Genomic DNA, 56,960 nt, shown 5'->3' on the forward strand with positions numbered 1-56,960 from the left:
GTGTACGCACCGGTCGGCACGCACGAGACGCTGCTCGCATACCTGGTGCGCCGCCTGCTCGAGAACGGCGCGAACACGTCGTTCGTGAACCGCATCGCGGATAAAACCGTGTCGGTGAAGGAACTGGTCGCCGACCCGGTCGACGAGGCATCGAAGGTCGTGCCGCTCGGCGCGCCGCACGCGAAGATCCCGCTGCCGCGCAACCTGTACGGCGACGAGCGTCCCAACTCGATGGGCCTCGACCTGTCGAACGAACACCGCCTCGCGTCGCTGTCGTCCGCGCTGCTCGCGAGTGCGCATTTCCCGTGGCGCGCCGCGCCGATGCTCGCCGACGACACGCTCGCCGACGCACCGGCCCGCGACGTGCGCAACCCGGCCGACCAGCGCGACCTGGTCGGCACGGTCAGCGAAGCGACGGCCGAACACGTGAGCGCGGCGCTCGCGCACGCGGTGGCCGCCGCGCCGATCTGGCAGGCGACGCCGGTCGACGCGCGTGCCGACTGCCTGGTGCGCGCGGCCGACCTGCTCGAAGCGCAGATGCACACGCTGATGGGCCTGATCGTGCGCGAAGCCGGTAAATCGCTGCCGAACGCGATCGCCGAGATCCGCGAAGCGGTCGACTTCCTGCGCTACTACGCCGCACAGATCCGCGACGAATTCTCGAACGACACGCACCGCCCGCTGGGCCCCGTGGTCTGTATCAGCCCGTGGAACTTCCCGCTCGCGATCTTCATGGGGCAGGTCGCCGCGGCACTCGCCGCCGGTAACACGGTGCTCGCGAAGCCGGCCGAACAGACGCCGCTGATCGCCGCGCAGGCCGTGCGCCTGCTGCGCGAGGCCGGCGTGCCGGCCGGTGCAGTGCAGCTGCTGCCGGGCACCGGCGAGACGGTCGGCGCGGCGCTGGTGGCCGATGCGCGTACGCGTGCGGTGATGTTCACCGGCTCGACCGAAGTCGCGCGCCTGATCAACAAGACGCTGTCCGCGCGTCTCGACCCGGACGGCAAGCCGATTCCGCTGATCGCCGAAACGGGCGGCCAGAATGCGATGATCGTCGACTCGTCGGCGCTCGCGGAGCAGGTCGTCGCGGACGTGATGCAGTCGTCGTTCGACTCGGCCGGTCAACGGTGTTCGGCGCTGCGCGTTCTGTGTCTGCAGGACGACGTTGCGGACCGCACGCTGACGATGTTGAAGGGCGCGATGCACGAACTGGCGCTCGGCAATCCCGACCGGCTGTCGACGGACGTCGGCCCGGTGATCGACGGCGAAGCGAAGCAGACGATCGACGCGCACGTCGCGGCGATGAAGGACAAGGGCCACGCGGTCACGCAACTGCCGATGCCCGACGCATGTGCGCACGGCACGTTCGTGCCGCCGACGCTGATCGAGATCGGCAGCATCGACGAGCTGAAGCGCGAAGTGTTCGGCCCGGTGCTGCACGTGGTGCGTTACCGCCGCAGCCAGCTCGACAAGCTGCTGGAGCAGATCCGCGCGACCGGCTATGGCCTGACGCTCGGCATCCACACGCGCATCGACGAGACGATCGCGCACGTGATCTCGAATGCGCACGTCGGCAACATCTACGTGAACCGCAACGTGATCGGCGCGGTGGTCGGCGTGCAGCCGTTCGGCGGCGAAGGGCTGTCGGGCACGGGCCCGAAGGCCGGCGGCGCGCTGTACCTGCAGCGCCTGCTCGCGACGCGTCCGTCGGGCCTGCCGCGTTCGCTCGCGCAGTCGCTGGTGGCGGACGGCGCGGTGGAAGGCGACGCACGCGGCAACCCGGCGGCGGCGCTCACGACGCTGCGCGACTGGCTGATCGAGCAGCGCGAGCCGGCGCTGGCCGCGCGTTGCGACGGCTATCTGGCCCAGGTGCCGGCCGGTGCGACCGCAGTGCTGACCGGTCCGACGGGCGAGCGAAACACGTATACACTCGGCCCGCGCGGCACGGTGTTGTGTGTCGCGGCCACGCCGGGCGGTGCGCGCGCGCAGTTCGCGGCGGTGCTGGCGACCGGTAACCGCGCGCTGTTCGCGGGTGCCGCTGGCGAGGCGCTGGTTGCCGCGCTGCCGGCATCGCTGAAGGCGCACGCGAGCGTGCGCAAGCAGGCCGACGCGCCGTTCGACGCGGTGCTGTTCGAAGGCGACAGCGACGAACTGCAGACGCTCGTGAAGGACGTCGCGCAGCGGCCGGGCCCGATCGTGTCGGTGCAGGGCGTGTCGGTGGGCGCGTTCGAGAACGGCGATGCGGAAGATTACGCGCTGGAACGGCTGCTGACGGAGCGCTCGGTGAGCGTGAACACGGCCGCGGCGGGTGGCAATGCGAATTTGATGACGATCGGCTGACCATCCTTGCCGTTCGGATCAAACATAGGAAGCGGCAAGGCGATCCCGAAGCCGCTCCATTTACCCTGGTACCAAGGAGATGCTATGCAACACACGATGAAAAAGCTGGCAGGCGCGACGTTTGTCGCGGTCATGTCGCTGGCGGGGACGGCCCATGCGGATGACGTGAAGATCGGTTACGCAGGGCCGATGACGGGCGCGCAGGCGCACTACGGCAAGGATATGCAGAACGGGATCGCGCTCGCGATCGAGGATTTCAACGCGACGAGCCCGAAGATCGGCGGCAAGCCGGTGAAGTTCGTGCTCGACACGCAGGACGACCAGGCTGACCCGCGCACCGGCACGACGGTCGCGCAGAAGCTCGTCGACGACGGCATCAAGGGCATGCTCGGCCACTTCAACTCGGGCACGACGATTCCGGCTTCGCGCATCTACGCGAACGCGGGCATTCCGCAGATCGCGATGGCGACCGCACCGGAATACACGCAGCAGGGTTACAAGACGACCTTCCGCATGATGACGTCCGACACGCAGCAGGGCTCGGTGGCCGGCACGTTCGCGTCGAAGGATCTCGGCATGAAGAAGATCGCGATCGTCGACGACCGCACGGCCTACGGCCAGGGTCTCGCCGACCAGTTCGAGAAGGCCGCGAAGGCCGGCGGCGCGACGATCGTCGACCGTGAATTCACGAACGACAAGGCGGTCGACTTCAAGGCGATCCTGACCAAGCTGAAGGCGGCGAAGCCGGATCTCGTCTACTACGGCGGCGCGGATTCGCAGGCGGCACCGATGGTCAAGCAGATGAAGGCGCTCGGCATCACCGCCCCGCTGATGAGCGGCGAAATGGTGAAGACGCCGACGTTCCTGAAGATCGCGGGCAACGCGGCCGACGGCACGATCGCTTCGCTGGCAGGCCTCCCGCTGGAAGAAATGCCGGGCGGCAAGACGTACGCCGACAAGTACAAGAAGCGCTTCGGCGAAGACGTGCAGACGTACTCGCCGTACGCGTACGACGGCGCGATGGCGCTGTTCAACGCGATGAAGAAGGCCGATTCGACCGATCCGGCGAAGTACCTGCCGGTGCTCGCGAAGACCGACATGGCCGGCGTGACGTCGACGCACGTCGCGTATGACGCGAAGGGCGACCTGAAGAACGGCGGCATCACGATGTACAAGGTCGAGAAGGGCGAGTGGAAGCCGCTGAAGAGCATCGGCGGGAAGTAAGCCGCCTTTGATGTGACGCGCAGGCGGCGGCGCATGTCGCCGCCCCGTCGATCATGCGAAAAAGCCACCGGGCCGTCGGGCCGGGTGGCTTTTTCTTTGGCGGTGCACAGCCAGGTAGTACATACGGCTCTTGCCGGCGATGATTCAACGGTTTGGGTACGTTCCGAGGGGGGCGCCGCGTGAATACGTCAATGCCTCATCGATGCGACTGGCGGCAGTGCGGGGTTACTTATCTTCACAGCACTTGTTGGGGCAATCGGGCAGGAAGGAAATTTCCACACGCCGCCCATTATCCACGTCCCCATGCGAATAGACGCGGGCGCTCGTCTTAATGGTTCCGCGTAGAAAACCGAATTGCTTCAGCAGCGCATACGCGGTTTGCATTCGCGATTGTGCAAGGGGCAGTGCGCTCTGTTCGCTTTCCTCGGCATGGCCGCTAATCAGCGTTGTTTCCTTGGTTACGTGACGTGCGTAGGCGATTTTCTGGTTTGCTGTCCAGTTTGCAGTGCGGACGATTTCAGAATTCGATACATTTGAACTGTTTTTCGGAAAATGGATATCGAAATTTTCACTTGCGACACACGCAGATGCATGGCTAGACGCGACGACGCATAGGCCAGCAATTGATTTCATAGTTTATTATTTGGTGAGTTTTGTTGTCGGCGAGACGCCGGAGCGTCGCATAAATTTCCACATCCATTTTTGCAGAAAGGCAGAAGACTCACGCCGAGCTGCAAGTATCCTCCATGGCCGGTGCTATCGATTGGGTATGTAATTCGATTGACGTGCGTGTCAACATAGATATATTGAGGCTTGATGCCAAGCTGTATCAGGAAGTCTTTCAGCTGGTCACCTCTTGACTTTGCCAGATTCAAAGGGTTGCGTTCGTCGACATATGCGCTGGCGATGATTTGCGCCTGCACTTCAACATCGGGCCATTGCCGCGCAGCCAAAACCATATCCACTATCTTTATTCGATATGTATTTGGAATGCCGGGATAATTCAGAGGCACGCTTTCGAGCATGTGTTCCGATATCGTACAAGCGCTTGCGTGTTGAATAAAAGCAGTACCAGCAAGCGCGGCAACGGAAATCAGAAATTTTATCATTCAGTCACCAAATATTCTTTTTTAAGAATTCACTTATGTCATCAAAGTGCGCGATGTAGCATGCAATGCTGTCTGCATTTCTATGTGCACCTTCTGGATTGGCTTGTGCCCAATACCCGATCCCCCGAGCAAACCCATAGTTGACGTCGTCCGCATCGAATGTGTCAATGTAATGGGAACATTCGTGAATGAGAATTTTCAATTTGCAGTTTCCAGCAACGTACACATCCTCGACAGTGCAGAAATGCGGGTAAATCGCGATTATTCGACGTGCCGAATCGGGCTTGCATACAGCCGCGTCATTTGCGCCAGTATCAGGGGCCACTGAGCATGTAAGTTGCCGTTGGCTTTGTTCGTCCCATCTTATGATCTTCTCGGGCTGTAGTTCGCACATAGCCGCAGCGAGCCTGGGCAGGCCGAAACTTAGTTTTTGACGTATCGCTTCGTCGCTTCGGCCAAACCAGAATTGCACTCTATCTCGGGCAATTTTATCCCATCGCGCCAGATCCGATATGCGTTCCTCAATTAAGATCACCGCGGTGTCCCGTAGTCGCATTATTAGGGATCTGAACGCCTTGTTACTCATGTTGGGGCAGATTGGCATCGTGTTGATTGATATATAGACCATGGACCCCGGATTGGTGTTGGTGACGGCCCCCGAATGGACGAGGACCCATTCTTCGTTTTCCTGAACTTCGAATTCGTATTTATTTCCCGAAAAGCCGCTCATTGCGTCAAGGCCCCTTTGTATAGATTTTCAGAGATGCTGCGGCGTCGGTCGCAATTCGATCTGTTTGCCCGGCCGCGTCCGTGATGCCTGCGAAGATCTGCCCGGTGTCGGTGATGATTCGATAGCGAACGTTGGCGAGCGGGCGGTGTGCATCATCGAGCAAGGTAAATTGCTCGTCATGTACGGCATCCGATAAGGCAAACGGCAGATGGGCTGCACCAGGTTTGCGCCCATCCAGCGTCGAAATTTCGCCCGCAGTAAAAGTCATCCGCATGCCGCGCTCAGCGTAGAAGATCGGCGGTGGGTTGCATCCGCAGACATTGATATCCCCGCTCAATGCCCACTGTTTGCCGTTCGGGCCGGTGCCTGGCCAACGCGGCCCTTGCGGTGCGATGTATCCTTCGCGCTTGCAGGCCGAGCAGTAGGTCTTCATATCGAGTGTGGCGATATGAACCGTCGGCGGCGGATTGGAACAGGTCACGCGGTCGAGGCCTTCAACAATGACCGCTTCCCCGGCGCGGTCGCCTTTGGCAAGAAAGTAGCGGATCATGAGCGCTACCTCAGCGGGGCATGGCCGAGCGGGTGACGATGCCAAAAACAGCGGACGACGCCACGCCTTGTCGCTCGGGACTATCGGTGATCGTGTCGCCGTTATCGAGTTCGCTGCCAACGAAGGCGAGCGGCGCGAAGTCGGCCCGGTCGGCCAAACCCAGACCGGTCGTCACGCGCGCGGTTGAGCCGTCGGGATAGCGGATCAGGTCGCCCACCGTGGCAGCTTTGCCCAAGTGCGGCGCTACTTCCCATGTGCCGGACGGCTCGCGTAATGCACCGCCGCGCGCTGTTGTCGCGCCACGTACCGCCAGTCTGTAGGCAGGCGGTGCGGGTGGCGGCACATAGGTCGGATCGAACAGGCCCGAAACGCATTGCCCATCCCCTGCGTGAATGCCCCACGAAGTGCGCAGCGTTTCGGTAATGCGGTCGCCGTTGCTCAACCGGCTGCCCACTAACGCGAATGGCTTGCCTCCGCTATGGTTGTTTCCCGCGCCGTCGATAATCGCGGCCTCGCTACCGTCGTCGTAGGTCACCACATCGCCGACGCAGGCGACTTCCAATCCGGCCAATGTCAGGCCGCTGGTTGCGGTGGTGACACGTCCACCGCGTTCCGTGAGCGCGCCAACGGTGGCGAAAAGATGGGTCGGTCCTTTGGGTTCGTTTTTCATCCGGCTTCCCTGTCTCAGTAAATGGAATGGCTGCCTAGAGACGCTATTCCAGTTAAGAAACGTCGATCAATCGGACGAATATGATTCAGAGCTGGTAACTTCTATTACTTGTTCCGTTCTGCCTGTTGCATTGACCGCGCGTGCGCGAATGCGCTAGCTCAATCGCGGATACTCAGTCCCTGCGCACACGCAGCAAGAACTTCTGCAGCTTCCCCGTCGGTGTACGCGGCAGCGCCTGCGCGAACGTGAATTCGCGCGGGATCTTGTACGCGGCCAGCCGCTCGCCGCAGAACGCGCGCAGTGCATCCGCGTTGGGCACGCTGCCCGCGCGCAGCACCACGTGCGCGACGACCGTCTCGCCCCAGTCGGGATGCGGGACGCCGACGACCGCCGCCTCGGCGATGTCCGGGTGCGCCCCGAGCACGTCCTCCACCTCCTTCGAATAGACGTTCTCGCCGCCTGTCACGATCATGTCCTTCAGCCTGTCGACGATGAACAGATAGCCATCCTGATCTATCCGCGCGATGTCGCCGGTGCGATACCAGCCGTCCGGCGCGAACGCGGCGCGCGTCGCGGCCGCATCGTCGAGATAGCCGAGCATCATGCTGTCGGTCTTCAGCCAGATCTCGCCGGTCTCGCCTGGTTGTGCGTCGAGGCCGTCCATCCGCACGACGCGCAGGTCGACGCCCGGGCCGCCGGTGCGGCCGATCGAACCGGCCTTCGCGATCTGCTCGTCCGGATACAGCGTCGTGCCGGCCGGCCCGGCTTCCGTCATGCCGTACACCTGGAAGAACGCGTTGCTGCGATACGCACGCGTGAGACGCTCGGCCTGCGCGGGGCCGATCGGGCCGCCACCGTACAGCCACGCGCGCACGCTCGACAGGTCGAACGCCGCGAAGCCGTCGACCGTGTCGAGCGGCAGCAGGTACGACACCGGCGCGCCGAAATACAGCGTCACGCGCTCGCGCTCGACGGCCTGCAGGAAGCGCAGCGGATGATATTCGCGCAGCAGCACGACGGTTCCGCCCGCGACTAGCGTGCCGCCGAACCAGTTGTTGAGCGGCGACGAATGCCAGATCGGCATCGCCATCAGCGTGCGCTCGTGGCGGCCGATGCCGGTCGCGAGCGCCGCCTGCATCGCCGCGAGCGTAACGGTGCGGTGGCTGTGCACGCAGCCTTTCGGGTGGCCGGTCGTGCCGGACGTATAGAGGATCTGCGCGATGTCGTCGTCGGCCGGCTCGATGCCCGCGAGGCCGTCCATCGTCGCGCACAGCGTGTCGAAGCACGGCACGCCGTCGAGTTCGCCTTCGGTCACGAGCCGCCGCGCGGGATGCAGGAGCCGTTCGACCACCGGCGCAAGCGCCACGTCGAACAGCAGCGCCTTGCTGCGGCTGTGTTCGAGCACGTAGTCGACTTCCGGCGCCTGCAGCTTGTGGTTGACCGGCACGAACGTCGCGCCGAGCCGCCACGCGCCGAACATCAGGTCGACGAACGCCGGCGTGTTGAAGCACATCGCGGCGACGCGGTCGCCAGCCGCGACGCCGAGCGCGCTCAGCACGGCTGCCGCGCGGTGCGAGCGCTCGCGCGCGGCGGCATAGGTGATCGTCGCGGATTCGCTGACGAGGAATGGCTGGTCGGGCGTCGCACGGGCGGCGCGGTCGAGGGCGGCGACGAGGTTCATCGTGACTCCGGGCGGGCGTGCGAAGGCGAACTGGGCCTTACCAAGCTATCCAAAGGGCATCAGGCCGGGTACGCGCGCTGCAGCAGCGCGGCGACGTCGATCGCGTGCGGATCGAAGCCGCCCGCGATGCGGCCCCAGTCGGGCGCGGCGAGCCGCGTCGCGACGAATCCGTCGGCAACGGCCGCCGGCGCATCGCGGCGCAGCAGGCACGCCTGCGCGAGCACCGCGAGCCGCTGCGCGAACACGCGGCCCGACGCCTCGAGCGTGTCGGCCGGCGCCGCGAGCATCGCACGCAGCGCTTCGAGCGCCGTGCGGATGCGCGGTTCGCCCGCGCCGAGATCGGCGAGTTCGGCGAACAGGGCGGCGGCCGCGTCGGGCTCGCGCGATATCGCGCGCAGCACGTCGAGGCACATCACGTTGCCGGAGCCTTCCCAGATCGAGTTGACGGGCGCCTCGCGGAACAGCCGCGCGATCGGGCCGTCGTCGACGTAGCCGTTGCCGCCGAACACTTCCATCACCTCGCCGGTCAGCTCGACCGCGCGCTTGCACACCCAGAATTTCGCGGCGGGCGTGACGATGCGCTTCCATGCGCGTTCGCGCGGCGAGTCGTCGCGCTCGAACGCATCGGCGAGACGCATCGAGAGGGACAGCGCGGCCTCGCTTTCGAGCGCGAGATCGGCGAGCACGGTGCGCATCAGCGGCTGCTCGGCGAGCGCGCGGCCGAACGCATGACGCTGGCGCGTGTACGCGATCGCCTGCACGACGCCCTGGCGCAGCATCGCCGCGCTGCCGAGCACGCAGTTCAGCCGCGTGGTGGTGGCCATCTCGATGATGGTCGGGATGCCGCGGCCTTCGTCGCCGAGCATGATGCCCCACGCGTCGTTCAGCTCGATCTCGCTGCTCGAGTTGCTGCGGTTGCCGACCTTGTCCTTCAGCCGCTGGATCTCGACCGCGTTCTTGGTGCCGTCCGGCCGCCAGCGCGGCACGTAGAAGCACGACGGGCTGCCGGCTTCGGTGCGTGCGACGACGAGGTGGGCATCGCACATCGGCGCCGAGAAAAACCACTTGTGGCCGTGCAGCCGGTATTCGCCGCCGCGTCCGCCCGCGCCGACGGCGCTCGCGAGCGTCGTGTTCGCGCGCACGTCGGAGCCGCCCTGTTTCTCGGTCATGCCCATGCCGAACCAGATCGAGCGCTTGTCGGCGACCGGCACGTCGCGCGGATCGTAGTCGTTGCTGTAGAGCTTGTCGCGCAGCAGGTCCCACAGCGCGGGCTCCTTCTGCAGCACGGGAATCGCGGCCTGCGTCATCGTCGCCGGGCACAGCGTGCCGGCCTCGATCTGGCCATGCAGGTAGAAGCCGGCCGCGGTCGCGGCCCAGCGGCCGCGGCGCGTGTCGCGGAACGCGAGCGACACGAAACCTTCGTGGCGGTACTGGCCGAGCAGCGTGTGCCAGGCCGGGTGGAAGTCGACGCGGTCGATGCGCCGGCCGCGCCGGTCGAAGGTGTGCAGTTCCGGCGTGTGGCGGTTCGCCTCGTCGGCGAGGCGCGCGGTGTCGGCGCTGCCGAGCCGCGCGCCGTACGCGTCGAGCTGCGGCACGGCCCAGTCGGCGCCCGCGCGGGTGAGCGCATCGCGCAGCGCGATGTCCGTCGCGAAGAGGTTATAGTCGACCAGTTCGTCGAACTGGTTCGTGACGGCGTGAGTCGATTCGGTCATCGAGGTGTCTCCGGTCTCATGCTGCGCGGGCGGCCGGCGTCATGCCGCACGGATGACGCTTCGGCGCCGGCTCCGGCCCCCGGTAAAACGCATGCCCTGCTGATTTCCAGAGTAGCAAATATGCCGCCGCGACATGTTCAGGTTCCGGCGCCGCCCGGCCAGCCGACGGCGCAACCCGCGCCCGCCTTGCGCCGCCGGCCGCGCCAGTCGCGCGCGCAGGCGAGTTCCGACGCGCTGCAGCAGGCGTTCGTTCAGCTTTTGCTCGAACGCGGCTACGCGAAGGCGACGATCCGCGAGATCGCGGCGGTCGCGGGCGTGAGCATCGGCACCTTCTACGAATACTTCGGCGACAAGCAGAGCCTCGCGGCGCTCTGCATCCATCGGCACGTACAGGCGTTGGCCGACCGGCTGCGCGACGCCATCGCGCGATTGCACGGCGCGCCGCGGGCCGAACTCGCCGCCGCGCTCGTCGACCTGCAGGTCGACGCGATCGGCGCCGACGCGGCGCTGTGGGGCGCGCTGTTCGCGCTGGAGCGGCAGGTGTCGCCGCTCACCGCCTACCGCCGGCATTACGACGCGTACGTCGCGCTGTGGCGCGACGCACTCGCGCACGCGGCCGATCCGCCGCCGGCCGCACGGCTCGACGGGCTCGCGCGGATGGCGCACACGATCTGCTACGGCGGGCTTTCCCAGGCGTTGCTGACGCTCGGGCCCGCGTTCGACATCGCCGCGCTGCGCGACGAACTGCGGGCCGTGCTGCTCGCCTACCTGGCGGCGGCCGGCCGGTAGCAGGCCCTAGGGGAAATGCCTGATTCGCATGTCGCCCCGGCAGGCTAGCCTTGCCGCTGCGTACCCCTTCCCACGGGCCATGAGAAAAATGCATGGCCGCCATGACGAACTTTCGATTGTCGACCGATATTGGCTCGGGCTAAATCGTGCGACAGATGCAGGCCGTGCGTGTCGCACGCGGCCGCCCGAAGGACATCAGAAGGAGGAGTCATGCGAAGCGCGACCGCGCCCCGTTCGAAACTGCCCGACGTCGGGACGACGATCTTCACGGTGATCGGCCAACTGGCTGCCCGGCACGATGCGTTGAACCTGTCGCAGGGGGCGCCGAATTTCGCGCCCGATCCGGCGCTCGTCGAAGGCGTCGCGCGCGCGATGCGCGACGGGCACAACCAGTACGCGCCGATGGCCGGCGTCATGGCGCTGCGCGAGCGGCTCGCCGAGAAGACCGACGCGCTGTACGGCACGCACTACGATCCGGCTACCGAGATCACGGTGATCGCGAGCGCCAGCGAAGGGCTCTACGCGGCGATCAGCGCGCTCGTGCATCCGGGCGACGAGGTGATCTACTTCGAGCCGTCGTTCGACAGCTATGCGCCGATCGTGCGGCTGCAGGGCGCGACGCCGGTGGCGATCAAGCTGTCGCCCGAGCATTTCCGCGTGAACTGGGACGAAGTCGCCGCGGCGATCAACCCGCGCACGCGGATGATCATCGTCAACACGCCGCACAACCCGACCGCGACCGTGTTTTCCGCCGACGACCTCGAACGGCTCGCGCAGCTCACGCGCGATACCGGCATCGTGATCCTGTCCGACGAGGTCTACGAGCACGTCGTGTTCGACGGCGCGCAGCACCAGAGCATGGCGCGCCATCGCGAGCTGGCCGAGCGCAGCGTGATCGTGTCGTCGTTCGGCAAGTCGTTCCACGTGACGGGCTGGCGGGTCGGCTATTGCCTCGCGCCGGCCGAGCTGATGGACGAGATCCGCAAGGTGCACCAGTTCATGGTGTTCGCAGCCGACACGCCGATGCAGGTCGCGTTCGCGGAGATCCTCGCGCGGCCGGACAGCTATCTCGGCCTGTCGGCGTTCTACCAGGCCAAGCGCGACCTGCTCGCGCGCGAGCTGGCCGATTCGCGTTTCGAACTGCTGCCGAGCGAAGGCTCGTTCTTCATGCTCGCGCGCTTCCGGCACTTCTCGGACGAAAGCGACAGCGATTTCGTGCTGCGCCTGATCCGCGACGCGCGCGTCGCGACGATTCCGCTGTCGGCGTTCTATACCGACGGCACCGACGCCGGCGTGATCCGGCTCAGTTTCTCGAAGGACGACGCGACGCTGATCGAAGGCGCGCGGCGGCTGCGTTCGCTGTAAGGCCCGTACGGAAACCGGCGACGGGCACCCGGCGACGGGACGTCGCACCGACCAGACACAGGAGATCACGATGAAGCACACGGCCACCCTGAAACTCGCGTTCGCACTCGCGTGCGCCATCGGCTCGGGCGCGGCGCTCGCCGACGCGCCGACGCTGCGCTTCGGCCTCGAAGCGCAATATCCGCCGTTCGAATCGAAAGCGCCGAACGGCGACCTGCAAGGCTTCGACATCGACGTCGGCAATGCCGTCTGCCAGACGGCGAAGCTGTCGTGCAAATGGGTCGAGACGTCGTTCGACGGCCTGATTCCCGCGCTGCAGGGCCGCAAGTTCGACGCGATCAACTCGGCGATGAACGCGACCGAGCAGCGGCGCCAGGCGATCGACTTCACGACGATCATCTATCGCGTGCCGACCCAGTTGATCGCACGCACCGGCAGCGGCCTGCTGCCGACGCCGGAATCGCTCAAGGGCAAGCGCGTCGGCGTGCTGCAGGCGTCGATCCAGGAAACCTTCGCGAAGGCGCACTGGGAGCCGGCGGGCGTCGCGGTCGTCGCGTACCAGGACCAGAACCAGGCGTACGTGGACCTCGTCGCCGGCCGTCTCGACGCGACGCTCGTGCTCGCACCGTCCGGCCAGCGCGGCTTCCTGTCGCGTCCGGACGGCAAGGGCTTCTCGTTCGTCGGCCAGCCCGTGCGCGACGACAAGATTCTCGGCAATGGCATTGCATTCGGGCTGCGTAAAGGCGACAGCGCGCTGAAGGCGAAGCTCGACGCGGCGATCGACAAGCTGAAGGCGGACGGCACGGTGAAGTCGCTCGGCCTGAAGTATTTCGGCGATATCGACATCTCGGCGAAGTAAGCGGAGCCGCGCGCGATGCAGAACGGGAACACGGCCGCCGCGGGTGGCGAACAGGGCCACGCATCGTTGTCGGGTGACGCGATCGAAGCCGTGCTCGTCGCCGAACTGGGCGACGCGCTCGTGACGCGCGCGGTGGATATCGATCCGCGTTACTTCACCGCGTACAACGAGCCGGCCGGCGTGCGGCCGCGTGCGCTGGTGCGACCGCGCAGTGTCGACGACGTGTCGCGCACGCTCGCGCTGTGTGCGCGGCTCGGCCAGCCGGTCGTGCCGCAGGGCGGTTTGACCGGACTCGCGCGCGGTGCGGTCGCGCTCGGCGGCGAGGTGGTGCTGTCGATGGAGCGCTTCGCGGGCATCGAGGCGCTCGACGCGGCGGCCGGCACGATGACGGTACGCGCCGGAACGCCGCTGCAGACGGTGCAGGAAGCCGCGGAAGCGGCGGGTTTCACGTTCGGCGTCGATCTCGGCGCACGCGGCTCGTGCCAGATCGGCGGCATGCTCGCGACCAATGCGGGCGGCACGCGCGCGATCCGCTACGGGATGATGCGCGAGCAGGTGCTCGGGCTCGAGGCCGTGCTCGCGGACGGCACGGTCGTGTCTTCGATGAACCGGATGCTGAAGAACAACGCGGGCTACGACCTCAAGCAGCTGTTCATCGGCAGCGAAGGGACGCTCGGCGTCGTCACGCGCGCGGTGCTGCGGCTGCATCCGCTGCTGGCCGCGCCGGCCACGGCGCTCTGCCGCGTGCGCGACTACGACGCGGTCGTCGCGCTGTGGAACAGCGTGCGCATGTTGCCGGAGGTCGTCAGTTTCGAGGCGATGTGGCCGGCGTTCTACGACTACGTCGCGCGTCATACGCCGGGTGTTTCGGCGCCGTTCGTCGGCGACGATGGTTTCGCGATCCTGATCGAATGCGCGACGAGCGCACCGGGCGGCGATGCGCACCAGGTGCTGGAAGCCGGTCTCGCGGCGGGGTTCGACGCAGGGCTCGTGGAGGATGCGGTGCTCGCGACGTCGGAGCGGCAGGCGCGTGACTTGTGGACGCTGCGCGAAGGCCTCGCGATCGACGCGTTGCCGCAGCTCGTCAACTTCGACGTGAGCCTGCCGACGGGCGAACTCGGCGCATTCGCCGAGCGTTGCGAGGCGGCATTGCGGGCGCGCTGGCCGGACCTCACGTGCCTGTTCTTCGGCCATGTCGGCGACGGCAACGTGCATATCGGTGTGTCGCTGGCCGGGATGACCGACACGGACCTCGATGCGCTCGATCACTGCGTGTACGCGGTGGTGCGTGACATGGGCGGCTCGGTGTCGGCCGAGCACGGGATCGGCGTGCTCAAGCGCCCCTATCTCGCGCACACGCGCAGCGACGCGGAAATCGGATTGATGCGACGCCTGAAGGCCGCGCTGGATCCGCTCGGCATCCTGAACCCCGGCAAGGTGCTTTGATCGGGGTGACGCACGTTGCCGGCGGGAGCCGGCCGGCGTAACGCGTCAGCCGTCCACCCAGCGCAGCGCGCCGATCTTCAGGTGCTCGACGACGCTGCGTGCCCAGTCGAGTTCGGCATTGAGCAGGACGAGCGCATGCTCGTTCTGCAGCAGGAACAGGCGCGGCACCTGATCGGCCTGCGCGGTGGCGCGCAGCGTTTCGAGGCGTTCGCGCTCCGCGTCGAGCCGCGTGATTCGAAGCTCGAGCTGGTGGCGGGCATCTTCGGCGTCGAGCAGCGGCAGGAATGCGAGACCGGCGCCGAACGCCGGGAATTCACGCGCGGGCTCCGCGAGCAGCGCATGCAGCCACGCCTGCCCGGCCGTGTGCCCGGCCTCGGTCAGCGCATACAGCGTGCGCTCGGGAAACGCGCCGTCGCGCTCGGTGTCGTGCACGGCGATCAGCCCGTCGCGCAGCAGCCGGTCGATCGTCTGGTAGAGGCTCGTGCGCTGGCGCACGTTGACGACTTCGTCGTACCCGCGCGCCTTCAGCTGCTGCAGCATCCCGTAGGGATGCATCGGCGTTTCGGTGAGCGTCGCGAGGACGGCCAGCGCAAGCGGAGACGGACGGCTGGTGGACATGAATAGTTATTCAATATCTAGTAAGAATATAACTATTCTCAACCAGACTATCATATTTCACAAGGGTTTCAGCCGAGGTGCGAGCGCTTCGCGGCCGGGGCGACGGTTTCCATCGTCGCGAGACCATGCACGATGCCGCAATCCTCGACCGAATGCTCGCCGACGCACTGGCGGCGCAATTCGGTGAGCTGGTCGCGCAGATGCGTGAGTTCCGCGAGGCGTGCATCGACGTGTCCGATGTGCTCGTCGAGCAGCGAATTGATCGAATCGCAGGGGTCGGCCGGTGTGTCGGTGAGCTGCAGCAGCGCGCGGATTTCGTCGTGCGCCATGTCGAGCGCGCGGCAGTTGCGGATGAAGCGCAGCCGCTCGACGTGCACGTCGGTGTAGTTGCGGTAGTTCGAGTCGGTGCGCTCCGCATCCGGCATCAGACCCTCTTTCTCGTAGAAGCGGATCGTCTCGGGTGTGCAGCGGGCCGCTTTGGCTAGTTCGCCGATCTTCATGCCTTTCTCCCGTGTAAGGGTTGACCTTGTAGTGGCTTCAGGGTGTTAACTCTACACCGTTAGCCATTGAGGAGGTTGTCATGACCGACGCCCAGCGTACCCACGACCCACGACACCGTCATGCCGGCGGCGCCGCTCCGTGCTGCGCCGACGCGCACGATACGGATACGGCGACCGTCGCCGAGGCGGCGCCGACGGCCGGCGAGCACGCGCACGGCGAGGTCGCCGCAGCGCGCGGCGCGCAGTCGCATGCCCACAGCCACGACCAAGAGCATGATCACGCGCATGCGGTTCGTGAAGAGGGCCATGCCCACGGCGCCGGTTGCAGCCACGGCAGCGGCAAGGAACACGACCACGACCATGGTCATGACCATGCACACGAGCACGGCGACGGCCATGTCCATGGCACCGCCTGTGCACACGGCAGCGCCGCGCACGACCATGCCGGTCACGACCACGACCACGACCACGACCACGACCACGACCACGCGGCCGGCGACTGCTGCGCGCCTGCCGCGCTGACGCTCGCGCCGCTGCCGGTCGCGCAGGCGACCGCGTCGGGTCACGTGCGCTCCGCATTCCGGATCATGCAGATGGACTGCCCGACCGAGGAAACGCTGATCCGCAAGAAGCTCGGCGGGATGAGCGAAGTGTCGGCGCTCGAATTCAACCTGATGCAGCGGATGCTGACGGTCGAGCACGTGCCGGACGCCCAGCCGGCGATCGAAAGCGCGATCCGCTCGCTCGGGATGACGCCCGAGGCGGCAGCGCCCGGCGCACCGGCCGCGCGCGTCGCCGACGCGCCCCCGAAGCGGTGGTGGCCGCTGGCGCTCGCCGGTGTCGCCGCGATCGCGTCCGAAGGCGCGACCTGGGCCGGCCTGCCCGTGTGGCTCGCGGCGGCGCTTGCGCTCGCGGCGGTGCTCGCATGCGGGCTCACCACGTACAAGAAGGGCTGGATCGCGATCCGCAACGGCAACCTGAACATCAACGCGCTGATGAGCATCGCGGTGACGGGCGCGATGGCGATCGGCCAGTGGCCGGAAGCCGCGATGGTGATGGTGCTGTTCACGATCGCCGAGCTGATCGAAGCGAAGTCGCTCGACCGCGCACGCAACGCGATCCAGGGCCTGATGCAGCTCGCGCCGGACACCGCGACCGTGCAGGATGCCGACGGGTCGTGGCGCACGATCGAGGCCGCGCAGGTGGCGCTCGGCGCGGTCGTGCGCGTGAAGCCGGGCGAGCGGATCGGGCTGGACGGCGAGGTCGTCGCGGGCCGCTCGACGGTGAACCAGGCGCCGATCACCGGCGAGAGCCTGCCCGTCGACAAGACGACCGGCGACGCCGTGTACGCGGGCACGATCAACGAATCGGGTTCGTTCGACTATCGCGTGACGGCCGTCGCGGCCAACTCGACGCTCGCGCGGATCATCCACGCGGTTGAGGAGGCGCAAGGCGCGAAGGCGCCGACGCAACGCTTCGTCGACCAGTTCGCACGTGTCTACACGCCGATCGTGTTCGCGGTCGCGCTGCTGGTCGCGGTGGCGCCGCCGCTCGTGATGGGCGGTGCGTGGCACGACTGGATCTACCGCGCGCTGGTGCTGCTCGTGATCGCGTGCCCGTGCGCGCTGGTGATCTCGACGCCGGTGACGATCGTGTCGGGGCTCGCGGCAGCCGCACGACGCGGGATTCTCGTGAAGGGCGGCGTGTACCTGGAAGAAGGGCGCAAGCTCGCGTGGCTCGCGCTCGACAAGACCGGCACGATCACGCACGGCAAGCCGGTGCAGACCGACTTCGACCTGCACGCGACCGACGCTGACGACGCACGCGTGCGGCACCTCGGCGCGAGCCTCGCGGCGCGCTCCGATCACCCGGTGTCGCAGGCGATTGCCACGGCTGCCCGCGATGCCGGCACGACGGCATTCGCCGATGTGCAGGACTTCGAAGCGATCGTCGGGCGCGGCGTGCAGGGCACGATCGACGGCACGCGCTACTGGCTCGGCAACCACCGGCTCGTCGAGGAACTCGAGCGCTGCTCGACGGCCCTCGAAGCGAAGCTCGACGCGCTCGAGCGGCAGGGCAAGAGCGTCGTGGTGCTGGTCGACGAAGCACGCGTGCTCGGCATCTTCGCGGTGGCCGACACGATCAAGGACACGAGCCGCGAGGCGATCGCCGATCTGCATGCGCTCGGCATCCGCACCGCGATGCTGACCGGCGACAACCCGCATACCGCGCAGGCGATCGCGCAGCAGGCCGGCATCGACGACGCGCGCGGCAACCAGTTGCCGGAAGACAAGCTCGCGGCAGTCGAGGAACTGTCGGCCGGCGGCGCGGGCGCGGTCGGGATGGTCGGCGACGGGATCAACGACGCACCGGCGCTCGCGCGCGCCGACATCGGCTTCGCGATGGGCGCGATGGGCACCGACACGGCGATCGAGACGGCCGACGTCGCGCTGATGGACGACGACCTGCGCAAGATCCCCGCGTTCGTGCGGCTGTCGCGTGCGACGCATCGCGTACTGGTGCAGAACATCGGCTTCGCGCTCGGCGTGAAGATCGTGTTCCTCGGCCTCACGGTCGCGGGGCTCGGCACGATGTGGATGGCGGTCTTCGCCGACGCGGGCGCAAGCCTGATCGTCGTGGCCAACGGTTTGCGGCTGCTGTCGTCCTCGGGGGCGTTCGGCGGCGGGCAGGCCAAGCGTTGAGGAGCGGGCGATGAGCTTTCTGAAACGAATCCTGGGCGGCCACGGCGGTAGCCATGGCGGCGGGCACGGCGGCCACGAGGCGCGTGGCCGCGATCGCCACGGCTGGGGCTGGCAGGCGCCGGCCGACAGTCGAAGCGGGCCGGCCGGCGGCAACGTGCCGCTGACCCAGCTGGCCTGCGCGGGCTGCGGCGCACTCAATGCGGCGGATGCGCGCTTCTGCGCGCAGTGCGGTGCCGCGCAACGCGGCAAGTCCTGCAGCCGCTGCCACTCGGCGCTCGCGGACGACGCGCGGTTCTGCCCCGGGTGCGGGACGCAGGCTGCGTAAGCCGGTTGGTCCGCGCATTCGCGCCGGCGGCGTGTGAACGCCGGCCGGCGCGCTTCGTTTCAGGCCGCCGCGCAGGCTTGCGATCAGCGCAGCGGCAGGTAGATCTCGGTGCGCAGGTCGGCCGGCGCGGCATCCATCGGCGTATTGAGGTACAGCTCGAACGGCGGCGCGTCGGCAGCCTCACGGCCCGCGTGACGCAGCCAGTCGCCGTAGAGCCACTGGTAGGCGGTCTTCAGGTCCGCATACGGCCCCGTATGCAGCAGCACCGCGTATTCGCCGCCGGCGACCGTCGCACGCTCCACCGGCGGTACGGGTTCGATGTCAGGCGCGCCGTCGGCCGGCACGAAGCAGGCCTTCGCGCGCAACTGTGCTTCGGGGGTCGTGTCCGGGTCGTCGTAAAAGATCCCGATCATCTTCGCGCCCGGGCCGATCAGCCCGTGCTGCCCGACCCACGCACCGATCCAGGCGAACGCGTCGCCGACCTTCAGGTACGAACCGGTGTGCGCCACCGCATAGCCGTGCAATTCCGGCAGCCGCCGGATCTCCACTTCATGCTTGAACATGTCTTCTTCTCCACGCTGTAACGGATAGATGGGCCGGTGGCGGCCCGTGCGCCGGTGCTGCACGGGCGGCACGCCGTAAGCGTCGCGAAACGCCCGCGCGAACGCATGCGTCGAACCGTAGCCCGCGCGCCGTGCGATTTCGTCGATCGGCCGCGCCGTGCACACGAGATCCTCGGATGCGCGCACGATCCGCATCCGCCGCACCGTCAGCACGATCGACTCGCCGTACAGCGCGCGATAGACGCGCTGCCAGTGATACGGCGACAGGCACGCGACTTCGGCGAGCCGGTTCAGGTCGAGCGGGCCGTCGAGGTGCGCGTGAATGTACGCGTGGACGCGCGCCACGCTCGCCGCATAGCGAAGCCAGGCGGGCGGGTCGGGTTTCGTTTCGTTGATCATCGCGTGTCCGGGCAGGAACCGACGTCACGGTAGCACGGCCGGATTGGATAAATCTTGCGGAAATGCGTAGGAAACCGATGAATCGCGCCCTTTTTATTTGGGCGAAATAGGGTCTTGCCCCGCGCAGATCTAGAACTAAAGTTAAAGACGGTGAAATCGGGTGATCGCGTCATTTTTCTCGGGTAAGTTGCTCCGTCGGGGCAGCACGTTTTTCGAAGTACGCAGGTAGTTCGTCGATGTTCAATCGCAACACCACGTTTTCGGGAGAAGAAGAAATGGATGCTTCCAGCTTCATCACGTCGCTGCAGACCACGCTAGGGGGGTATCTGCCAAAGATCGCCGGCGCGATCGGCATCCTGGTGATCGGCTGGCTGATCGCCGTCGTCGTGCGGGCCGGCGCAATGCGCCTGCTGAGCGCGCTGAAGGTCGATCAGCGGATCAACGAAAGTACCGGCCAGGGTGCCTGCGTCGAGCGCATCATCGCGGGCGGCCTGTTCTGGCTCGTGCTGCTCGTCACCGCGGTGGGCATCTTCAACGTGCTCAACCTGTATGCGGTCTCGAACCCGTTCTCGCTGCTCGTCACGCACATCGTCAATTACCTGCCGAACCTGATCGGCGGCGCGGCGCTGACGCTGATCGCGTGGCTCATCGCGTCGCTGCTGCGCAGCCTCGCGAACCGCGCGCTGAAGGCGAGCAAGATCGACGACAAGCTGTCCGAAGGCGCCGGCATGCAGCCGATGAGCGGCTATCTCGGCGACGTGCTGTTCTGGCTCGTGATCCTGATGTTCCTGCCGGCGATCCTCGGATCGTTCGCGCTGTCGGGGCTGCTGTCGCCGGTGCAGGGGATGGTCGACAAGCTGCTCGCGATCGTGCCGAACATTTTCGCGGCCGCGGTGATCGGCATCGTCGGCTGGATCGTCGCGCGCGTGCTGCGCGGCCTCGTGACGAACCTGCTCGTCGCCGCCGGCGCCGACCGCCTCACGCAGCGCCTCGACAGCCCGACGCCCGTGCGCGTGTCGAGCCTGGTCGGCACGATCGTCTACGTGTTCGTGTTCGTGCCGACGCTGATCTCCGCGCTCGACGCGCTGAAGATCGACGCGATCTCGGTGCCGGCCACCAACATGCTGAACCAGTTCCTCGGCGCGGTGCCGGACATCGTCGCGGCGATCGTGATCGTGCTGGTGACGTTCTACTTCGCGCGCTTCGTCGCGTCGCTCGCGCAGAAGCTGCTGGAAGCCGCGGGCGCCGACGGGCTGCCGGCCGTGCTCGGCGTCGAGCGCGTGTTCTCGGGGATCCTGCAGCCGTCGGTGCTGGTCGCGCGGCTGATCGTGTTCTTCGCGATGCTGTTCGCGTCGGTCGAAGCGGCGAACCGGCTCGGCTTCTCGCAGGTGCGCGACGTCGTCACGCTGTTCATCGAATTCGGCGGCCACGTGCTGATGGGTGGCGTGATCCTCGTGATCGGCGTGTGGCTCGCGGGCCTCGCGCGCCGCGTGATCGAGCAGGCCGACCGCGAGCACAGCGTGCTGTTCGCGCGCATCGCGCAATTCGCGATCCTGGGCCTCGTGTTCGCGATGGGGCTGCGCGCGATGGGCATCGCCAACGAGATCGTCCAGCTCGCCTTCGGCCTCGTGCTCGGCGCGATCGCGGTGGCGGTGGCGCTGTCGTTCGGCCTCGGCGGCCGCGAAGCGGCCGGCAAGCTGCTCGACCGCTGGTTCAACCAGCGCGGCGGCGGCCAGTAACGCCACCGTCGCGCATCCGTCCGGCCGCGCGGCATGGCCGGGCGGCGCTGCGGCCGCAGGTGGATCCGGCCGGGCGAGAACGGCACGCGATAGCGTCCGCTCGCGCGGCGCCGCCAGCGCCCGGCGTTCGGCGAAGGCTGCCGCTGTGCCGCCTGCGTCACGCGTTCCGTGTCGGCATTTCTGCAAGCGAAATGTCAGCCGCGATCTTTGCCGAATTTCGATAACACGTCGTTTAATGACTCTCTAGCATCGATTCTCAGTCGCGCAGGCCGGCAGGCATGGCGCCTTTGAGGAGAGAGTCCGATGAAAGCAGAGTCGAATGGCCGGCCCGCCGCCGGCGCCAAGTCGTCCGGCCAGCCCGCGCTCCAGCAGACGCTCGGGACCTGGCAACTGTGGGGCATCGCGGTCGGCCTCGTGATTTCCGGCGAGTACTTCGGCTGGAGCTACGGCTGGGCGAGCGCCGGCACGCTGGGCTTCGTCGTCACCGCGCTGTTCGTCGCGGCGATGTACACCACCTTCATTTTCAGTTTCACCGAGCTGACGACGTCGATCCCGCATGCGGGCGGCCCGTTCGCGTATGCGCGCCGGGCATTCGGCCCGACCGGCGGCTATCTCGCCGGTGCGGCGACACTCGTCGAGTTCGTGTTTGCGCCGCCCGCGATCGCACTCGCGATCGGCGCGTACCTGCACGTGCAGTTCCCCGGCCTCGAGCCCAAGCACGCGGCGATGGGCGCGTATCTCGTGTTCATGGCGCTGAACATCGTCGGCGTGCAGATCGCGGCGACCTTCGAGCTGGTCGTCACGCTGCTCGCGATCTTCGAGCTGCTGGTGTTCATGGGCGTCGTGTCGCCGGGCTTCGCGTGGAGCAACTTCATGAAGGGCGGCTGGTCGGGCGCCGATCATTTCAGCGTGGGCGCGTTCCACGGGATGTTCGCGGCGATCCCGTTCGCGATCTGGTTCTTCCTCGCGATCGAAGGCGTCGCGATGGCCGCCGAAGAAGCGAAGAACCCGAAGCGCTCGATCCCGATCGCGTACGTGGCCGGAATCCTGACCCTCGTTGCACTCGCGATCGGCGTGATGGTGTTCGCCGGCGGCGCGGGCGACTGGACCAAGCTCGCGAACATCAACGATCCGCTGCCGCAGGCGATGAAGTACATCGTCGGCGCGAACAGCGGCTGGATGCACATGCTCGTGTGGCTCGGGCTATTCGGGCTGGTCGCGTCGTTCCACGGGATCATCCTCGGCTATTCGCGCCAGATCTTCGCGCTGGCCCGCGAAGGCTACCTGCCGGAATGGCTCGGGAAGGTGCATCCGCGCTTCAAGACGCCCCATCGCGCGATCCTCGCGGGCGGCGTGGTCGGGATCGCGGCGATCTACAGCGACGAGCTGATCCAGTTCGGCGGCCAGACGCTGACCGCGAATATCGTGACGATGTCGGTATTCGGTGCGATCGTGATGTATATCGTGAGCATGGCGTCGCTGTTCAAGCTGCGCCGCTCGCAGCCGAACATGGCGCGGCCGTTCCGCGCGCCGCTGTACCCGATCTTCCCGGCATTCGCGATCCTGGCCGCGCTCGTCTGTCTCGGCACGATGGTGTACTTCAACGGGCTGGTCGCGCTGGTGTTCCTCGGCTTCCTCGCGTTCGGCTACGCGTACTTCCTCGCGACGCGTGCGCAGCGTGCGAGTGCGCCGGGCGACGCGCTGCTGGAGGAGTGAGCAGGGTGACGATGAACGGCCGTTCCTGACGGCATCCGGCGCGCCCCGTCGAACGGGCGCGCCGTCGGCTTTTGGCAAGGAGATTCGCAGATGTCCTATACGGAGACGATCGGTCCGCGCACGTACCGTTTCGCGGACCTGAAGACGCTGCTCGCGAAGGCGAGCCCGTTGCGTTCCGGCGACCAGCTCGCCGGGGTCGCGGCGGCGAGCGAGGAGGAGCGCGTCGCCGCGAAAATCGCGCTCGCGGGCGTGCCGCTGAAGGCGTTCCTGAACGAAGCGGTGATCCCGTACGAAGACGACGAGGTCACGCGCCTCATCGTCGACGATCACGATGCGGCTGCCTTCGCGGAAATCTCGCACCTCACCGTCGGCGAGTTCCGCAACTGGCTGCTGTCGCCGGCGGCCGACGGCGCGGCGCTCGAACGGATCGCGCCGGGCCTCACGCCCGAGATGGTCGCGGCGGTGTCGAAGCTGATGCGCAACCAGGACCTGATCGCGGCGGCGCGGAAGCGCCGCGTGGTCACGCGCTTTCGCAACACGGTCGGGCTGCCGGGCCGGATGTCGGTGCGGCTGCAGCCGAACCACCCGACCGACGACGTCAAGGGCATCGCCGCGTCGATGCTCGACGGGCTGATGTACGGCTGCGGCGACGCGATGATCGGCATCAACCCCGCCACCGACAGCCTCGCGGCGATCGTGAAGCTGCTCGCGATGATCGACGGCTTCCGCGAACGCTACGGCGTGCCGACGCAGTCGTGCGTGCTCACGCACGTGACCAACACGATCGCGGCGGTCGAGAAGGGCGCGCCGGTCGACCTCGTGTTCCAGTCGATCGCGGGCACCGAGAAGGCGAACGCGAGCTTCGGCATCTCGCTCGCGCTGCTCGGCGAGGCGCGCGAGGCCGCGTTGTCGCTCAAGCGCGGCACGGTCGGCAACAACCTGATGTACTTCGAGACGGGGCAAGGCAGTGCGCTGTCGGCGAACGCGCACTTCGGCGTCGACCAGCAGACCTGCGAAGTGCGCGCGTATGCGGTGGCGCGCAAGTTCGACCCGTTCCTCGTGAACACGGTGGTCGGCTTCATCGGGCCGGAATACCTGTACGACGGCAAGCAGATCATCCGCGCGGGGCTCGAGGATCACTTCTGCGGGAAGCTGCTCGGCGTGCCGATGGGCTGCGACATCTGCTACACGAACCACGCGGAAGCCGACCAGGACGACATGGACACGCTGCTGACGCTGCTCGGTGCGGCCGGCATCAACTTCATCATGGGGATTCCGGGCGCGGACGACGTGATGCTGAACTACCAGAGCACGTCGTTCCACGACCAGCTGTACGTGCGCGAGGTGCTCGGCCTGCGCCGCGCGCCGGAATTCGAGGAGTGGCTGGAGACGATGGAGATCGCCGACGCGCACGGTGCGTTGCGCGCCGCGACGTCGCGCGTGCCGCTGCTCGCGGGTGCGAACGACTGGATGGGGATTTCGGCATGAGCGACGCCGTCGAAAAGAACCCGTGGGCGCAGCTGAAGTCGTTCACGAACGCGCGGATCGCGCTCGGCCGCGCGGGCAACAGCCTGCCGACCGCGCCGCTGCTAGCGTTCAACCTGTCGCATGCGCAGGCGCGCGACGCGGTGCACCAGCCGCTCGACGCGGACGCGCTGCGGCGCGAGCTCGACGCGGCCGGCTTCGCGACGCTCGGCGTGCAGAGCGCGACGCCCGATCGCCAGCATTACCTGCGCCGGCCCGACCTCGGCCGCAAGCTGTCGGATGAAGGGCGCGCGCTGCTGGCGGCGCACGGCGACGCGGTGAGCGGCGATGGGCCCGACGTCGTGTTCGTGGTCGGCGACGGGCTGTCGGCGTTCGCGGCCGCGAAGCAGGCGCTGCCGTTGCTGCAGGCCGTGCGGCCGCGGCTCGATGCGGATGGCTGGCGGATCGGCCCGGTGGTGGTCGCGACGCAGGCGCGCGTCGCGCTCGGCGACGAGATCGGCGAATTGCTGCGCGCGAAGGTCGTCGCGATGCTGATCGGCGAACGGCCGGGGCTCAGCTCGCCGGACAGCCTCGGCGTGTACCTGACGTGGGCGCCGAAGGTCGGCTGCCACGATGCGTTGCGTAACTGCATCTCGAACGTGCGGCCTGAAGGGCTGCCGTACGCGGGGGCCGCGCACAAGCTGCATTACCTGATGACGCACGCGCGCCGGCTCGGGCTGACGGGCGTCGGTCTGAAGGACGACAGCGATGCGTTGCTGCCCCAGGCGGAGGCGGAGCGGATCGGAGCGGATTGAAAAACCCCATGCGCGGGCCGCCGCGTGGCGGTGTTCGAGCCTTTCGAGCCGTTCGAGCGGCCTGACGGGCGCCTATCTGAACAACCGCTCGCACAGAAAATCGACGAACACGCGCAGCTTCGGCGACAGCTGCCGGCTCGACGGCCACACGATCGAGAATTGCCCCGGTGCGATCCGGTAGTCGTCGAGCACGGTGACGAGTGCGCCGTGCTCCAGCGCGTCACGCGCAAGGAAGTCGGGCATGTAGCCGATGCCGAGCCCCGCGAGCACGGTGCCGCGCAGGGCTTCCATGTTGTTGCAGGTCAGCGCGGTGCGCAGCTTCAGCGGCGTGCCGTCGTCGGCCGCGAGCGCCCAGTCCTGCAGCTTGCCGGTGGTCGGGAAGCAGTAGCGCACGCATTCGTGCGCTTCGAGATCGCGCGGCGTGCGCGGCGTGCCGGCCTGCGCGAGATACGCGGGCGTCGCGCACAGCACGAACGCGAACGGGCCGAGCCGCCGTGACATCAGGCTCGAATCCGACAGCGGGCCGCTGCGGATCACCGCGTCGAAGCCGCCTTCGACGACGTCCACCATCCGGTCGTTGAAATCGAGATCGAGTTCGACGTCCGGGTAGCGTTGCCGGAATTCGGGCAGCACCGGCAGCAGGAACCGGTAGCCGATCACCGGCAGGCTCACGCGCAGCTTGCCGCGCGGGCGCTGCGCGGAGGCCGTCACGGTTGCTTCGGCGTCGCGGAAATCCTCGAGGATCCGCTGGCAGCGTTCGTAGAAGTGCCGCCCTTCTTCGGTGAGCGTGACGCGCCGCGTCGTGCGGTTGAACAGCCGCACGCCGAGCGACTGCTCGAGTTTCGCGATCGTCTTGCCGACCGCCGACGCCGAGATGCCGAGCGCGCGGCCGGCCGCGACGAAGCTCAATGCTTCCGCGGTGCGGACGAAGGCGACGATGCCGGTCAGGTTGTCCATCGAGTCGAAGGCGTGCGTCGACGCACGTGGTCGAGTGAATTGCGGAATTCTAGTCCGTTATATGCGGAGCTTTGCGTGGTTTTTCACGGATTGAATCGGATTTATCTTCTGTCGCTCTGACGGCGCATCCGCGCCGGCTTTTCGAGGAGCGATGATGGATCCCCCTTTTTCAGCCGCTTCGGACCCGTCGGCACGCCGGCGCGCATGGGTGCTGGCCGCCGTCTGCCTGGCCGCCGTCGCGCTGCCGCTGTCGTTTTCGGGCGGCGCCGTCGCGACGCCCGCGATCGGCCGCGACCTGCACGGCGGGACGGTCGCGATGAACTGGATCACCAACGCGTTCATGCTCGCGTTCGGCAGTTTCCTGATGGCGGCCGGTGCGCTGGCCGACCAGTTCGGCCGCAAGCGCCTGTTCGCGAGCGGCATCGGCGGCTTCACGCTGATGTCGGTCGCGCTCGCGTTCGCGCCGTCGATGCTCGCGGTCGACCTGCTGCGCGCCGCGCAAGGGCTCGCGGCGGCCGCGGCGCTCGCGGGCGGCACGGCCGCGCTCGCGCAGGAATTCGACGGCGCGGCGCGTACGCGCGCATTCAGCCTGCTCGGCACGACCTTCGGCGTCGGGCTTGCGTTCGGGCCCGTGCTGGCCGGCGCGCTGATCGGGCATCACGGCTGGCGCGCGATCTTCGTGACCAGCGCGGTGGCTGGCGGGCTGTCGCTCGTAGTCGGGCTGCCGCGCATGCACGAGTCGCGCGACCCGCATGCGACGGGGCTGGACTGGCCCGGCACGGCCGCGTTCACCACCGCGCTGACGCTGTTCACGTTCGGCGTGATCGAGGCGCCCGCGCGCGGCTGGTCGAGCCCGCTGGTGATCGCGCTGCTGGCAGGCGCGGCGCTCGGCGCGTGGGCGTTCGTCGCGATCGAGACGCGCGTCGCGCGGCCGATGCTCGACCTGTCGCTGTTCCGGATCGCGCGCTTCGTCGGCGTGCAGGTGCTGCCGGTGTCGACCTGCTGCTGCTACATCGTGCTGCTCGTCGTGCTGCCGCTGCGCTTCATCGGCATCGACGGCTTCAGCGAGATCGACGCCGGCTGGCTCATGCTCGCGATTTCCGCGCCGATGCTGGTCGTGCCGTTCATCGCGGCGACGCTCACGCGCTGGCTGTCGGCCGGCGTGATCTCGGGGTTCGGGCTCCTGATCGCGGCAGCCGGGCTCGTGTGGCTGGGCATTGCGCTGCGCGGCGGCGCGGGGGCCGCGGCGATCGCGCCGATGGTGACGATCGGCGTCGGCGCCGGGATGCCGTGGGGGCTGATGGACGGGCTGTCGGTGAGCGTCGTGCCGAAGGAGCGCGCGGGGATGGCGACGGGAATCTTCAGCACGACGCGCGTGGCCGGCGAAGGGATCGCGCTCGCGATCGTGGGTGCGCTGCTGGCCGGGCTGGCGCGGACGGGGTTGACGCAGGCGGCGGGTGCCGCCGGCATGCCCGACGCGACGCTGCATGCGGCGGCGCGGCTCGCGACCGGTGATCTTGCAGGCGCGGCGGTTGCGTTGCCGGGTGTCGGGCATGCGGCGCTGCTCGCGAGTTACACGCATGCGTTCGATCGGTTGTTGATCGGGCTGGCGGTCGTGACGGTGCTGTGTGCGGGGGTGGTGTTCGCGTTTCTCGGCAGGCGACCGGCGGCGACTGAAACGGATGACGACACCGACGTGCCGGTGCGCCGCCGGATCGAACCGGCTTGTGCGGAGACGCCCACGCGTTGAGCCTCGCGTCGTCGCGCACGAGCGCGCCAGCCACGGCGGCGGGCGCGTCGTCCTGTTTCGTCATCGCCGCATTCGTACGCTGACGCTCCGCCTTGCCCCTCAAGCCAGCACCAGCGGCGGCAGCGTCGCATCCGCCCGTGCCTGTGCGTGCTCCACCTCAACCACCACATAGCGCCGCGCATCGGGCCACAGATACGCACGGCTGCCCGCCTCCTCGTCGATCGTCGCGCGGCCCTGCACGAGCCAGGTCGTCTGCCGCACGAAGTCGACGAACAGCAGCGCGACGGCCGGATTCACCAGCAGGTTGCCGATCGTGTTGAACAGGTTGTTGCCCGCGAAGTCGGGCAGCACGAGCGTGCGGCGGTCGGGCAGGTCGACGAGCGGCTCGAACGAGCCGTCCGCGCGTGGCTGGCGGCCGCGGTACGAGCAGTCGCTGTTGCCGGCCGCGTCGGCGGTCGCGACGATCAGGAACGCCTGTTCGCGGATGAACGCGATGGCGTCGTCGGTCAGGGGGCCGCGGTCGTTCATGGTGTCGGTCGGCGCACACGCCGCTTCATGGGAATGCGAAGGGCGCACGCAAGCGACATGCCACGCGGCACGGCCTGCTTCCGCGCGCAGCTGCGCCCGCGCACTGTGGAGATTTCGAACACCGCTCCGGCGCGCTGCGCAACCAGGCTGTTCAGAATCGGCACACCCGCCATGCTGCGTCGGTGAACACGGCACGGTGCGCACGCGGGCCGGCCTTGGTTGCCATGCTTCCGTCCTGTTTGGCACGCATGTTGCGTAAACGAGGGCAGCGCAATTCCAACCGGCGCTGTACTCACACAAGCACGATGAACAGGAGACATGTATGAACCCGTTTGACCTGAAGCAACTGGGCCTCGACGTCGAATACCCGTACCGTCAGCAATACGACAACTACATCGGCGGCAAGTGGGTTCCGCCGGTGAAAGGTGAGTACTTCGAGAACGTGTCGCCGATCAACGGCCAGCCGTTCTGTCGCATCCCGCGCTCGGGCGCCGACGACATCGAGCTCGCGCTCGACGCCGCGCACGCCGCACGCCGCAAGTGGGGCAAGACGTCGGTCGCCGAGCGCGCGAACCTGCTGCTCGCCGCCGCCGACCGGATGGAAAAGAACCTGAAGCTGCTGGCCGTGGCCGAGACCATCGACAACGGCAAGCCGCTGCGCGAGACGATGGCGGCCGACCTGCCGCTCGCGGTCGACCACTTCCGCTATTTCGCGGGCTGCATCCGCGCGCAGGAAGGCGGCATCTCCGAAATCGACGACAACACCGTCGCGTACCATTTCCACGAACCGCTCGGCGTCGTCGGCCAGATCATCCCGTGGAACTTCCCGCTGCTGATGGCCGCGTGGAAGCTCGCGCCGGCGCTCGCGGCCGGCTGCTGCGTGGTGATGAAGCCGGCCGAGCAGACGCCGGCATCGGTGCTGGTGCTGATGGAGCTGATCGGCGATCTGTTCCCGGCCGGCACGATCAACATCGTGAACGGCTTCGGCAAGGAAGCGGGCGAAGCGCTCGCGACCAGCAAGCGCATCGCGAAGATCGCGTTCACCGGCTCGACACCGGTCGGCAAGCACATCCTGCGCGCCGCGGCCGACAGCCTGATCCCGTCGACGGTCGAACTGGGCGGCAAGAGCCCGAACATCTTCTTCGCCGACGTGCTCGACCAGGACGACGCGTTCCTCGACAAGGCGCTCGAAGGGCTCGCGATGTTCGCGCTGAACCAGGGCGAAGTGTGCACGTGCCCGTCGCGGATCCTGATCCAGGAATCGATCTACGAGAAGTTCATCGAGAAGGCGGTCGCGCGGGTCGAGCGCATCAAGGCCGGCCACCCGCTCGACCTGCAGACGATGATCGGCGCGCAGGCGTCGCAGCAGCAGCTCGACAAGATCCTGTCGTACATCGACATCGGCCGCGGCGAAGGCGCGCAATGCCTGACCGGCGGCGAGCGCACGGCGCCGGCGGCGGAACTCGGCACGGGCTACTACGTGAAGCCGACGATGCTGCTCGGCAACAACAAGATGCGCGTGTTCCAGGAAGAGATCTTCGGGCCGGTCGCGTCGGTGATGACGTTCAAGGACGAGCAGGAGGCGATCGAACTCGCGAACGACACGTTCTACGGGCTCGGCGCGGGCGTGTGGACGCGCAACGGCACGCGCGCGTACCGGATGGGCCGCGAGGTCGAAGCCGGCCGCGTGTGGACCAACTGCTACCACCTGTATCCCGCGCATGCGGCGTTCGGGGGCTACAAGCAGTCGGGGATCGGCCGCGAGACGCACAAGATGGCCCTGTCGAACTATCAGCAGACGAAGTGCCTGCTGGTGAGCTACCAGGCCGAGGCGCTCGGGTTCTTCTGATCCGTGCGCGGGCGTCCTGGCCGGCCGGCGGTGCTAGGCGTCGGCCGGTCGGGGCGCCGTCTCGAGCGGCAAAGCTTCGGATACCGGACGGTCGTCGAACGCGTATCGCGCCGGTCGGCGGTGGTTGCCTGGCCGACGACCGGTGCGCGGATGCATGCCGCGCGACCGACCGGCGATCCCGAGATTGACCGTTTCCGCCCATTCGCATTCGCAACCCGGCATCGGTCGCGCATTGCCGCGGCCTTCGCCGGAAACGATACCGATGGTCGTTCGTTTTCCGCGGCAAGTCGAGCCGGCGCGCCGGACGTAAAACCCCATGTCAGAACCGCCCCGATCCTATTCACGCCATCCCGTGTTCCACGCAGGTGAACTCGACGCGCATCACCGCTTCGGCGTCGCCGACGAGGCCGAGCGGGTGAGCGACGTCGTGACGACGCGGCTGAGCATGGGCGTGCGGCAGTTCATCGAGACGCAGCCCTTCATGTTCGTCGGCACGGCGTGCGGCGGGCAGGCGGGCGTGACCTGCGACATCGTGCAGAGCCGGCGCGACGCGAACGGCGACCTGCTGCCGGTCGTGCGCGTGATCGATACGAAGACGCTGCGCTTCGTGCTGCCGGTGTACGGCGAGCGCGACGGCGGCCGGATTGACGCGGCGCGGTGTAATGGCAGCGGCGTCGGGTTGCTGTTCGTCGACTTCGTGCGCGGCATCCGTTACCGGATCAACGGGCGCGCGACGCTGCGGACGGATCTGGCCGATGCGGACGCGGCGCCGTGGCCGGCCGGCAGCGCGATCGTCGAGGTGGCGGTGACTCAGGCGTACGGCAATTGCGGCACGCGCGTCGTGCGGCTGCGGCCCGCGAACGATGGCTAGCCGGTCGCCGCGCAGTGCCAGGCGAGCGCTGCGTACCGGATGCGCCGGCGCGGCGCGTGCCGCACCGACGGGGTGCGTGCGACAACGCGTTCGGGCATGCCCGCATGGCGCTTCCGTGCCGCGCAGCGTCGAATGACGGACTTTGCGCGGGTCGCGCGCCGTTCGGCACGGGACTTGCGTGGCAGGTGCGGTTCCGGGCAGGTGAGGGAGGACACGATGGACCAATACGTGGCGTGCAGCGAAGAACCGACGGCCGAAGACACGCGGCGCAACGCGCAGGGCGACGATGCGCTGGCCGGGCAGGCGGTCGTCAGCGTCGCGCATGACGCCGACGAGCAGGCGCGCAACCTGATCGGCTGGCGGCAGACCTACGACCAGCTCGCGGCCGGCCGCTTCGTCGGCACGCTGACCGAGCTGCCGCTCGACACGATGAAGCTGTTTCGCGAATCGACGAGCCACCTGCTGCGGCAGGCATGCGAGGTGCGCGGCGATGCGTACTGGTTCGGCATTCCGCTCGTGAGCGACGGCACCGCGCGCGTCGATGCGTGCCGCATCGGGCCGGGTGCGCTCGCGTTCCGGCCCGGCAACGTGGAGTTCGAACTGGTGACGCCCGCGCAGTTCTCGATCTACGGTGTGGTCGTGCGCGGCGATGTGCTGCGTCACTACGCGGAAGACGTCGAACACCGCGCGCTCGACGAGCGGCTGTTCACGCAGCGCGTGATGCAGGTCGGCGATGCGCGGCTCGCGCGCCTGTGTGCGCTGCTCGGCCGCCGGCTCGACGGCGCGGTGGCGATGGCCGGCCCGCTGGCCGATGCGCAGCGCGACGACCTGCAGGCCGAGGTGCTGGCCGCGCTGTTCGACGCGTGCGCGCAGCCGGCCGACGACGATTCGGGCCGTGCGCCGTCGATGCGCCGCTGGATCGTCGACCAGGCGCGCGACTACGTGCTCGCGCACCGCACGCGCCCGGTCGGCGTGCCCGAGCTGTGCGAGCAGTTGCACGTGAGCCGGCGCACGCTGCAGTACTGCTTCCAGGACGTGCTCGGCATGGCGCCCGCCACTTACCTGCGCACGCTGCGGCTGAACGGCGCGCGGCGTGACTTGTGCGGCCGCGCGGCCGGCTCGGTGCAGGACGTGGCCGAGGCGTGGGGCTTCTGGCATCTCAGCCAGTTCGCGACGGATTACCGGCGGCTGTTCGGCAAGCGGCCGTCGGAGACGCTGCGCGATCGCGCGGTGATGGTGGCGGTGGGGTGAGCGTGGGGCGGTAGGCGAAGCGGGTCTGGTTTAGACGCGGCCTTCGGCTCAGGCGCAGGCACCGGCTCCGGCGGCGCGTACACGCATCGACGTTTTCAGCCTCCCAACCGGCCGCCGTACCCTGTTCCCCTATTCGGCCGTAGCCGCCGCTTCGCGCGGCGCGGGCCACGCCAGCGCATCCCAGTCGATCGCGCGATAGGCGGCCTCGACCGCCGCGAGATCGGCCGGCCGCTCGCTGCGATGCATCCCGAACAATTCGGCGGGCACGTCGAGCGCGACCGGCACGCAATGCGGGTAGTCGCGCACGCGCAGCGCCGGCCCGATCGTCGTGAAGCACGCGAGCGTCGGCACGTCGAAACCGTCGGCTAGATGGAGCGCGGCGGTATCGGGCGCGAACAGCAGGGCGGCACCCTTGACCCATGCGATGAACCGGGCCGTATCGTCGGCCGCATCGGCGCTCACGTCGACATAGGCGGGATGGGCGACGGGCCCGAACCCGGCCACCGGCAATCCGTAGCGCTGCGCGAGTCGCTCGACGAACGTTGCCCGCAACGCGGGCGGCACGCTGCGCAACGCGGTGCTCGCGGTCGGGCAGAACAGCACGTACGGGCGCCGCCATTCCTCGGGCAGCGCAGGCAGCGGCAGCCGCGCGAGCCAGCGGTTGCGCTTGGCCGACGCCGGTACCGACGCGGGCTCCACGCCGAGCGCGTCGAGGAAGAAATCGATCATCGGCAGCCGCGCGAACGCGGGCCAGTACAGGTGATTGCCGACGTCGATGCACGGTGCATCCGCCGGCAGCGTGTCGGCGCGGTACGGCAGTGCGCGCGACGGCGCGACGAGGTCGGCCGCGAGCGCATACAGCGCCTCGACGTAGCGCGGCGCGCGGGCCGGCCGGTACAGCGTGAAGTGCAGGCCCGGGTGCGCCGCACGCAGCGCGGCGAGGGCGGTGAGCCCGATCACCGAATCGCCGAGCGTGACGCCCATTCCGTTGATCACGTGCACGTGCCGTGCGCGGTCGTAGTCGAGCCGGAACGGCCGGTGCGCGGCGTGCAGCAGGCCACGCGCGGACGCGGCCGGCACGTGGCCGACGGCGCGCGCGCCGCCCTGCTCGAGGTCGTATGGCGCGACGAGCGTGCCGTCCGGCGCGAGCAGCGTGCCGGGGAGCGTGAGCGCGTCGTCGTGCGACAGCGCGACGGCGGGCGGCGCGGCGTGCGTACCCATCGTCATCCGCCGCGCGCGCGGCGGCCTTGTTCGCGGATCTGCTCGAGTGTCGCGGCCGGCGTGCTGGCGTCCTGCGGGATGCGGATCTCGATCAGCGCGGGCAGCCCGCAGGTCAGTGCGCGCTCGAGCGCGGGCGCGAAATCGGCGGTGCGCTCGACGGTCTCGCCATGCGCGCCGAACGCTCGCGCATACGCGGCGAAATCGGGATTCGTGAGCCCCGTGCCATGCACGCGCCCCGGGTAGTTGCGCTCCTGATGCATGCGGATCGTGCCGAAATGCCCGTTGTTGACGACGATCACGACGATGTTCAGCCCGTACTGCATCGCGGTCGCGAGCTCGTTGCCGGCCATCATGAAGCAGCCGTCGCCCGCGAGCGCGACGACGGCGCGCGACGGGTACAGCGACTTCGCGGCAAGCGCGGCCGGCACGCCGTAGCCCATCGCGCCGCTGGTCGGCGCGAGCTGCGAGCGGAAGTGCCGGTACGCGAAGTGGCGATGCAGCCAGATCGCATAGTTGCCGGCGCCGTTGGTGAGGATCGCGTCATGCGGCAGGCGCTCGCGCAGCTGCACCATCACGTCGCCGAGCTGGACGTCGCCGGGCATCGGCAGCGGCGCATGCCATTCGCGGTACGCGCGATGCGCGTCGGCAGCGGTGCCGGCCCACGCCGGGTGTTCGGGCGCCTCGAGCGCGGCGAGCGGCGTGGCGATTTCGGGCATGCCCGACACGATCGGCAGGTCGGCCGCATACACGCGGCCAAGCTCGTCCGCGCCTTGATGTACGTGGATCAGCGTCTGGCGCGTCTTCGGGATGTCGAGCAGCGTGTAGCCGCCGGTCGTCGCTTCGCCGAGACGCGGCCCGATCACGAGCAGCAGGTCGGCGTCGCGGATGCGCTTCGCGAGCGCGGGGTTGATCCCGAGCCCGACGTCGCCCGCGTAGTTCGGGTGCGCGTTGTCGATCGTGTCCTGGTAGCGGAACGCGCAGGCCACCGGCAACTGCCAGCGCTCGATGAAAGTGCGCAGGTTCGCGCACGCGTCGGGTGTCCAGCCGCTGCCGCCGACGATCGCGAACGGCCGCTCGGCGCGCGCGAGCCGCTCGCGCAGTTCGTCGAGCTGCGCGGCTGACGGCGCGGCCGCGACGCGTTTCGCGGCCGGCACGACCGGCTGCGGCGCGCATGCTTCGGACAGCACGTCTTCCGGCAGCGCGAGCACGACCGGGCCGGGGCGGCCCGACGTCGCGACGTGGAACGCATGGCTCAGGTATTCGGGGATACGGCGCGGGTCGTCGATCTGCGCGACCCATTTCGCCATCTGGCCGAACATCCGCCGGTAGTCGATTTCCTGGAAGGCTTCGCGATCGAGGTGCTCCCGGGCGCACTGGCCGACGAACAGGATCATCGGCGTCGAATCCTGGAACGCGGTGTGCACGCCGATCGACGCATGGGTCGCGCCGGGGCCGCGTGTGACGAACGCGATGCCGGGGCGGCCGGTGAGCTTGCCGACGGCCTCGGCCATGTTCGCGGCGGCCGCCTCGTGGCGGCAGACGACCGTCTGGATGCGCGCGGTGTCGTCCGCCAGCGCATCGAGTACGGCGAGGAAACTCTCGCCCGGCACGCAGAACACGCGTTCGACGTGATTGGCGAGCAACGCATCGACGAGCAGTCGCGCGCCGGTGGTGGCGGGCTGCTCGAGATCCTTGGAATGCGACATGGGCTGCCGTCTCCCTGGGTAGCGGGACGTACAGCTTACGCCCGTTGGGCGGCCCCTGAATAGTGTCGGAACACGTAGGGATGCGGGGCATGCAACGCGGTTTCGGCCGAACGGCCAGCTTGTGCGTGCCGCCCCAACGCAGAAGAATTGAACGCTACGAATGTCTCGCCGGCCCGCTCGGCGCGGGGTTACGGAAGGGGCCGCGTCCGCGAAGAAAAGAGCGGCGTGCCGGCGTTCGCGTCCGAATCGATACCGAGGTAAGCGCTGATGTACACACATGGATTTACATCGTCGGCCAAGCGGATATACTGTACATCCACAGTACATCCGGATGTTGGGGGCGACATGCATACGACGAGGGTATTTCGGAACGGCAACTCGCAGGCCGTGCGAATTCCTGCCGACCTTGCCTATGAACGCAGTGATATCGAACTGGAAATCGAGCGCATCGGCGACGAAATCCGCATTCGGCCGGCGCGGCGGCCGTTGACCCGCGTCCTCGAGAAATTCGCGAAATTCGGGCCGGATTTCATGGCCGAAGGGCGCGGCGACCACGAGCAGGCCGAACGCGAGGGTTGGTGATGCCGCGCTACATGCTCGACACCAACATGTGCATCTGCCTGATGAAGAATCAGCCGGAGCAGGTTGCGAGGCGGTTTGCGCAGTGCTACACGGGGGACGTCGTGATGTCGGCGATCACGTACGCCGAGCTCGAGTACGGCGTCGCGGCGTGCGCGAGCCCTGCGCGGGAGCGCGGCAATCTTGCCGCGCTGATCGACGACATTCCGGTCGCGCCGTTCGACGTCGCGGCGGCGCAAGCGTATGGTCCGGTCCGCGAGGCAACCCGGGAGCGGAAGAAGGATCACCTCGACAAGCTGATCGCCGCCCATGCGGTGTCGCTCGATGTCGTACTCGTGACCAACAACGAGCGGGATTTTGTGAGCTATCCGGGATTGCGGCTGGAGAACTGGCTGGACGATTGATCAGGGCACGCAGGGCGCCCGAGGGTCATGCGAGACGTCGGATTGTCCCGCATGACGCCCGGATCCAGCATCAGCACTCGACGATATTCACCGCCAGCCCGCCGCGCGACGTTTCCTTGTACTTCGTCTTCATGTCGGCGCCCGTCTCGCGCATCGTCTTGATCACGGAGTCGAGCGACACGTAGTGCGAGCCGTCGCCGCGCAGCGCCATGCGCGCCGCGTTGACCGCCTTCACCGACGCCATCGCGTTGCGCTCGATGCACGGGATCTGCACCATCCCGCCGACCGGGTCGCAGGTGAGGCCGAGGTTGTGTTCCATCCCGATCTCGGCCGCGTTCTCGACCTGCTGCGGCGTGCCGCCGAGCACGGCCGCGAGCGCGCCGGCCGCCATCGAGCACGCGACGCCCACTTCGCCCTGGCAGCCGACTTCCGCGCCGGAGATCGACGCGTTCAGCTTGTAAAGAATGCCGATCGCGGCGGCCGTCAGCAGGAAGTCGATCACGCCCTGTTCGTTCGCGCCGGGCGTGAAGCGCGTGTAGTAGTGCAGCACGGCCGGGATGATGCCGGCCGCGCCGTTGGTCGGCGCGGTGACGACCCGGCCGCCGGCCGCGTTTTCCTCGTTGACCGCGATCGCGTACAGGTTGATCCAGTCGATCATCGACAGCGGATCCTGCAGTGCGCGCTCGGGGCTGCCCGTCAGCGTGCGGTACAGCTGCGGCGCGCGGCGCTTGACCTGGAACGGGCCGGGCAGGTTGCCGTCGGCTTCCGGGTTGCCGATCCCGCAGCCGCGCGACACGCACGACTGCATTACGGCCCAGATCTTCAGCAGGCCGTCGCGCGTCTCTTCCTCGGTGTGCCACGCGCGCTCGTTTTCCCACATCAGCTGCGCGATCGACTTGCCGGTCGACTCGGTCAGCGCGAGCAGCTCGGCGCCGGTGCGGAACGGATGGGTCATCTGCTCGGCCGCGCTCAGCACCTTCGTGTTCGGCGCGCCGGCCGTCACGACGAAGCCGCCGCCGACCGACAGGTAGGTGCGCTCGACCAGCACGTTGCCGCTTGCGTCGGACGCGCGCAGTTTCATCCCGTTCGGGTGCTCGGGCAACGCCTGACGGTAGAACGCGATGTTCTCCTTCAGCACGAACGGCACCGGATGCGTGCCGAGCAGCGCGAGCTGCTTCGATTTGCGGATGTCTTCCAGCCGCGTGTCGATCGTGTCGGGATCGACGGTGTCGGGCGCGTCGCCGAGCAGGCCGAGCATCACGCCGCGATCGGTGCCGTGGCCCTTGCCGGTCGCGCCGAGCGAGCCGTACAGCTCGACCTTCACGTGGGCCGTCGCCGCGAGTTGCCCGTCACGTTCGAGTCCCTGGACGAACATCAGCGCCGCACGCATCGGCCCGACCGTATGCGAACTGGACGGACCGATGCCGATCTTGAAAAGGTCGAAGACGCTGACTGCCATAGTGATTCCTGCCTTGCTTTAAGAATGTGCTAGCGCGCCTGCAATGGCAGGCACGCGGCGAGCCATGCGGGCGGCGTTGGGGAAAGCTGCTGCGCGACGCGGGCATAGCGCCCGTCGAGCCGCGCGGCCAGATGAAAGAGTTCGGTGGCGTTTTTCGGGTCCCACTGCCCCGTGTAGCCCGGCAGGCCGGCCTCGCGGCGCTTCGCGTCGAACGGCACCGGCGAATTCACGAATTCCTCGTGGGTTTTTTCGCCGAGCGCGTACGGCACGAGCCAGTCGAGCGCGGCCGCGAGCGTCGCGCCGTTCGCGCCCCGTTCGCGCAGCCAGTTGCGGTTGAAGCGGCGCGCGGCGAGCGCGGCCGTCACCAGCGGCTGCAGGTCGTAGACCGCGTAATGCAGCGCATCGCGTTCCTCGAAATCCCAGGTCTTGCCGTCCGGGCCGATGTTGTCGGCGAGATGCTCGACGAACAGCCGCTGCGCGGCGTTCATCATCTTGCGGTCGCCGAGCGTGAACGCGGACAGCGCGATCAGCTTAATCCGGTGGCTCTGCCAGTTGTTGCGCCAGGTGCCCGTGAGCGGACGCTTCTGCGCGTCGATCTGCGCGACGTAGCCGGCGCCGAGCTTCGCGATGAACGCGGCCGTCGCGTTGCGGGTCTTCACCGGCAGCGCGCTCGCGGTCATGTCGTACGCGACGATCAGGCTTTCGAAACGCGTCTCGTCGATCGGGTTGAAGCTCGGCTGGTAGGTCGCGACCCACGCGGACAGGAAGCGGTCGACGAGCTGCAGGTAGCGCGGCGCGTTCGTCACGCGCCACGCGAGCGCGGCATCGCGCATCAGGTCGAGATCCTTCAGCGCGGCGGCACTCTGGTCGTAGATGCCTTCATGCGGCAGCGTGCCCTCGGTGTGCACGCGCGCCATCGCCTTCGGCTGCTCGCCGATGCGCGCGTCGACGCTGCGGATCAGCGCCTGGATGCCCGGCTCGGCCTGTGTCGTCTCGCTCGCCTGCAGTGCCGGCGCCGCGCAGAAATTCATCGCCGCGCGCGCGCTGCCGGACGCGCCGAGACCGGCGGCGGCAAACGACAGCGACGCGACGAGCATCGGCACGACGCGGCGCGCGCGCGGCCGCCCTTGCATTGCACCATGGCCCGGAAACATCGGACGCACCATGCGGAACTCCTTCATTGGCTGGATCGCGTGTGATGTTAGCCGGATTGGCGGACGAACGTGAACCGGTTCGAGCGGCGAACAAAAAACCGCACGCAACTCCGGGTTGCGTGCGGTGCGGTCACCATCGGGCGGCTCCTGGGCTGGCGCGCGTTATGCGTATTCCGACATCGGCACGCACGAGCAGAACAGGTTGCGGTCGCCGTAGACGTTGTCCGCGCGGCCGACCGGCGGCCAGTACTTGTTCGTGCCCAGCGACGCGACCGGGTACGCAGCCTGCTCGCGCGAGTACGCGTGCGGCCATTCGTCCGCGGTGACGACGGCCGCCGTGTGCGGTGCGTGACGCAGCGGGTTGTCCTCGCGGTCGGCGCGGCCTTCCTCGACGGCGCGGATCTCCTCGCGGATCGCGATCATCGCGGCGATGAAGCGGTCGAGTTCTTCCTGCGACTCCGATTCGGTCGGCTCGACCATCAGCGTGCCCGGCACCGGGAAGCTCATCGTCGGCGCGTGGAAGCCGTAGTCCATCAGGCGCTTCGCGACGTCGTCGACGGTGATGCCGCTCGATTCCTTGATCGGACGCAGGTCGAGAATGCACTCGTGCGCGACCAGCCCGCCCGGGCCCGAATACAGCACCGGGTAGTGCGGCGCGAGGCGCTTCGCGATGTAGTTCGCGTTGAGGATCGCGGTTTCCGTCGCGGCGGTCAGGTTCTTCGCGCCCATCATCGCGATGTACATCCACGAGATCGGCAGGATCGACGCCGAGCCGTACGGGGCGGCCGATACCGCGCCGATGCCGTCTTCTTCACGCGTGTAGCCGGTCGAACGCTGGTTCGGCAGGAACTTCGCGAGGTGCGCGCCGACCGCGACCGGGCCGACGCCCGGGCCGCCGCCGCCGTGCGGGATGCAGAAGGTCTTGTGCAGGTTCAGGTGCGACACGTCGCCGCCGAACTGGCCCGGCGCGGTCAGGCCGACCATCGCGTTCATGTTCGCGCCGTCGACGTACACCTGGCCGCCGTGCGCATGGACGATCTCGCAGATCTCGCGGACGTTCTGCTCGAACACGCCGTGCGTCGACGGATACGTGATCATGATTGCCGCGAGGTCCTTCGCGTGCTGCTCGGCCTTCGCCTTCAGGTCGGCGATGTCGACGTTGCCCTGCGCGTCGCAGGCGACGACCACGACCTTCATGCCGGCCATGTGCGCGGATGCCGGGTTCGTGCCGTGCGCCGACGCCGGGATCAGGCACACGTCGCGATGGGCTTCGCCGCGCGACGCGTGGTAAGCGTGGATGATCAGCAGGCCCGCGTACTCGCCCTGCGAGCCCGCGTTCGGCTGCAGCGACACGGCCGCGTAGCCGGTGGCCGCGACGAGCATCTGCTCGAGCTGGTCGATCATCTCGCGGTAGCCGACGGTCTGCTCGGCCGGCGCGAACGGGTGGATGCGGCCGAATTCAGGCCACGTGACGGGCAGCATTTCCGACGTCGCGTTCAGCTTCATCGTGCACGAGCCGAGCGGGATCATCGAGCGGTCGAGCGCGAGATCCTTGTCCGACAGGCTGCGCAGGTAGCGCAGCATTTCGGTTTCGGAATGGTGGCGGTTGAACACGTGGTGCGTCAGGTACGCGCTCGTGCGCTCGAGGCCGGCCGGCAGCGCGGGGACGCCGGCGAGGCCGGCGTCCAGCGCGTCGACGGCCGGTGCGGTGCCGCCCGCGGCCTGCGCGAACACGGCGAGGAGATCGGCGAGGTCGTCGCGCGTCGTCGTTTCGTCGACCGATACGCCGACTTGCGTGTCGCTCACGCGGCGCAGGTTGATGCGCTTCGCCTTCGCGAATTCGTGAACCTGCGCGGTGCGCGCGCCGGTGTCGATCGTCAGCGTGTCGAAGAACGTGTCGTTGACGGTCGTGAAGCCAAGCTGCTTCACGCCGGCGGCGAGCAGCGCCGCGATGCGGTTCACGCGCAGCGCGATCGTCTTCAGGCCGTGCGGGCCGTGGTAGACCGCGTACATGCTGGCCATGATCGCGAGCAGCGCCTGCGCGGTACACACGTTCGACGTCGCCTTCTCGCGGCGGATGTGCTGTTCGCGCGTCTGCAGCGCGAGGCGCAGCGCGGGCTTGCCCTGCGCGTCGACCGTCACGCCGACGAGGCGGCCCGGCATCTGGCGCTTGAATTCGTCACGCACCGCGAGATACGCGGCGTGCGGGCCGCCGAAGCCCATCGGCACGCCGAAGCGCTGCGTGTTGCCGATCGCGACGTCCGCGCCCCAGTCGCCCGGCGGCGTGAGGACGGTCAGCGCGAGCAGGTCGGCCGCGACGACCACGTGGCCGCCGGCTGCGTGGATCGCTTCGGTGAGCGCGCGGTAGTCGCGCACGTCGCCGTTCACGCCCGGGTACTGCAGCAGCACGCCGAATGCATTCGCTTGCGCGGCGTCGGCGGCCGGGCCGGTCTTGACCTCGATGCCGACCGGCAGCGCGCGCGTGTGGATCACTTCGAGCGTTTGCGGCAGCACGTCGTCGGCGACGTAGAACACGTTCGATGCCGGCTTGCCGGTGCGCTGCAGCAGCGTCATCGCTTCGGCGGCGGCGGTGGCTTCGTCGAGCAGCGACGCGTTCGAGATCGCGAGGCCGGTGAGGTCGGCAACCATCTGCTGGAAGTTCAGGAGCGCCTCGAGGCGACCCTGGGAAATTTCGGGCTGGTACGGCGTGTAGGCCGTGTACCACGCCGGGTTTTCGAGCACGTTGCGCAGGATCACGGCCGGCGTGTGCGTGTCGTGGTAACCCTGACCGATATACGAGCGGAACACCTGGTTCTTGTCCGCGAGAACCCGCAGCGCGGCGAGGGCTTCGGCTTCGCTCTTCGGCTGCGCGAACGGGCCGAGCGGCAGCGTTTCGGCGCGGCGGATCGAGGCCGGGATCACGGCGTCGATCAGGGCGGCGCGCGTCGGGAAGCCGAGCGTGTCGAGCATGGCCTGCTGGCTGGCGGCGTCGGGGCCGATGTGGCGTTCGGCGAACGCGTCGTGCGTTTCGAGCGCGGCGAGCGAGAGGGGCGTGCGGTTCATCAGGCGGTCCGGGTGTTCGAGCTTCATGGCGTGACTCTGGTTCCGCGCGCGCCGAGCCGGCGCCGCGCGGATCGGGTAGGGAAATTAGTCGATCAGCTTGCTGTATGCGTCAGCGTCGATCAGCTTGTCGGTCGACGCGCCGGCCGCGAGCTTGATCTTGAACAGCCACACGCCGTACGCGTCGCTGTTCACTTCTTCCGGCGAATTGGCGGCATCTTCGTTGATCGCGACGACCTCGCCGGACACCGGCGAGTAGATGTCGGATGCGGCCTTCACCGATTCGACGACGCCGACGGCGTCGCCCGCCGTCACCGACTTGCCGACTTGCGGCAGTTCGAGGAAGACGATGTCGCCGAGCGTGCTCTGCGCGTGATCGGTGATGCCGACCGTCAGCGTGCCGTCCGCCTCGGTGCGGATCCACTCGTGTTCGTCGGTGTATTTCAGATCGGCCGGGACGTTGCTCATCGGATGCTCCTGGATAAAAGGGTGTGTTCGTTATGCTGGCGCGCCGCCGGGGCGCGCCGGGTGTGGTGTTGCGCCGGGCGCCATCTCCCGGCTTCCCGGGAGGCGGGCCTCCCGGCCGTTACGCAGCGAGGACCTTGCCGTTGCGCACGAACGGCAGTTTTACCACGCGCGCGGGAAGATTCTTGTCTCGAATTTGCACCTGGACCAGGTCGCCGATCTGGACGGCCGCCGGCACGCGCGCGAACGCGATCGATTCCTGCATCGACGGCGAGAACGTGCCGCTCGTGATCTCGCCTTCGCCGTGCGGCGTGACGACTTTCTGGTGCGCGCGCAGCACGCCGCCTGCCTTGCCGTTCTCCTTCTGCAGGATCAGGCCGACGAACGCGGCGCGGGTGCCGTTGGCTTCCAGGGCGGCGCGGCCGACGAAGTCGCGCGGCGCGGAGAGATCGACCGTCCACGCGAGGCCCGCGTCGAGCGGCGACACGGTGTCGTCCATGTCCTGGCCGTACAGGTTCATGCCGGCCTCGAGGCGCAGCGTGTCGCGCGCGCCGAGCCCGCACGGGCGCACGCCGTTTTGCTGCAGCGCGTTCCACAGCGCTTCGACGTGCACGGCCGGGACGATCACTTCGAAACCGTCTTCACCGGTGTAGCCGGTGCGCGCGACGGTGAGATCGCCGAACGGCGTGCCGGCGACCTGCGCGGCGTTGAACGGTTTCAGTTCGCTGGTGGCGGCACGCGCGGCGGGCACCGTCGCCCAGGCTTTTTCGCGGGCGTTCGGGCCTTGAACGGCGATGATCGCGAAATCGCGGCGCGGCGCGATCGTGACGCCGAAGCCGCCTTGCTCGTTCAGCTGGTTGAACCACGCGATGTCTTTCTCGGCCGTGCCGGCGTTGACGACGACGCGGAAGAATTCTTCGGTGAAGTAGTAGACGATCAGGTCGTCGATGACGCCGCCCTGCGGATTGAGCAGGCACGAGTAGAGGGCCTTGCCGGGCGTCTTGAGCTTGCCGACGTTGTTCGCGATCGCATGCTCGAAGAATGCGCGCACGCGGCTGCCGGTGAAATCGACGACGCACATGTGCGACACGTCGAACATGCCGGCGTCGGTGCGCACGGCTTCATGTTCTTCGATCTGCGAGCCGTAGTTGACGGGCATGTCCCAGCCGCCGAAATCGACCATGCGGGCATTGAGCGCGCGGTGCGCGGCGTTGAGCGGGGTGTGATTCAGTGCAGTCATCGAGGCCTCAGGCAAGGCGCTTGCGCGCGGATCAGAACGGCCATGTGCCGACCACCGCGGCCGATGGCCTGCGAGCGATCCGGTACATGCCCCTCTGTCCTCGATACCTGAGAGATTGCGCTGCCGGCCAGGCCTGGCGAACGCGCGCCCCTTCGGTGGGCAGCTTGCCCGCGCAGCGGATGCGCTGCGGGCTACTGCCGCTCTCCAGAGTGCGGGGAGAGTGTGGCCCGCGCAATGCGCGGACGGGATTCCCCGACGCGGTCGGTCCTTTTGCCTGAGAGTTTGCGGGTGTGCCCCTTCGGCGGCGCAACCGGCTGAAACAGCCCGGTTACACGCTCTCCCGACGCGTGCGGGCGACTGTACGCGAGCGGGTGGGCCTTGTCAATTTGAGCAAAAGAATGTCGCTTCGCGACAAGCGGCGGCAACCGGTGCCACCGCTTTTTCCGCTCCGGCGGGCGCCGGGGCGTTACTCGCCGATCGCGCGCGCGGCCGTGTCGAGTTCCTGGTTCAGCACGCGCTGCTCGTCGCCGGACAGGCCGCCGCTGTGTTGCGCGGACATGTCGTTCGATTCCTGGCGGATCACGTCGAGGCGATGATGAAGCTGCGCGCCGTACGGCGGCGGGTAGTAGCCGCCGTTCACGCGCGCATCGATGCGGCGGTGCAGGTTGTCGATCCGGCCCTGGATCTGCTGCATCCGCTCGTTCGCGACGACCTGCGGATTCGGCCGCGGCGGGGGCGCCGGGCGGACCGGCTGCTGCGGCTGCACGATACAGGCCGCAAGCGAGGAAACCAGGGCGCAGCACACTGCTGCGCGAATCAACCGTTGCATCAACATTCTCCTGACGGATTGGTGTCGGATCGACTTTTTTGAGAAACGCATCAGACCAGTCTGCCGCTGACTTTCGTTCCCCCGGCATTTGTAACCGAATGTTCCGGCTGATCCCGATGCACCGGCGCCGGCCGGCCGCGACCGGCCGGCGCGCGGTGTCAGATCGTGCGGCGCACGAACGGCAGCCGGCGGCCGTCGTGCTCGCTCTGCGCGGCGAGCTCGATGATCGTCATCACGTCGACGGCGTCCTGCGCGGTGACGGGGAACGGCGCGCCGTCGCGGATCGACGCGGCGAGCGCGCGGTAGAACTCCGCGTACTGGCCATCGAGCGTCGGCACCGGGCGCTCGACCTCGACTTCGCCGTCGAGCACGCGCAGCAGGCCGGGCGGGTTGCCGCCGCCGAATTCGACATCGTCGGCGGTGAGGCCGGCCTTGAGCTGGTCTTCCTGCGTGTCGAGCCCGAACTTCTGATAGCTGCCGCGCGTGCCGTGCAGCGTGAAGCGCGCGGGTTCGATCGCCGACAGCGCGCTCGCATGCAGCGCGACGTCCTTGTCCGGATAGCCGAGCTGCAGGTGCACGAAATCGGGCGCCGTGCCGTTGTCGCGGCGCGTCTTCACGGTCGCGCTCACCGTTTCCGGCAGGCCGAACAACGCGAGCGCCTGGTCGATCAGGTGCGGGCCGAGGTCGAGCAGCAGGCCGCCGCCGCGAGCCGGCTCCTCGCGCCAGCGCGTGCGCGGCGTCGGGCGGAAGCGGTCGAAGTGCGACTCGAAACGGGTGATGCGGCCGAGCTCGCCCGACTTGACGATGTCGCGCACGGTGAGGAAGTCGCCGTCCCAGCGGCGGTTGTGGAACGGCGCGAACAGCCGGCTGCGCGCGTTCGCGAGCCGCGCGAGCGCGAGCGCCTCGTCGGCGGTGAGCGTCACGGGCTTGTCGACGACCACGTGGCGGCCTGCTTCGAGCACCTGGCGCGCGAGCGCGAAGTGCGTGTCGTTCGGCGTGGCGATCACCACGCACTCGATGTCGTCGAGGCCGAGCAGCGTGTCGAGATCGGGGACGACGCGCGCGCCCGGATACGCCGCCTGCGCGCGATCGGGCTGACCCGTCGCGATCGCGGCGACTTCAGTGCGGCCGCTCGTGGCGATCACGGGCGCGTGGAACGTCGCGCCGGCGAAACCGAAACCCATCAAACCAATCCTGAGCAATGACGACATGGCAATTCCTGGCTGCGAAGGAAACTAAAGGATGGCGCGCCGGGACGGCGCGTAGACGACCGGCTATTTTGGCATGGCGCCGCCGCTTGCACCGGCGCGTTCGGGCGAAATGCGCGATGTGATGCGGCGCTTGCGCAAGGCAAGCCGGCATTTGCGCAGGCCGGGTGGCCGCGCGAGCGGGGTTTGCCCGCCTGCGCCCGTGCAATGAACGGCTGCCGCAGGGGCGTCGCCCGACGTCATACCGTTGCCCGCTGCCGCACGGCGGCGGCGACCTGCGCCGCCCACACCGCGCAGGCCGTTGCGCCGGGGTGGAAGCCGTCGGCGGCCATCAGGTGGCGCTCGAGCGGCAGCTCGACGCGCAGGAACGTGCAGTGCGGCTGCGTGGCGGCCCACCCGGCGAGCGCCGTGTTGAGCCGCTTCGCGCGCAGCCCGAGATACCACGCGAGCGGCTGCGGCAGCGCCGGAAAGCGCTCCATCGGCGGCACCGCCGACAGGATCGCGTGCCCGACCCGGAAGCGCGCGGCGAGCAGCCGGACCAGCTCGGCCTGCTGCGCCTGCCAGCGGGCCGGCGGCACGCCGCCCGTCACGTCGTTGACGCCGAGCGACGTGACGGCCACGTCGAACGGCTCGGCCGGCTCGGCGGCGAGCCAGTCGACCAGCTCCCGCGTGGCCAGGCCGGTGCGCGCGAGCAGCTTCCAGCTCACGCGATGGGTGGCCGCGAGCGCGCTCGCCAGTTGCCCGGACAGCGCGTCGCGCTGCGTCGCGACGCCGACGCCCGCCGCGGCCGAATCGCCGACCACCAGCACGCGCAGCGGCGGGCCGTCGCCCGCCACGCCGTCGCGCGGGCCGGCCGCCTCGGGCAGCCGCGGCGTGACGCGGCGCACGTGGCGCCCCTGCGCGAACAGCAGCGGGCCGAGGGCGGCGGTGGCGAACGGGTATCCCATGATGTCGATCCGGTGGTGGTGCAAGTGAGGCAAACGGGCCGGCGCGGGGCGGCGCCGGAGTGGACGTATTGTGGCCGATCGGTGCGCGAACGGGGCCGGATTGGCCGAACGGACAGGGGGCGGCCGGCCGGTCGGCCCGCGCAGCCCCGCCCGGCGGCGCTCCCGAAAAGCGCGCCGCCGACGTGTTAACATGCGCGTCCTGCCCGCGTGTCCGCCTGCTTCGCCAGCCCGCCGCGCACGGCATCCTCCCGGCGTTCCGCCGTCAACCGCAACACCATCCGTCATCATGTCCGCAGGCCTGAATCCCGCCCAGAACGAAGCGGTGCGCTACCTCGACGGTCCCTGTCTCGTGCTCGCCGGCGCGGGCAGCGGCAAGACCCGCGTGATCACGCAGAAGATCGCGCACCTGATCGAAGCGAAAGGCTTCGAGCCGCGCCACATTGCCGCCGTCACGTTCACGAACAAGGCGGCCGCCGAAATGCGCGAGCGCGTGTCGAAGCTGCTCGAGGGCAAGACGCTCACCACGCCCGGCAAGGAAGGCCGCAAGGTCCCCGTCAACCAGCTCACCGTCTGCACCTTCCACTCGCTGGGCGTGCAGATCCTGCGCCAGGAGGCGGAGCACGTCGGCCTGAAGCCGCAGTTCTCGATCATGGATTCGGACGACTGCTTCGGGATGATCCAGGAGCAGATCGGCACGACCGACAAGGGCCTGATCCGCAAGATCCAGAGCACCATCTCGCTGTGGAAGAACGGCCTGATCATGCCCGACGAGGCGATGACGATCGCGGCCAACGAGGACGAGCACCAGGCCGCGCTGGTCTACCGCAACTACGTCGCGACGCTGCACGCGTACCAGGCGGTCGACTTCGACGACCTGATCCGCCTGCCCGCCGAGCTGTTCGCGAAGAACGAACAGGTGCGCGACCGCTGGCAGAACAAGCTGCGCTACCTGCTGATCGACGAGTACCAGGACACCAACGCGTGCCAGTACGAGCTGCTGAAGCTGCTCGCCGGCCCGCGCGCGGCGTTCACGGCGGTGGGCGACGACGACCAGGCGATCTACGGCTGGCGCGGCGCGACGCTCGAGAACCTCGCGCAGCTCGGCAAGGATTTCCCGAAGCTGCACGTGATCAAGCTCGAGCAGAACTACCGGTCGACGGTGCGCATCCTGACCGCCGCGAACAACGTGATCGCGAACAACCCGAAGCTGTTCGAGAAGAAGCTGTGGTCCGAGCACGGGATGGGCGATTCGATCACCGTCACGCCGTGCAACGACGAGGAGCATGAAGCCGAATCGGTCGTGTTCCGGTTGTCCGCGCACAAGTTCGAGCGGCGCGCGCAGTTCCGTGACTACGCCATCCTGTATCGCGGCAACTTCCAGGCGCGGATCTTCGAGCAGGTGCTGCGCCGCGAGCGGATTCCGTACGTGCTGTCGGGCGGCCAGTCGTTCTTCGACAAGGCCGAGATCAAGGATCTGTGTGCGTACTTGCGGCTGATCGCGAACGCCGACGACGATCCCGCGTTCATCCGCGCGGTCACCACGCCGCGCCGCGGGATCGGCAACACGACGCTCGAAGCGCTCGGCTCGTTCGCGGGCCAGGCGAAGGTGTCGCTGTTCGAGGCCGTGTACATGGGCGGGATCGAGGCGCGGCTGTCCGCGCGCCAGGTCGAGCCGCTGCGGATGTTCTGCGACTTCATCCAGCGCCTGACCGAGCGTGCGGACAAGGATCCCGCCACCGCCGTGCTCGACGACATGATGGAGGCGATCCACTATGAGGCGTACCTGTACGACGCGTTCGACGAACGGCAGGCGCAGTCGAAGTGGCAAAACGTGCTCGAATTCCTCGAATGGCTGAAGCGCAAGGGCACCAAGCCCGAGACGGAAGCGGTCGACGGCGAGGCGGAAGGTTTTCACAACGCGGACGGGCTCGCCGATACCGGCAAGAACCTGCTCGGCCTGATCCAGACCGTCGCGCTGATGTCGATGCTCGAGGGCAAGGACGAGGATCCCGATGCGGTGCGGTTGTCGACGGTCCACGCGTCGAAGGGGCTCGAGTATCCGCACGTGTTCCTGGTCGGCGTCGAGGAAGGCATCATGCCGCACCGCGGCGGCTCCGAGGACGACGGCCCGATCGACAACGAGCGGATCGAGGAGGAGCGCCGGCTGATGTACGTCGCGATCACGCGCGCGCAGCGCAGCCTGCACCTGAACTGGTGCAAGAAGCGCAAGCGGGCGCGCGAGACGGTCGTGTGCGAACCGTCGCGCTTCATCCCGGAGATGGGGCTCGACGATGCGCCGCCGCCCACGCCGGAAGAGGCGCCGATGTCGCCGAAGGACCGGCTCGCGAGCCTGAAGGCGTTGCTGCAGAAGTGACGCCGGGCGTTCCGGCTGAGCGCCAGCAAAACAAAACCCCCGCGACGCGTGTGCGTCGCGGGGGTTTTTTACTGACGGCCGGGTGGGGTTACTTCGACGCGTTGACCATGTAGTCGACGGCGGCCTTCACGTCGGCGTCCGACGCGTTCGACCCGCCCTTCGGCGGCATCGCGCCCTTGCCGTGCAGCGCGTAGTTGTAGACCGTATCCATCGAGTCCTTCAGGCGCGGCGCCCAGTCTTCCTTGCTGCCGAACTTCGGCGCGCCGAGCACGCCCGCCGCGTGGCAGGCCTGACAGGTCGACGTGTACAGCGCCTTGCCGGCGTCGGCGCCGGCCGGGGCGGCTGCTGCCGCGGGTGCTTCGCCGGCTTTCGGGATCGCGGCGATCGCAGCCTGGGCGGCGGCGATTTGCGCGCTGGCGGCGTCCGCCGTGCCCGACGCGGCTGCGGCGCCGCTGGCCGGTTGCGCCGCGTTGGCGGCCGGCGCGGCCGGTTCGGGGAAGTTCGCGCCGTCGTTGTTCGCCATGTAGACGATCGCACGGGCGATTTCATAGTCGCTGACGTCGTCAGGGCTCGTGCCGCCGCGCGGCGGCATCGCGCCCTTGCCGGCCAGCGCCGTCTTCAGCAGCGTGTCGAAGCCTTGCGAGATGCGCGGCGCCCAGTCGTCCTTGTTGCCGAATTTCGGCGCGCCGGCGGCGCCCGTGCCGTGGCAGGTCACGCAGACGGCCTTGTAGACTTCCTCGCCGGTCTTGAACGTGCGGGGCGCGTTGGCGTCCTTCACGTCGACCTTCGCGAGCGGGGCGACACGTGCGGCGACCTGTTCGTCGGATAGCGCGTCCGTGCCGGCGCCGGAACGGAACGCATGGTTCGCATAGTTGGCGAACAGGACGATCAGGATGATCGGAATCGCGAACGACGCGATGATGACGGCAATCAGCTGCCCGGGGGTTTTGACGGGAGATTCGTGGGGTGCTTCGCTCATGCTTGCCTCGTCTCCGTGAATAGGAATTGTGAGCGCGGTGCAACGGCAAATGGCAGTCCAATGAAGCCCGGTCGATTATAGACGGAACGTTTACATCACGGCGAGCGGTGCGATGGCGCGTGTTTACCCGCACGCGGCGCGGCCCGGCGGGGATTCGTCGGGCAAGGTGGACGCGTCATGGGAAACCGGGTATCCTTGCCGTCTTGCCAATCGTGGGCGGCCTGTATATTGGGGTCGCTTCACTGTCACAGGCGCCCGTAGCTCAATGGATAGAGTACTGCCCTCCGAAGGCAGGGGTTGCTGGTTCGATCCCAGCCGGGCGCGCCAAAACATGCCTGTTCAGGCATTCAGCGGTTTCGCCGCCTCGTCGTTTTCCCATTTGCAGTAATATCCCGGCCGGTTGGCGGTTTTCGATCGCGTGCGTATCAGACCCGGCGGCACCCTTCGCTGACCCGGTTCGACCTGCTCGAAGCCCACCCCGAGGCGCGGATTGAGAATGTCGATCGAAACGAGAAAGAGCCGCGCCGCATCGCGGGCGGCGATCACCGCATGAGCAAATCACTCCCCGTGCAGTTCATCAACGGGCCGGACGGTACGCCGGCCTTCGTCGTGATTCCCTACGCCGACTATGTCGCGCAGGAGCCGGTCACGCCCAATCCGGTTCCGCATGAAGTCGTGACGCGCGCCGTGTTCGACGGCAGCTCGCCGGCACGCGCGTGGCGCGAGTATCTCGGGCTGACGCGCGCCGAAGTCGCGCAGCGCATCGGCATCGGCCGGGCGGACTATGCGAAACGGGAAAAGCGCGAGAAACTGCGCAAGCCGGTGCGCAGGAAGATCGCGGCCGCGCTCGGCATCACGCTGGCACAGCTCGATTTCTGACGCGGGGGCCGGCGAACGCGTCGGCCGCCCTGACAGCCGGCGCACCGGTGTCGGGTTGCCGCGCCGTCATGCGAGAATCCCCCGCAACGACAACTCCAAGCGACGATCGCGGCGGCCGTCCGCGCATCGCGCCGACTCCCGATGGCTGCCATCCTGTCTACCTCGACCGCAGTCGATGCCCGCGCGCTGACCGATGCGCAGCAGGCACTGCTCGCGCGTCTGCACGCCTATTCCCTCGACGATCCGACCGCGCCGCTGCCGTACAGCTGGCGCCTGGCCGAAGCCGAAGGCTGGTCGCATGCGCATGCGCTGGCCGTGATCGACGAATACAAGCGCTTCGCGTTCCTCGCGCAGGCAGCCGGACACCCGGTCACACCGTCGCACGCCGTCGACGCCGCCTGGCACCTGCACCTCCAATACACCCGCGAATACTGGGACGTGTTCTGCGCGGACGTGCTGCGCGCGCCGCTGCATCACGTGCCGGGCGCGGGCGCGCCCGACGAGGCCGCGCAGTACGCGCGACAGTACCGGCAGACGCTCGACAGCTACCGCAGGCTGTTCGGCTGCGAGCCGCCCGAAGCGATCTGGCCGCGCCCCGTGACCGAGCCGGACGTGCCCGCCGACGCCCCGGTGCAGCGCGCAGCACCGCGCGACGACCCGTCGAGCGAGCCTGCCGCGCGCCCGCGACGCTGGCGACGCATCGCGAAGTTCGCGTGGCCGACGGCGGCGATCAGCGTCGCGGCGACCTGCGCGAGCGCGAGCGATTTCAATGTGCTGGACTTCTCGGGGCCGGACTTTCTCGGGTTGTTCTACGTGCCGCTCTGCGTCGCCGCGCTGCTGCTGATCGCCGGCCTGCAGTGGATCGAATACCGCCATCGTGCGTGGGGAACGCGCGCCCCCGAATCGGCGCCCGACCTGAGCGCGGAGGAAGCGGCGTATCTCGCGGGCGGCGGTGCGCGGATGGCGCAGGTCGCGATGCTGTCGCTCGCGCATGCCGGTGCGATCGAGCTGCGGATGAGCAAGGGCCACGACGCGCGGGTGCGGATCGGCGATCCGCTACACGCAGGCGCGTATGGCGCCGACTGGGAATGGCTGAGGCGGCAACCCGGCGGCGAGACGAGCTGCCACGCGTTTCGTCAGCGTCTCGCGTGGCGCGAAGCCGACTGCGCCGCAGCGTTGCAGCGCAAAGGCTGGCTCTGGGCGCCGGGCGAGATGCGGGCGACGCGGATGGCCGCGCGCGCGATCCTGCTGCTCGTGTTCGGCGCGGGCGCGGCGAAGCTCGCGGTCGGCCTGAGCCGCGGCCGGCCCGTGCTGTTGCTGATGATTGTCATGGCGGCGTTCATGGTCGCGTACCACTTCATGGTCGAACGCCTGCCCGGCGTCGGGTGCGGCGGCATGACGCGCGGCGGCGAGGCGGCGCTCGACGCGCACCGCGACCAACGCCGGGGAGACCGCGCGACGCCGGACGGGCTCCTGTGGACGGCCGCGCTGTTCGGCGCCGGCGCGCTCGCCGGCACTGTGTGGGCCGCGCATTCGAAAGTGCTGATGGCGCCGCCGCCCGTTGCCGTGAATACCGGCGGGTCGAGCGGTTCGTTCGACTCGGGCGCCGGAGACAGCAGCAGTTCGAGTTCGTGCAGTTCGTCGAGCTCATGCAGCTCGAGCAGTTGCGGCGGCTGTTCGAGCAACTGAGCACAGCGCACGCTGCCGGGATAGCGCGCCGGGCCGCCAGCGTCAGGCAGGCGGCACGGCGCGCGCCGACTTACGCGATCTCGGCATCGGCGGGCGTGCATGCCAGCGCGGCATGCCCGTCGCCCGCCTCGACGATCAGCGTCCAGTCGAACGCCGGCAGTGCGCAGACCTGCTCGACGGTGGCCGCGTACTCGTGCGCGGGCGCGTGCAGGTAGCGCACCTTGTCGGTCCATTCGGGCAGCGGCGCCTGCGACGAGGTCACCACGACCGCCAGCAGATCCTGCTCCGGCCGCCGTGCGATTTCCTGCAGGCTCAGCCGGACCTTGTCGAGGTCGCCGTCGGCGTCCAGGATCAGCGCGCCGGGGATCGGCACATCGGGGCGGCCGGGCGGGTTGCCGATCGCGCCCTTGTCGATGCACTGCTGATACACATGGCGATAGCGCGGCAGCGCCTGCTGCAGCGCGTGATGCTTGCGGACCTTCGCCTGCGCCGTGCGCGCGAGCCCGCGACGCAGCGCCGGGTTCGCGATCAGCCGGTCGAGCGCGTCGACCCACGCCTGCGGCGCATCCGGGGCCAGCAGGCCGTCGCAGCCGTCGTGCAGCGCGAAGCGATAGGCCGGCCGGTCGCTGACGATCGAGGCGATGCCGGCCGCCGCGTATTCCTGCCACTGGATCGTGCTCGTACCGGCGTTGTAGTCGTGGTCGGCGAGCGGCAGCAGCGCGATGTCCCAGCGCCGTTCCGGCAGGCGTTGCGCGTGCGTGTCGTAGTCGTGAAGCTCGGGCTCGCACCCGGCGGCCGGGTGGCCGGCCCAGCCCGGCGGGACGTCCGCGCCGACGAAACTCACCCTGACCTTGCCGGGATGGCGCGCGCAGATCGCGTGCAGCGCCGCGTCGACGAGCGCGAAGTTGTCGGCGCGCAGCGACGCGCCGGCGATGCCGATCGTCACGCAGTCGTCGCCGCGCGCCGTCACGGGCCGGTAGAACCGGTCGAAGTCCACGCTGTCGGGCAGCACGTGAACACGCGGGTGCGACAGCCGGTAGCGGCTGGCGATGAACGGCGTGGATACGATCACGGCGTCCGCGTTGCGCAGCACGAGCTCGATCCCCGCGCGGGCCATCCCGCCTTGCGCGGCGAGCGGATGCGCGGCCGGCAGGTCGGTCAGCAGGTCGTCGGTCTCGTAGATCACCGGCTTTTCATGCTTGAAGATCGTGTACAGGTCGTTGCCCGTCAGCATGCCGGGCGTCAGCCGGTGCAGCAGGATGGCGTCGGCCGTGGCCAGCACGCTGCTGTCGATCTGGCCGTCCCGGATGCCCGGAACGAGTTCCCATTCGTCGTTCAGCAGACCGAACGGCAGCGTGAGGCGAATTCGCGACGACGCGGATGCGTCCGGGTCGATCGAATACACGATCAGGCGCTTGCGGCGCGGTGCGGCGTCCGCAGTCGCGGCGACGGGCGCCAGCGTCCGGTTCTCCGCCAGCAGCCGCGCGTACAGCGCACCGTGGCGCGCGGCATTGCGGCCGATGTCGTGCTGCGCGCGGATCGCATCCTGCGCGGCCGCGACGAGTTGCGCACGGGTGTGCGGATGCTCGATCAGGTGCGCGATCGCGTCGATCCACGCGTCGGCGGTGTCGGCGACGATCCAGGCCGTGCTGCCGTGGACAACCGGGCCGCCTTGCGCCGGCGTGGCGACGAGCACCGTGGCCGCGCCGGCCGCCGAGCATTCGAGCCATGCGCGCGGCGGCGCATCGTCGTGCAATGTGACCGGCGCCGCGACCAGTGCGATGTCGAGGTCCGCGCGCTTCAGCGCGTCGGCGTAGCTACCGTAAGGGGCAGGCTCCGCGATCAGCGTGACGTCCGGTTCGCGGTCCCAGCCGGCCGGCAGCGCCGCGCCGACGAACGACACCCGGAGCTGCCCCGGAAACCGGCGGCGGAGCTCGGCCAGCGCGTGGCGGACCTGCTCGAGACGCGCGCCGTCGAGCCCGGTGCCGGAAACCGCGAGATTCACGTGGTCGCGCACGCCGGGCGCCGCGCGGTGCAGACGCTCGAGATCGACGCCGGTCGGCAGCGCGTGGACCGAGGCGTTGACATGACGGTACTCCCGCACCAGCGCTTCCGACGGCACGACGATCGCATGCGAACGCTGCACGGCGCTGCGGATGCCCGCCTTGCGGCGCGCGTTGTCGGCCGCGCCGGGGAGGTCGGCGAGCAGCGTGTCGAGCGGCACGTCGATGTCGAGGACGACCGGTTTGCCGAGCGAGAACAGGTGTTCCAGGGTGGCGGCGGACAGCAGGCCCGGCGTGTCGCCCTGCAGCACGATCAGGTTCGCGCGCTGCAGCGCGTCGGGATCGATGCCGGCTGGCGTGACCGGGAACGTCAGCGCCCATTCGCGGTCCAGCCGCGCGAACGGCTGCGCGAAGCGCAGGCTGGTGCGCGCGTGATCGGCCGGTTCGGCGGTGACGACCGCGATGCAAGAACGCGATGTGGACGCGGGCTGTCCCTGGGCGGCGGCGCCCGTCGCGACGGCCTGCACATCCAGCTTGTCCGCGTGGGCCTGGGTCCGCTCGACGAAGTGCTGCAACTGCTGCCAGAACGTCTCCTCTTCCTTCAGGTAGACGCTGCGCGCTTCGTGAACGGTGGCCTTTGCGTGGGCGATCTCGTGTTCGTCGAGCCCCCATGCGATGCCCTTGCCGTCCATCACCCACCGCGTCGGCTCCGACAGCGACGCGTCGTTCATGATGCACACGACCGGGCAGCCGCACAGCAGCGCTTCGAACACGGCGGTGGACCATTCGTACGTGTACAAGCACTCGACCTGTCGGAACAGCGCCGCGAGTTCGTGCGCCGAACGTTCCGGCACGCGGGTCGAGATTTCGATCGACTCGGCGGTGACCGGATGCAGCGTGCCGCCGCGCCGCAGATGGCGATTGATGAAGACGGCCGTGCCGTTGCGGCGGGCGTTGTCGACACCGTCGCTGTTGAAGATGCGCGTGTCGACCAGCGGCATGCGCAGCAGGTCCGCCTGCCATTCTTCGGGCACGAGCGACGGCCCGAACGTGAAGACGAGGTCGTCCGGCTGTAGCGTGATCGGTTCGCCGTTGATGCGGCCGGGCTCGGCCAGCAGGTAGCGCACGACGCAGCGCGCGTTGAGCGGGTTGCCGGTGACGACGTCCGGGTAGACGACGATCGGGCTGCGGTTCGCGCGGGCATGCATCTGTGCGATGTCGTTGGTCAGCGGCGGTGTGCGCAGCTCGGGATGCACGACCGCCGTGCAGACGTACGCTTCGTGGCCGAGCTGGTTCAGCACGTGGCACAGGTAGTGCATCGCGCGGATCCCGCCGGAGGTTTGCCGGAAATTCGGCGCGAGTATGTAGTACGGGTGGTCGAGTCGCGTAAAGATGCGCGAACCGCCGTGCGCCACGCCAGGTGTGGGAGTCGTCATCGTTATCGGGTGCGGTAGAAATCGAAGACCACGTCGAGGATGCGATCCTGTTCGGCTTCGGTCATGTCGTGGTACAGCGGTAGCCGGACGAGCCGGTCGGCGACGAGGTCCGTCACCGTCATGCCGGACCCGCAGCGCCCGTAGCGCTGGCCGGCCGGCGAACTGTGCAGCGGCACGTAGTGGAACACCGCGTTCACGCCCACCGCGCGGATCTGCTGCAGCAGCGCGGTGCGCTCGGCGAGGTCGCGTGCGAGGAAATAGAACATGTGGCCGTTGCCGCGCTCGGCGAGCGAAATCGCGGGCAGCTCGAGCAGCCCGTCCGCGTGCAGCGGCTGCAGCGCGTCCTGGTAGCGCTGCACGGTCGCGCGCCGCTGCGCGGTGATCACGTCCGCGTGCTCGAACTGCGCGTACAGGAATGCCGCGATCAGCTCGCCCGGCAGGAACGACGAGCCGACGTCGACCCAGGTGTACTTGTCGACCTGCCCGCGGAAGAACTGACTGCGGTTGGTGCCCTTCTCGCGGATGATCTCCGCGCGCTCGACGAGGCGCGGGTCGTTGACCAGCAGCGCGCCGCCTTCGCCCGAGATCACGTTCTTGGTCTCGTGGAAGCTGAGGCACGCGAGGTGGCCGAGGCTGCCGAGCGGCTTGCCGTTCCACGTCGACTGCAGCGCCTGGGCGGCGTCCTCGATCACCCACAGGTCGTGGTCGGCCGCGAGCTGCCCGATCACGTCCATGTCGCAGGCGACGCCCGCATAGTGCACCGGCACGATCGCGCGCGTGCGCCGGGTGATCGCGGAGGCGATCTGCGT

At 68.4% G+C, this 56,960-nt stretch carries 47 protein-coding genes, 1 tRNA gene and 2 riboswitches (2 of these 50 only partly in view); of the genes, 22 read left to right on the top strand and 26 right to left on the bottom strand.

The window, feature by feature from the left end; translation table 11 throughout:
- Positions 1-2,337: the 3' portion of a trifunctional transcriptional regulator/proline dehydrogenase/L-glutamate gamma-semialdehyde dehydrogenase gene (putA, locus tag CFB41_RS00605; RefSeq protein WP_089455345.1), read on the top strand. It extends 1,596 nt beyond the left edge of the window; only the last 2,337 of its 3,933 coding nucleotides appear in the window; the start codon falls outside the window, past its left edge; it ends in the stop codon at positions 2,335-2,337.
- Positions 2,338-2,421: 84 nt separating this feature from the next.
- A complete protein-coding gene (locus CFB41_RS00610; RefSeq protein WP_089438928.1) occupies positions 2,422-3,561 on the top strand; it encodes a branched-chain amino acid ABC transporter substrate-binding protein in 1,140 nt (379 codons plus the stop codon).
- A 225-nt stretch (positions 3,562-3,786) separates the two neighbouring features.
- On the opposite strand, the gene CFB41_RS00615 is transcribed toward CFB41_RS00610, so the two are convergent.
- The 7 genes from CFB41_RS00615 to CFB41_RS00640 all read right to left on the bottom strand — a co-directional run bounded on the left by CFB41_RS00615 (position 3,787) and on the right by CFB41_RS00640 (position 10,013).
- The gene (locus CFB41_RS00615) at positions 3,787-4,194 is read right to left on the bottom strand and encodes a hypothetical protein (protein ID WP_089455346.1); all 408 of its coding nucleotides are present in this window, start codon (positions 4,192-4,194) and stop codon (positions 3,787-3,789) included.
- Positions 4,191-4,670, bottom strand: a complete 480-nt coding sequence (locus tag CFB41_RS37115) for a hypothetical protein (RefSeq protein ID WP_144029894.1) — start codon at positions 4,668-4,670, stop codon at positions 4,191-4,193. Before CFB41_RS37115 ends, CFB41_RS00615 begins: the two co-directional genes overlap by 4 nt.
- Before the next feature lie 4 nt (positions 4,671-4,674).
- The gene (locus CFB41_RS00620; RefSeq protein WP_089455347.1) at positions 4,675-5,400 is read right to left on the bottom strand and encodes a M35 family metallo-endopeptidase; all 726 of its coding nucleotides are present in this window, start codon (positions 5,398-5,400) and stop codon (positions 4,675-4,677) included.
- Between the two features lie 4 nt (positions 5,401-5,404).
- Positions 5,405-5,950 (bottom strand): hypothetical protein, encoded by a 546-nt coding sequence (locus tag CFB41_RS00625; RefSeq protein ID WP_089455348.1) that lies wholly within the window; start codon positions 5,948-5,950, stop codon positions 5,405-5,407.
- Between the two features lie 10 nt (positions 5,951-5,960).
- Complete coding sequence (locus tag CFB41_RS00630) at positions 5,961-6,620, bottom strand: PAAR domain-containing protein (RefSeq protein ID WP_089455349.1); 660 nt, start codon at positions 6,618-6,620, stop codon at positions 5,961-5,963.
- Positions 6,621-6,792: 172 nt separating this feature from the next.
- The gene (locus tag CFB41_RS00635) at positions 6,793-8,301 is read right to left on the bottom strand and encodes a class I adenylate-forming enzyme family protein (RefSeq protein ID WP_089455350.1); all 1,509 of its coding nucleotides are present in this window, start codon (positions 8,299-8,301) and stop codon (positions 6,793-6,795) included.
- A gap of 59 nt (positions 8,302-8,360) precedes the next feature.
- Positions 8,361-10,013 carry an acyl-CoA dehydrogenase family protein gene (locus CFB41_RS00640; RefSeq protein WP_089455351.1) on the bottom strand — a complete coding sequence of 551 codons (1,653 nt, stop codon included), beginning with the start codon at positions 10,011-10,013 and terminating at the stop codon, positions 8,361-8,363.
- Between the two features lie 120 nt (positions 10,014-10,133).
- Between CFB41_RS00640 and CFB41_RS00645 the strand changes: the two genes are divergently transcribed.
- From CFB41_RS00645 to CFB41_RS00660, 4 genes are all read left to right on the top strand, one after another.
- Positions 10,134-10,802, top strand: a complete 669-nt coding sequence (locus tag CFB41_RS00645; RefSeq protein ID WP_089455352.1) for a TetR/AcrR family transcriptional regulator — start codon at positions 10,134-10,136, stop codon at positions 10,800-10,802.
- A 210-nt stretch (positions 10,803-11,012) separates the two neighbouring features.
- The gene (locus CFB41_RS00650; protein WP_089455353.1) at positions 11,013-12,167 is read left to right on the top strand and encodes a pyridoxal phosphate-dependent aminotransferase; all 1,155 of its coding nucleotides are present in this window, start codon (positions 11,013-11,015) and stop codon (positions 12,165-12,167) included.
- Positions 12,168-12,237: 70 nt separating this feature from the next.
- Positions 12,238-13,026, top strand: a complete 789-nt coding sequence (locus tag CFB41_RS00655; RefSeq protein WP_089455354.1) for an ABC transporter substrate-binding protein — start codon at positions 12,238-12,240, stop codon at positions 13,024-13,026.
- 15 nt (positions 13,027-13,041) lie between these two features.
- Entirely contained in the window at positions 13,042-14,472 is a 1,431-nt protein-coding gene (locus CFB41_RS00660; protein WP_089455355.1) for an FAD-binding oxidoreductase, read from the top strand.
- 45 nt (positions 14,473-14,517) lie between these two features.
- Here the strand turns inward: CFB41_RS00660 and CFB41_RS00665 are convergent, their stop codons facing one another.
- Positions 14,518-15,090, bottom strand: a complete 573-nt coding sequence (locus tag CFB41_RS00665) for a PadR family transcriptional regulator (protein WP_089424169.1) — start codon at positions 15,088-15,090, stop codon at positions 14,518-14,520.
- A 68-nt stretch (positions 15,091-15,158) separates the two neighbouring features.
- Positions 15,159-15,590, bottom strand: coding sequence for a Cd(II)/Pb(II)-responsive transcriptional regulator (gene cadR / locus CFB41_RS00670; protein ID WP_011350541.1), 432 nt, complete (start codon positions 15,588-15,590; stop codon positions 15,159-15,161).
- Between the two features lie 80 nt (positions 15,591-15,670).
- Here cadR and CFB41_RS00675 point away from each other — a divergent pair, with 80 nt between their 5' ends.
- On the top strand, positions 15,671-18,292 hold the full coding sequence (locus tag CFB41_RS00675) for a heavy metal translocating P-type ATPase (RefSeq protein WP_089455356.1): 2,622 nt from the start codon (positions 15,671-15,673) through the stop codon (positions 18,290-18,292).
- Positions 18,293-18,302: 10 nt separating this feature from the next.
- A complete protein-coding gene (locus CFB41_RS00680; protein WP_089455357.1) occupies positions 18,303-18,617 on the top strand; it encodes a zinc ribbon domain-containing protein in 315 nt (104 codons plus the stop codon).
- A gap of 83 nt (positions 18,618-18,700) precedes the next feature.
- Here CFB41_RS00680 and CFB41_RS00685 read toward each other — a convergent pair whose 3' ends face one another.
- Positions 18,701-19,579 (bottom strand): GyrI-like domain-containing protein, encoded by an 879-nt coding sequence (locus tag CFB41_RS00685; protein ID WP_089455358.1) that lies wholly within the window; start codon positions 19,577-19,579, stop codon positions 18,701-18,703.
- Between the two features lie 275 nt (positions 19,580-19,854).
- On the opposite strand from CFB41_RS00685, the gene CFB41_RS00690 reads away from it, so the two are divergent.
- From CFB41_RS00690 to eutC, 4 genes are all read left to right on the top strand, one after another.
- Positions 19,855-21,318, top strand: coding sequence for a mechanosensitive ion channel (locus CFB41_RS00690; RefSeq protein WP_089438938.1), 1,464 nt, complete (start codon positions 19,855-19,857; stop codon positions 21,316-21,318).
- A 303-nt stretch (positions 21,319-21,621) separates the two neighbouring features.
- Positions 21,622-23,034: an ethanolamine permease gene (gene eat, locus CFB41_RS00695; protein WP_089438939.1), complete on the top strand. Its 1,413-nt coding sequence runs from the start codon at positions 21,622-21,624 to the stop codon at positions 23,032-23,034.
- A gap of 90 nt (positions 23,035-23,124) precedes the next feature.
- Positions 23,125-24,522 (top strand): ethanolamine ammonia-lyase subunit EutB, encoded by a 1,398-nt coding sequence (locus tag CFB41_RS00700; protein ID WP_089455359.1) that lies wholly within the window; start codon positions 23,125-23,127, stop codon positions 24,520-24,522.
- Positions 24,519-25,313 (top strand): ethanolamine ammonia-lyase subunit EutC, encoded by a 795-nt coding sequence (gene eutC, locus CFB41_RS00705; protein ID WP_089455360.1) that lies wholly within the window; start codon positions 24,519-24,521, stop codon positions 25,311-25,313. Before CFB41_RS00700 ends, eutC begins: the two co-directional genes overlap by 4 nt.
- A 72-nt stretch (positions 25,314-25,385) precedes the next feature.
- On the opposite strand, the gene CFB41_RS00710 is transcribed toward eutC, so the two are convergent.
- Positions 25,386-26,270, bottom strand: coding sequence for a LysR family transcriptional regulator (locus CFB41_RS00710; protein WP_039351377.1), 885 nt, complete (start codon positions 26,268-26,270; stop codon positions 25,386-25,388).
- 154 nt (positions 26,271-26,424) lie between these two features.
- Here CFB41_RS00710 and CFB41_RS00715 point away from each other — a divergent pair, with 154 nt between their 5' ends.
- The gene (locus CFB41_RS00715; protein WP_089455361.1) at positions 26,425-28,020 is read left to right on the top strand and encodes an MFS transporter; all 1,596 of its coding nucleotides are present in this window, start codon (positions 26,425-26,427) and stop codon (positions 28,018-28,020) included.
- Positions 28,021-28,119: 99 nt separating this feature from the next.
- Here the strand turns inward: CFB41_RS00715 and CFB41_RS00720 are convergent, their stop codons facing one another.
- Positions 28,120-28,548, bottom strand: a complete 429-nt coding sequence (locus CFB41_RS00720) for a pyridoxamine 5'-phosphate oxidase family protein (RefSeq protein ID WP_089455362.1) — start codon at positions 28,546-28,548, stop codon at positions 28,120-28,122.
- A 322-nt stretch (positions 28,549-28,870) separates the two neighbouring features.
- On the opposite strand from CFB41_RS00720, the gene CFB41_RS00725 reads away from it, so the two are divergent.
- The 3 genes from CFB41_RS00725 to CFB41_RS00740 all read left to right on the top strand — a co-directional run bounded on the left by CFB41_RS00725 (position 28,871) and on the right by CFB41_RS00740 (position 32,519).
- Complete coding sequence (locus CFB41_RS00725) at positions 28,871-30,397, top strand: aldehyde dehydrogenase family protein (protein ID WP_089438944.1); 1,527 nt, start codon at positions 28,871-28,873, stop codon at positions 30,395-30,397.
- A 316-nt stretch (positions 30,398-30,713) separates the two neighbouring features.
- Positions 30,714-31,268 (top strand): hypothetical protein, encoded by a 555-nt coding sequence (locus tag CFB41_RS00735; protein WP_089455364.1) that lies wholly within the window; start codon positions 30,714-30,716, stop codon positions 31,266-31,268.
- Positions 31,269-31,484: 216 nt separating this feature from the next.
- Complete coding sequence (locus CFB41_RS00740) at positions 31,485-32,519, top strand: helix-turn-helix domain-containing protein (RefSeq protein WP_089438946.1); 1,035 nt, start codon at positions 31,485-31,487, stop codon at positions 32,517-32,519.
- Positions 32,520-32,648: 129 nt separating this feature from the next.
- On the opposite strand, the gene CFB41_RS00745 is transcribed toward CFB41_RS00740, so the two are convergent.
- The gene (locus CFB41_RS00745) at positions 32,649-33,746 is read right to left on the bottom strand and encodes a glycosyltransferase family 9 protein (protein ID WP_089455365.1); all 1,098 of its coding nucleotides are present in this window, start codon (positions 33,744-33,746) and stop codon (positions 32,649-32,651) included.
- Positions 33,743-35,446: a thiamine pyrophosphate-binding protein gene (locus CFB41_RS00750; protein ID WP_089455366.1), complete on the bottom strand. Its 1,704-nt coding sequence runs from the start codon at positions 35,444-35,446 to the stop codon at positions 33,743-33,745. The genes CFB41_RS00745 and CFB41_RS00750 overlap by 4 nt, the downstream gene beginning before the upstream one ends.
- A gap of 345 nt (positions 35,447-35,791) precedes the next feature.
- Here CFB41_RS00750 and vapB point away from each other — a divergent pair, with 345 nt between their 5' ends.
- Both vapB and CFB41_RS00760 read left to right on the top strand, forming a co-directional pair.
- Entirely contained in the window at positions 35,792-36,028 is a 237-nt protein-coding gene (vapB, locus tag CFB41_RS00755; protein ID WP_089438949.1) for a type II toxin-antitoxin system VapB family antitoxin, read from the top strand.
- Positions 36,028-36,429, top strand: coding sequence for a type II toxin-antitoxin system VapC family toxin (locus CFB41_RS00760; RefSeq protein ID WP_089455367.1), 402 nt, complete (start codon positions 36,028-36,030; stop codon positions 36,427-36,429). The genes vapB and CFB41_RS00760 overlap by 1 nt, the downstream gene beginning before the upstream one ends.
- 70 nt (positions 36,430-36,499) lie before the next feature.
- On the opposite strand, the gene CFB41_RS00765 is transcribed toward CFB41_RS00760, so the two are convergent.
- The 8 genes from CFB41_RS00765 to CFB41_RS00800 form a co-directional block, all read right to left on the bottom strand.
- Complete coding sequence (locus CFB41_RS00765; protein ID WP_089455368.1) at positions 36,500-37,888, bottom strand: L-serine ammonia-lyase; 1,389 nt, start codon at positions 37,886-37,888, stop codon at positions 36,500-36,502.
- A gap of 29 nt (positions 37,889-37,917) precedes the next feature.
- On the bottom strand, positions 37,918-39,054 hold the full coding sequence (locus CFB41_RS00770; RefSeq protein ID WP_071335544.1) for an alginate lyase family protein: 1,137 nt from the start codon (positions 39,052-39,054) through the stop codon (positions 37,918-37,920).
- 150 nt (positions 39,055-39,204) lie between these two features.
- The gene (gene gcvP / locus CFB41_RS00775; RefSeq protein ID WP_089455369.1) at positions 39,205-42,132 is read right to left on the bottom strand and encodes an aminomethyl-transferring glycine dehydrogenase; all 2,928 of its coding nucleotides are present in this window, start codon (positions 42,130-42,132) and stop codon (positions 39,205-39,207) included.
- A gap of 57 nt (positions 42,133-42,189) precedes the next feature.
- Positions 42,190-42,570 (bottom strand): glycine cleavage system protein GcvH, encoded by a 381-nt coding sequence (gene gcvH / locus CFB41_RS00780; RefSeq protein ID WP_089430428.1) that lies wholly within the window; start codon positions 42,568-42,570, stop codon positions 42,190-42,192.
- A gap of 118 nt (positions 42,571-42,688) precedes the next feature.
- Positions 42,689-43,807, bottom strand: a complete 1,119-nt coding sequence (gene gcvT, locus CFB41_RS00785; protein WP_089438953.1) for a glycine cleavage system aminomethyltransferase GcvT — start codon at positions 43,805-43,807, stop codon at positions 42,689-42,691.
- Positions 43,808-43,891: 84 nt separating this feature from the next.
- A riboswitch (glycine riboswitch) is annotated at positions 43,892-44,025 on the bottom strand.
- A gap of 33 nt (positions 44,026-44,058) precedes the next feature.
- A riboswitch (glycine riboswitch) is annotated at positions 44,059-44,160 on the bottom strand.
- A gap of 113 nt (positions 44,161-44,273) precedes the next feature.
- Positions 44,274-44,636 carry a hypothetical protein gene (locus tag CFB41_RS00790; RefSeq protein ID WP_039351336.1) on the bottom strand — a complete coding sequence of 121 codons (363 nt, stop codon included), beginning with the start codon at positions 44,634-44,636 and terminating at the stop codon, positions 44,274-44,276.
- 158 nt (positions 44,637-44,794) lie between these two features.
- Positions 44,795-45,847 carry an oxidoreductase gene (locus CFB41_RS00795; RefSeq protein WP_089438954.1) on the bottom strand — a complete coding sequence of 351 codons (1,053 nt, stop codon included), beginning with the start codon at positions 45,845-45,847 and terminating at the stop codon, positions 44,795-44,797.
- A gap of 236 nt (positions 45,848-46,083) precedes the next feature.
- On the bottom strand, positions 46,084-46,791 hold the full coding sequence (locus CFB41_RS00800) for an SGNH/GDSL hydrolase family protein (protein WP_089455370.1): 708 nt from the start codon (positions 46,789-46,791) through the stop codon (positions 46,084-46,086).
- A gap of 286 nt (positions 46,792-47,077) precedes the next feature.
- On the opposite strand from CFB41_RS00800, the gene CFB41_RS00805 reads away from it, so the two are divergent.
- On the top strand, positions 47,078-49,165 hold the full coding sequence (locus CFB41_RS00805) for a UvrD-helicase domain-containing protein (RefSeq protein WP_071335374.1): 2,088 nt from the start codon (positions 47,078-47,080) through the stop codon (positions 49,163-49,165).
- A gap of 88 nt (positions 49,166-49,253) precedes the next feature.
- Here the strand turns inward: CFB41_RS00805 and CFB41_RS00810 are convergent, their stop codons facing one another.
- Complete coding sequence (locus CFB41_RS00810; protein WP_089455371.1) at positions 49,254-50,144, bottom strand: cytochrome c5 family protein; 891 nt, start codon at positions 50,142-50,144, stop codon at positions 49,254-49,256.
- Between the two features lie 251 nt (positions 50,145-50,395).
- Here CFB41_RS00810 and CFB41_RS00815 point away from each other — a divergent pair.
- Positions 50,396-50,471: transfer RNA gene (locus CFB41_RS00815), tRNA-Arg, on the top strand.
- Positions 50,472-50,483: 12 nt separating this feature from the next.
- Here CFB41_RS00815 and CFB41_RS00820 read toward each other — a convergent pair.
- Positions 50,484-50,690, bottom strand: a complete 207-nt coding sequence (locus CFB41_RS00820; RefSeq protein WP_089455372.1) for a hypothetical protein — start codon at positions 50,688-50,690, stop codon at positions 50,484-50,486.
- Between the two features lie 3 nt (positions 50,691-50,693).
- Here CFB41_RS00820 and CFB41_RS00825 point away from each other — a divergent pair, with 3 nt between their 5' ends.
- Both CFB41_RS00825 and CFB41_RS00830 read left to right on the top strand, forming a co-directional pair.
- On the top strand, positions 50,694-51,023 hold the full coding sequence (locus CFB41_RS00825; RefSeq protein WP_089455373.1) for a helix-turn-helix domain-containing protein: 330 nt from the start codon (positions 50,694-50,696) through the stop codon (positions 51,021-51,023).
- 141 nt (positions 51,024-51,164) lie between these two features.
- The gene (locus CFB41_RS00830) at positions 51,165-52,712 is read left to right on the top strand and encodes a TIGR04222 domain-containing membrane protein (RefSeq protein WP_089455374.1); all 1,548 of its coding nucleotides are present in this window, start codon (positions 51,165-51,167) and stop codon (positions 52,710-52,712) included.
- Between the two features lie 70 nt (positions 52,713-52,782).
- Here the strand turns inward: CFB41_RS00830 and CFB41_RS00835 are convergent, their stop codons facing one another.
- Entirely contained in the window at positions 52,783-56,151 is a 3,369-nt protein-coding gene (locus CFB41_RS00835; protein ID WP_089455375.1) for a glycosyltransferase, read from the bottom strand.
- Positions 56,152-56,153: 2 nt separating this feature from the next.
- Positions 56,154-56,960: the 3' portion of a dTDP-4-amino-4,6-dideoxygalactose transaminase gene (rffA, locus tag CFB41_RS00840; protein WP_089455442.1), read on the bottom strand. 351 nt of this gene lie beyond the right edge of the window; only the last 807 of its 1,158 coding nucleotides appear in the window; its start codon lies beyond the right edge, outside the window — the gene reads right to left on this strand; its stop codon occupies positions 56,154-56,156.

Source organism: Burkholderia sp. AU33803 (assembly GCF_002223095.1).
In the GTDB taxonomy this organism is placed as follows: Bacteria; Pseudomonadota; Gammaproteobacteria; order Burkholderiales; family Burkholderiaceae; genus Burkholderia.

Excerpts from the sequence above, each read along its gene's own strand:
- CFB41_RS00610 (WP_089438928.1), top strand. The coding sequence starts at position 2,422 with ATGCAACACACGATGAAAAAGCTGGCAGGCGCGACGTTTGTCGCGGTC.
- CFB41_RS00615 (WP_089455346.1), bottom strand. The coding sequence starts at position 4,194 with ATGAAATCAATTGCTGGCCTATGCGTCGTCGCGTCTAGCCATGCATCT.
- CFB41_RS37115 (WP_144029894.1), bottom strand. The coding sequence starts at position 4,670 with ATGATAAAATTTCTGATTTCCGTTGCCGCGCTTGCTGGTACTGCTTTT.
- CFB41_RS00620 (WP_089455347.1), bottom strand. The coding sequence starts at position 5,400 with ATGAGCGGCTTTTCGGGAAATAAATACGAATTCGAAGTTCAGGAAAAC.
- CFB41_RS00625 (WP_089455348.1), bottom strand. The coding sequence starts at position 5,950 with ATGATCCGCTACTTTCTTGCCAAAGGCGACCGCGCCGGGGAAGCGGTC.
- CFB41_RS00630 (WP_089455349.1), bottom strand. The coding sequence starts at position 6,620 with ATGAAAAACGAACCCAAAGGACCGACCCATCTTTTCGCCACCGTTGGC.
- CFB41_RS00635 (WP_089455350.1), bottom strand. The coding sequence starts at position 8,301 with ATGAACCTCGTCGCCGCCCTCGACCGCGCCGCCCGTGCGACGCCCGAC.
- CFB41_RS00640 (WP_089455351.1), bottom strand. The coding sequence starts at position 10,013 with ATGACCGAATCGACTCACGCCGTCACGAACCAGTTCGACGAACTGGTC.
- CFB41_RS00645 (WP_089455352.1), top strand. The coding sequence starts at position 10,134 with ATGCCGCCGCGACATGTTCAGGTTCCGGCGCCGCCCGGCCAGCCGACG.
- CFB41_RS00650 (WP_089455353.1), top strand. The coding sequence starts at position 11,013 with ATGCGAAGCGCGACCGCGCCCCGTTCGAAACTGCCCGACGTCGGGACG.
- CFB41_RS00655 (WP_089455354.1), top strand. The coding sequence starts at position 12,238 with ATGAAGCACACGGCCACCCTGAAACTCGCGTTCGCACTCGCGTGCGCC.
- CFB41_RS00660 (WP_089455355.1), top strand. The coding sequence starts at position 13,042 with ATGCAGAACGGGAACACGGCCGCCGCGGGTGGCGAACAGGGCCACGCA.
- CFB41_RS00665 (WP_089424169.1), bottom strand. The coding sequence starts at position 15,090 with ATGTCCACCAGCCGTCCGTCTCCGCTTGCGCTGGCCGTCCTCGCGACG.
- cadR (WP_011350541.1), bottom strand. The coding sequence starts at position 15,590 with ATGAAGATCGGCGAACTAGCCAAAGCGGCCCGCTGCACACCCGAGACG.
- CFB41_RS00675 (WP_089455356.1), top strand. The coding sequence starts at position 15,671 with ATGACCGACGCCCAGCGTACCCACGACCCACGACACCGTCATGCCGGC.
- CFB41_RS00680 (WP_089455357.1), top strand. The coding sequence starts at position 18,303 with ATGAGCTTTCTGAAACGAATCCTGGGCGGCCACGGCGGTAGCCATGGC.
- CFB41_RS00685 (WP_089455358.1), bottom strand. The coding sequence starts at position 19,579 with ATGATCAACGAAACGAAACCCGACCCGCCCGCCTGGCTTCGCTATGCG.
- CFB41_RS00690 (WP_089438938.1), top strand. The coding sequence starts at position 19,855 with ATGGATGCTTCCAGCTTCATCACGTCGCTGCAGACCACGCTAGGGGGG.
- eat (WP_089438939.1), top strand. The coding sequence starts at position 21,622 with ATGAAAGCAGAGTCGAATGGCCGGCCCGCCGCCGGCGCCAAGTCGTCC.
- CFB41_RS00700 (WP_089455359.1), top strand. The coding sequence starts at position 23,125 with ATGTCCTATACGGAGACGATCGGTCCGCGCACGTACCGTTTCGCGGAC.
- eutC (WP_089455360.1), top strand. The coding sequence starts at position 24,519 with ATGAGCGACGCCGTCGAAAAGAACCCGTGGGCGCAGCTGAAGTCGTTC.
- CFB41_RS00710 (WP_039351377.1), bottom strand. The coding sequence starts at position 26,270 with ATGGACAACCTGACCGGCATCGTCGCCTTCGTCCGCACCGCGGAAGCA.
- CFB41_RS00715 (WP_089455361.1), top strand. The coding sequence starts at position 26,425 with ATGGATCCCCCTTTTTCAGCCGCTTCGGACCCGTCGGCACGCCGGCGC.
- CFB41_RS00720 (WP_089455362.1), bottom strand. The coding sequence starts at position 28,548 with ATGAACGACCGCGGCCCCCTGACCGACGACGCCATCGCGTTCATCCGC.
- CFB41_RS00725 (WP_089438944.1), top strand. The coding sequence starts at position 28,871 with ATGAACCCGTTTGACCTGAAGCAACTGGGCCTCGACGTCGAATACCCG.
- CFB41_RS00735 (WP_089455364.1), top strand. The coding sequence starts at position 30,714 with ATGTCAGAACCGCCCCGATCCTATTCACGCCATCCCGTGTTCCACGCA.
- CFB41_RS00740 (WP_089438946.1), top strand. The coding sequence starts at position 31,485 with ATGGACCAATACGTGGCGTGCAGCGAAGAACCGACGGCCGAAGACACG.
- CFB41_RS00745 (WP_089455365.1), bottom strand. The coding sequence starts at position 33,746 with ATGACGATGGGTACGCACGCCGCGCCGCCCGCCGTCGCGCTGTCGCAC.
- CFB41_RS00750 (WP_089455366.1), bottom strand. The coding sequence starts at position 35,446 with ATGTCGCATTCCAAGGATCTCGAGCAGCCCGCCACCACCGGCGCGCGA.
- vapB (WP_089438949.1), top strand. The coding sequence starts at position 35,792 with ATGCATACGACGAGGGTATTTCGGAACGGCAACTCGCAGGCCGTGCGA.
- CFB41_RS00760 (WP_089455367.1), top strand. The coding sequence starts at position 36,028 with ATGCCGCGCTACATGCTCGACACCAACATGTGCATCTGCCTGATGAAG.
- CFB41_RS00765 (WP_089455368.1), bottom strand. The coding sequence starts at position 37,888 with ATGGCAGTCAGCGTCTTCGACCTTTTCAAGATCGGCATCGGTCCGTCC.
- CFB41_RS00770 (WP_071335544.1), bottom strand. The coding sequence starts at position 39,054 with ATGGTGCGTCCGATGTTTCCGGGCCATGGTGCAATGCAAGGGCGGCCG.
- gcvP (WP_089455369.1), bottom strand. The coding sequence starts at position 42,132 with ATGAAGCTCGAACACCCGGACCGCCTGATGAACCGCACGCCCCTCTCG.
- gcvH (WP_089430428.1), bottom strand. The coding sequence starts at position 42,570 with ATGAGCAACGTCCCGGCCGATCTGAAATACACCGACGAACACGAGTGG.
- gcvT (WP_089438953.1), bottom strand. The coding sequence starts at position 43,807 with ATGACTGCACTGAATCACACCCCGCTCAACGCCGCGCACCGCGCGCTC.
- CFB41_RS00790 (WP_039351336.1), bottom strand. The coding sequence starts at position 44,636 with ATGCAACGGTTGATTCGCGCAGCAGTGTGCTGCGCCCTGGTTTCCTCG.
- CFB41_RS00795 (WP_089438954.1), bottom strand. The coding sequence starts at position 45,847 with ATGTCGTCATTGCTCAGGATTGGTTTGATGGGTTTCGGTTTCGCCGGC.
- CFB41_RS00800 (WP_089455370.1), bottom strand. The coding sequence starts at position 46,791 with ATGGGATACCCGTTCGCCACCGCCGCCCTCGGCCCGCTGCTGTTCGCG.
- CFB41_RS00805 (WP_071335374.1), top strand. The coding sequence starts at position 47,078 with ATGTCCGCAGGCCTGAATCCCGCCCAGAACGAAGCGGTGCGCTACCTC.
- CFB41_RS00810 (WP_089455371.1), bottom strand. The coding sequence starts at position 50,144 with ATGAGCGAAGCACCCCACGAATCTCCCGTCAAAACCCCCGGGCAGCTG.
- CFB41_RS00825 (WP_089455373.1), top strand. The coding sequence starts at position 50,694 with ATGAGCAAATCACTCCCCGTGCAGTTCATCAACGGGCCGGACGGTACG.
- CFB41_RS00830 (WP_089455374.1), top strand. The coding sequence starts at position 51,165 with ATGGCTGCCATCCTGTCTACCTCGACCGCAGTCGATGCCCGCGCGCTG.
- CFB41_RS00835 (WP_089455375.1), bottom strand. The coding sequence starts at position 56,151 with ATGACGACTCCCACACCTGGCGTGGCGCACGGCGGTTCGCGCATCTTT.